The 45417-nt window shown below is 68.9% G+C and carries 44 protein-coding genes; 28 read left to right on the plus strand and 16 right to left on the minus strand.

Features of this window, described 5'->3' with window-relative positions; translation table 11 throughout:
* The first annotated feature begins 46 nt into the window (after window positions 1-46).
* The 10 genes from RIN18_RS13495 (at window position 47) to RIN18_RS13540 (ending at window position 9495) form a co-directional block, all read left to right on the plus strand.
* Entirely contained in the window at window positions 47-1333 is a 1287-nt protein-coding gene (locus tag RIN18_RS13495) for an adenylosuccinate synthase (RefSeq protein WP_309104498.1), read from the plus strand.
* Between the two features lie 72 nt (window positions 1334-1405).
* Window positions 1406-2524, plus strand: a complete 1119-nt coding sequence (locus RIN18_RS13500) for a beta-propeller fold lactonase family protein (RefSeq protein ID WP_309104499.1) — start codon at window positions 1406-1408, stop codon at window positions 2522-2524.
* A gap of 128 nt (window positions 2525-2652) precedes the next feature.
* Window positions 2653-3030 carry a YciI family protein gene (locus RIN18_RS13505; RefSeq protein ID WP_309104500.1) on the plus strand — a complete coding sequence of 126 codons (378 nt, stop codon included), beginning with the start codon at window positions 2653-2655 and terminating at the stop codon, window positions 3028-3030.
* A gap of 85 nt (window positions 3031-3115) precedes the next feature.
* Window positions 3116-4180: an alcohol dehydrogenase catalytic domain-containing protein gene (locus tag RIN18_RS13510; RefSeq protein ID WP_309104501.1), complete on the plus strand. Its 1065-nt coding sequence runs from the start codon at window positions 3116-3118 to the stop codon at window positions 4178-4180.
* Between the two features lie 99 nt (window positions 4181-4279).
* A complete protein-coding gene (locus RIN18_RS13515) occupies window positions 4280-5704 on the plus strand; it encodes an NAD(P)/FAD-dependent oxidoreductase (RefSeq protein ID WP_309104502.1) in 1425 nt (474 codons plus the stop codon).
* A gap of 121 nt (window positions 5705-5825) precedes the next feature.
* The gene (locus RIN18_RS13520; protein WP_309104503.1) at window positions 5826-6128 is read left to right on the plus strand and encodes a DUF427 domain-containing protein; all 303 of its coding nucleotides are present in this window, start codon (window positions 5826-5828) and stop codon (window positions 6126-6128) included.
* A 70-nt stretch (window positions 6129-6198) separates the two neighbouring features.
* Complete coding sequence (locus RIN18_RS13525; RefSeq protein WP_309104504.1) at window positions 6199-7101, plus strand: ATP-binding cassette domain-containing protein; 903 nt, start codon at window positions 6199-6201, stop codon at window positions 7099-7101.
* A 1-nt stretch (window position 7102) separates the two neighbouring features.
* Window positions 7103-7783, plus strand: coding sequence for an ABC transporter permease subunit (locus RIN18_RS13530; protein ID WP_309104505.1), 681 nt, complete (start codon window positions 7103-7105; stop codon window positions 7781-7783).
* Entirely contained in the window at window positions 7780-8535 is a 756-nt protein-coding gene (locus tag RIN18_RS13535) for an ABC transporter permease subunit (RefSeq protein ID WP_309104506.1), read from the plus strand. Before RIN18_RS13530 ends, RIN18_RS13535 begins: the two co-directional genes overlap by 4 nt.
* Before the next feature lie 39 nt (window positions 8536-8574).
* Complete coding sequence (locus tag RIN18_RS13540) at window positions 8575-9495, plus strand: ABC transporter substrate-binding protein (protein ID WP_309104507.1); 921 nt, start codon at window positions 8575-8577, stop codon at window positions 9493-9495.
* A gap of 75 nt (window positions 9496-9570) precedes the next feature.
* Here RIN18_RS13540 and RIN18_RS13545 read toward each other — a convergent pair whose 3' ends face one another.
* Window positions 9571-10800 carry an AI-2E family transporter gene (locus tag RIN18_RS13545; protein ID WP_309104508.1) on the minus strand — a complete coding sequence of 410 codons (1230 nt, stop codon included), beginning with the start codon at window positions 10798-10800 and terminating at the stop codon, window positions 9571-9573.
* 62 nt (window positions 10801-10862) lie between these two features.
* Here RIN18_RS13545 and RIN18_RS13550 point away from each other — a divergent pair, with 62 nt between their 5' ends.
* A complete protein-coding gene (locus RIN18_RS13550; RefSeq protein WP_309104509.1) occupies window positions 10863-11162 on the plus strand; it encodes a chorismate mutase in 300 nt (99 codons plus the stop codon).
* Between the two features lie 175 nt (window positions 11163-11337).
* The gene (locus RIN18_RS13555; RefSeq protein WP_309104510.1) at window positions 11338-12507 is read left to right on the plus strand and encodes an ROK family protein; all 1170 of its coding nucleotides are present in this window, start codon (window positions 11338-11340) and stop codon (window positions 12505-12507) included.
* 12 nt (window positions 12508-12519) lie between these two features.
* Here the strand turns inward: RIN18_RS13555 and RIN18_RS13560 are convergent, their stop codons facing one another.
* From RIN18_RS13560 to RIN18_RS13570, 3 genes are read right to left on the minus strand one after another with little or no spacing between them, the layout of a single operon-like run.
* Window positions 12520-13440, minus strand: coding sequence for a carbohydrate ABC transporter permease (locus RIN18_RS13560; RefSeq protein WP_309104511.1), 921 nt, complete (start codon window positions 13438-13440; stop codon window positions 12520-12522).
* A 2-nt stretch (window positions 13441-13442) separates the two neighbouring features.
* Window positions 13443-14420 carry a sugar ABC transporter permease gene (locus RIN18_RS13565; RefSeq protein ID WP_309104512.1) on the minus strand — a complete coding sequence of 326 codons (978 nt, stop codon included), beginning with the start codon at window positions 14418-14420 and terminating at the stop codon, window positions 13443-13445.
* A 31-nt stretch (window positions 14421-14451) separates the two neighbouring features.
* The gene (locus RIN18_RS13570; protein ID WP_309104513.1) at window positions 14452-15699 is read right to left on the minus strand and encodes an extracellular solute-binding protein; all 1248 of its coding nucleotides are present in this window, start codon (window positions 15697-15699) and stop codon (window positions 14452-14454) included.
* 341 nt (window positions 15700-16040) lie between these two features.
* On the opposite strand from RIN18_RS13570, the gene RIN18_RS13575 reads away from it, so the two are divergent.
* The 7 genes from RIN18_RS13575 (at window position 16041) to RIN18_RS13605 (ending at window position 22980) form a co-directional block, all read left to right on the plus strand.
* The gene (locus tag RIN18_RS13575; RefSeq protein ID WP_309104514.1) at window positions 16041-16937 is read left to right on the plus strand and encodes a sugar isomerase; all 897 of its coding nucleotides are present in this window, start codon (window positions 16041-16043) and stop codon (window positions 16935-16937) included.
* Window positions 16937-18010, plus strand: a complete 1074-nt coding sequence (locus RIN18_RS13580) for an ROK family protein (RefSeq protein ID WP_309104515.1) — start codon at window positions 16937-16939, stop codon at window positions 18008-18010. The genes RIN18_RS13575 and RIN18_RS13580 overlap by 1 nt, the downstream gene beginning before the upstream one ends.
* Entirely contained in the window at window positions 18007-18948 is a 942-nt protein-coding gene (locus RIN18_RS13585; protein ID WP_309104516.1) for a 1-phosphofructokinase family hexose kinase, read from the plus strand. The genes RIN18_RS13580 and RIN18_RS13585 overlap by 4 nt, the downstream gene beginning before the upstream one ends.
* A complete protein-coding gene (locus tag RIN18_RS13590; protein WP_309104517.1) occupies window positions 18945-19817 on the plus strand; it encodes a class II fructose-bisphosphate aldolase in 873 nt (290 codons plus the stop codon). The genes RIN18_RS13585 and RIN18_RS13590 overlap by 4 nt, the downstream gene beginning before the upstream one ends.
* Entirely contained in the window at window positions 19814-20590 is a 777-nt protein-coding gene (locus tag RIN18_RS13595) for a DeoR/GlpR family DNA-binding transcription regulator (protein ID WP_309104518.1), read from the plus strand. Before RIN18_RS13590 ends, RIN18_RS13595 begins: the two co-directional genes overlap by 4 nt.
* A gap of 351 nt (window positions 20591-20941) precedes the next feature.
* Window positions 20942-21949, plus strand: a complete 1008-nt coding sequence (locus RIN18_RS13600; protein ID WP_309104519.1) for a Gfo/Idh/MocA family oxidoreductase — start codon at window positions 20942-20944, stop codon at window positions 21947-21949.
* Complete coding sequence (locus RIN18_RS13605) at window positions 21946-22980, plus strand: Gfo/Idh/MocA family oxidoreductase (protein WP_309104520.1); 1035 nt, start codon at window positions 21946-21948, stop codon at window positions 22978-22980. The genes RIN18_RS13600 and RIN18_RS13605 overlap by 4 nt, the downstream gene beginning before the upstream one ends.
* Window positions 22981-23192: 212 nt before the next feature.
* Here RIN18_RS13605 and RIN18_RS13610 read toward each other — a convergent pair whose 3' ends face one another.
* The 5 genes from RIN18_RS13610 to RIN18_RS13630 all read right to left on the minus strand — a co-directional run bounded on the left by RIN18_RS13610 (window position 23193) and on the right by RIN18_RS13630 (window position 29905).
* Window positions 23193-25724 (minus strand): CHAT domain-containing protein, encoded by a 2532-nt coding sequence (locus RIN18_RS13610; RefSeq protein ID WP_309104521.1) that lies wholly within the window; start codon window positions 25722-25724, stop codon window positions 23193-23195.
* Between the two features lie 57 nt (window positions 25725-25781).
* On the minus strand, window positions 25782-27347 hold the full coding sequence (locus RIN18_RS13615) for a S8/S53 family peptidase (protein ID WP_309104522.1): 1566 nt from the start codon (window positions 27345-27347) through the stop codon (window positions 25782-25784).
* A gap of 35 nt (window positions 27348-27382) precedes the next feature.
* Window positions 27383-27838 (minus strand): hypothetical protein, encoded by a 456-nt coding sequence (locus RIN18_RS13620; protein ID WP_309104523.1) that lies wholly within the window; start codon window positions 27836-27838, stop codon window positions 27383-27385.
* Entirely contained in the window at window positions 27835-28506 is a 672-nt protein-coding gene (locus tag RIN18_RS13625) for a sigma-70 family RNA polymerase sigma factor (RefSeq protein ID WP_309104524.1), read from the minus strand. Before RIN18_RS13625 ends, RIN18_RS13620 begins: the two co-directional genes overlap by 4 nt.
* Before the next feature lie 85 nt (window positions 28507-28591).
* Window positions 28592-29905 carry an MFS transporter gene (locus tag RIN18_RS13630; protein WP_309104525.1) on the minus strand — a complete coding sequence of 438 codons (1314 nt, stop codon included), beginning with the start codon at window positions 29903-29905 and terminating at the stop codon, window positions 28592-28594.
* 74 nt (window positions 29906-29979) lie between these two features.
* Between RIN18_RS13630 and RIN18_RS13635 the strand changes: the two genes are divergently transcribed.
* Complete coding sequence (locus RIN18_RS13635; RefSeq protein ID WP_309104526.1) at window positions 29980-30564, plus strand: helix-turn-helix domain-containing protein; 585 nt, start codon at window positions 29980-29982, stop codon at window positions 30562-30564.
* 85 nt (window positions 30565-30649) lie between these two features.
* On the opposite strand, the gene RIN18_RS13640 is transcribed toward RIN18_RS13635, so the two are convergent.
* The 3 genes from RIN18_RS13640 to RIN18_RS13650 are packed head-to-tail and all read right to left on the minus strand — an operon-like array spanning window position 30650 to window position 32627.
* A complete protein-coding gene (locus RIN18_RS13640; RefSeq protein ID WP_309104527.1) occupies window positions 30650-31336 on the minus strand; it encodes a hypothetical protein in 687 nt (228 codons plus the stop codon).
* Window positions 31336-32241, minus strand: coding sequence for an ABC transporter ATP-binding protein (locus RIN18_RS13645; RefSeq protein ID WP_309104528.1), 906 nt, complete (start codon window positions 32239-32241; stop codon window positions 31336-31338). Before RIN18_RS13645 ends, RIN18_RS13640 begins: the two co-directional genes overlap by 1 nt.
* Window positions 32238-32627, minus strand: coding sequence for a GntR family transcriptional regulator (locus RIN18_RS13650; RefSeq protein WP_309104529.1), 390 nt, complete (start codon window positions 32625-32627; stop codon window positions 32238-32240). The genes RIN18_RS13645 and RIN18_RS13650 overlap by 4 nt, the downstream gene beginning before the upstream one ends.
* Window positions 32628-33044: 417 nt before the next feature.
* Here RIN18_RS13650 and RIN18_RS13655 point away from each other — a divergent pair, with 417 nt between their 5' ends.
* From RIN18_RS13655 to RIN18_RS13675, 5 genes are all read left to right on the plus strand, one after another.
* On the plus strand, window positions 33045-34094 hold the full coding sequence (locus RIN18_RS13655) for a LacI family DNA-binding transcriptional regulator (protein ID WP_309104530.1): 1050 nt from the start codon (window positions 33045-33047) through the stop codon (window positions 34092-34094).
* Between the two features lie 31 nt (window positions 34095-34125).
* Window positions 34126-35337: a methyltransferase gene (locus tag RIN18_RS13660; RefSeq protein ID WP_309104531.1), complete on the plus strand. Its 1212-nt coding sequence runs from the start codon at window positions 34126-34128 to the stop codon at window positions 35335-35337.
* A 328-nt stretch (window positions 35338-35665) separates the two neighbouring features.
* Window positions 35666-36970 (plus strand): glycine betaine/L-proline ABC transporter ATP-binding protein, encoded by a 1305-nt coding sequence (locus RIN18_RS13665; RefSeq protein WP_309104532.1) that lies wholly within the window; start codon window positions 35666-35668, stop codon window positions 36968-36970.
* Window positions 36970-37965, plus strand: coding sequence for a proline/glycine betaine ABC transporter permease (locus RIN18_RS13670; RefSeq protein ID WP_309104533.1), 996 nt, complete (start codon window positions 36970-36972; stop codon window positions 37963-37965). The genes RIN18_RS13665 and RIN18_RS13670 overlap by 1 nt, the downstream gene beginning before the upstream one ends.
* Window positions 37966-38075: 110 nt before the next feature.
* A complete protein-coding gene (locus RIN18_RS13675) occupies window positions 38076-38999 on the plus strand; it encodes a glycine betaine ABC transporter substrate-binding protein (protein WP_309104534.1) in 924 nt (307 codons plus the stop codon).
* Here RIN18_RS13675 and RIN18_RS13680 read toward each other — a convergent pair whose 3' ends face one another.
* Both RIN18_RS13680 and RIN18_RS13685 read right to left on the minus strand, forming a co-directional pair.
* Window positions 39000-39512, minus strand: coding sequence for a rhodanese-like domain-containing protein (locus RIN18_RS13680; protein WP_309104535.1), 513 nt, complete (start codon window positions 39510-39512; stop codon window positions 39000-39002).
* Window positions 39505-40227, minus strand: a complete 723-nt coding sequence (locus RIN18_RS13685) for a helix-turn-helix transcriptional regulator (protein ID WP_309104536.1) — start codon at window positions 40225-40227, stop codon at window positions 39505-39507. Before RIN18_RS13685 ends, RIN18_RS13680 begins: the two co-directional genes overlap by 8 nt.
* A 149-nt stretch (window positions 40228-40376) precedes the next feature.
* Between RIN18_RS13685 and RIN18_RS13690 the strand changes: the two genes are divergently transcribed.
* Entirely contained in the window at window positions 40377-41729 is a 1353-nt protein-coding gene (locus RIN18_RS13690; protein ID WP_309104537.1) for an MFS transporter, read from the plus strand.
* A gap of 292 nt (window positions 41730-42021) precedes the next feature.
* Here the strand turns inward: RIN18_RS13690 and RIN18_RS13695 are convergent, their stop codons facing one another.
* Together RIN18_RS13695 and RIN18_RS13700 are read right to left on the minus strand one after the other, a co-directional pair.
* Window positions 42022-42624 (minus strand): bifunctional 4-hydroxy-2-oxoglutarate aldolase/2-dehydro-3-deoxy-phosphogluconate aldolase, encoded by a 603-nt coding sequence (locus RIN18_RS13695; RefSeq protein ID WP_309104538.1) that lies wholly within the window; start codon window positions 42622-42624, stop codon window positions 42022-42024.
* 13 nt (window positions 42625-42637) lie between these two features.
* Complete coding sequence (locus RIN18_RS13700) at window positions 42638-43597, minus strand: sugar kinase (RefSeq protein WP_309104539.1); 960 nt, start codon at window positions 43595-43597, stop codon at window positions 42638-42640.
* A gap of 74 nt (window positions 43598-43671) precedes the next feature.
* Here RIN18_RS13700 and RIN18_RS13705 point away from each other — a divergent pair, with 74 nt between their 5' ends.
* On the plus strand, window positions 43672-44916 hold the full coding sequence (locus tag RIN18_RS13705; protein ID WP_309104540.1) for an alanine racemase: 1245 nt from the start codon (window positions 43672-43674) through the stop codon (window positions 44914-44916).
* Between the two features lie 8 nt (window positions 44917-44924).
* The coding region (locus RIN18_RS13710) for an amidohydrolase family protein (RefSeq protein ID WP_309104541.1) at window positions 44925-45417 on the plus strand (493 nt) is incomplete at its 3' end.

The raw sequence follows: 45417 nt of genomic DNA on the forward strand, positions 1-45417 counted from the left end.
TGCCCGTTCGGGCGCAGCTACGCGGCAGAGACCCAGGGGGTTACCCATGCCAGGAATCGTGATCGTCGGCGTGCAGTGGGGCGATGAGGGAAAGGGCAAGGCCACCGATCTGCTCGGTGAGCGCACCGACTGGGTGGTGAAGTTCAACGGCGGCAACAATGCCGGTCACACGGTGGTGGTCGGCGACGAGAAGTACGCGCTGCACCTGCTTCCCTCCGGCATCCTCTCGCCGGGTGTGAACCCCGTCATCGGCAACGGCGTCGTCATCGATCTCGAAGTGCTCTTCAGCGAGCTCGAGGCGCTCGGCGCCCGCGGCATCGACGTCTCGCGTCTGCGCGTGAGCGCCAACGCGCACATCATCACCCAGTACCACCGCACTCTCGACAAGGTCACCGAGCGCTTCCTCGGCAAGCGCATGATCGGCACCACCGGCCGCGGCATCGGCCCGGCCTATGCCGACAAGATCAACCGCGTCGGCATCCGCGTGCAGGATCTGTTCGACGAGAACATCCTCCGCCAGAAGGTCGAGGGCGCGCTCGACCAGAAGAACCACCTGCTGGTGAAGATCTTCAACCGCCGCGCGATCACCGCCGACGAGGTCGTCGAAGACCTGCTCTCGTATGCCGAGCGGCTGCGGCCGATGGTCGCCGACACCGGCTACCTGCTGGCCGAGGCGCTCGGCCGCGACGAGGTCGTCGTGTTCGAGGGCGGCCAGGCGACGATGCTCGACGTCGACCACGGCACCTACCCGTTCGTGACCTCGTCGTCGGCGACCGCCGGCGGGGCGGCGACGGGATCGGGCGTCGGCCCGGGAAGCCTTGACCGCATCGTCGGCATCGTCAAGGCGTACACCACGCGTGTCGGCTCGGGCCCGTTCCCCACCGAGCTGTTCGACGAGCAGGGCGACTGGCTGCGCTCGCGCGGCTTCGAGTTCGGCACCACCACCGGGCGTCCGCGCCGAGTCGGCTGGTACGACGCCCCGATCACCCGCTACGCCACGCGCGTCAACGGCATCACCGACCTCGTGCTCACCAAGCTCGACATCCTCACCGGGCTCGAGCAGATCCCGGTGTGCGTCGCGTATGACGTCGACGGCGAGCGCTTCGACGAGGTGCCGGTGAACCAGACCGACTTCCACCACGCGAAGCCGGTGCTGGAGTACTTCCCCGGCTGGAGCGAGGACATCTCGAAGGCGCGCACCTTCGATGACCTGCCGAAGAACGCGCAGGACTATGTGCTCGCCCTCGAGGGTATGAGCGGCACCCGCATCTCGGTGATCGGCGTCGGTCCGGAGCGCGATCAGGTCATCGTCCGGCACGACCTGCTCGACTGAGAGCACGGCGGTCCGCCGACGACCGTCGGCGCGGATGAACGGCATACGACGCGACAGACGGAGGATGACGGCATGACACGTTTCTGGCTCGGCGGTTACGGCTCGGGTATGGAAGGAACGGCAGCCGGCATCGGGCTGCTCGCCGGAGATGAAGGTCGCGCCACCTCGCTGACCTACCGGGGTGCGGTCACGGATACGCCCTCGCCGTCGTGGCTCGCGCAGCATCCGACCCTCGACGTCGTCTACGCGGCTCTCGAGGGGGATGCCGCTGTGCAGGCGTTCGCGCGCACCGGTGACTCGTCTCTCTCGCCGCTCGGCGAGCCGGTGCCCGTCGGAGATTCGGTGTGCCATGTCACCGTGTCGCCGCAGGGCTCGGCACTGATCGCCAGCTGCTACGGCGACGGCCGGGTCGTGCGCATCGGGCTGGACGCCGCGGGCAGGCCGATCCGCGATGCCGTCGACAAGGCGGCCGCACTCCGCGAGGCCCTCTTCGGCCCCGACGATTCGGCCGGTGGTGCGCCGGCCGACGAGAAGGCTCCGGCGGGCACGGGAGCTGCGGCATCCGACCCGTATGCGGCATCCGGCGAGAAGCGATCCTCGCACGCGCACTCGGCCGCGTTCCTGCACGACGGCCGCATCGCGACGACCGACCTCGGATTCGACCTGGTGCGCATCTGGCGACTGACGGGCAGCGGCCTCGCGCTCGACCATGAGGTCGTGCTGCCCTTCGGCAGCGGGCCACGCCACATGGTCGTGCACCCGAGCGGTCACCTGCATGTGGTCACCGAGTACTCCTGCGAGGTCTTCACCCTCGCCGCCGGCCCCGACGGCCGGTGGAGCGTCGTCTCCTCGACCATCGCTGCGCCCATCGCTCAGGTCGGCTTCGACTTCCCGGCAGAGCTCGCCCGCACCCGCGACGGCGCCTTCCTCTACACCGCCCTGCGTGGGAGCAACACGATCGCCGCCCTTCGCGTCCGCGGCGGCGGAGAATCCCTCGAGTCGGTGGCGCTCGCCGAATCCGGAGTGGATTGGCCGCGCCACCACCTCGTGCACGAGGGCAAGCTGCTCGTGGCCGGTCAGCGCTCCGACAGCGTCACCCTGCTCGACCTCGACGACCGCACGGGAGTGCCCCTCGGCATCCGTCACGAGACCGCGGCGCCGACGCCGACACACTTCCTGCCGGTGCGCTGATCGCGCGGCCCGCATCGTCCGCCACCCTTCGACGAAAAACGTTCGACGCGATGTCGATCGGTGTCATCGTCGTTCGACGTAGTGGTGAGGGGCGACAAGAAGTGGCCCGATGACGAGAGGATCCGATCATGACCCAGTACTTCCTGACCGTGCCCCACGACACGGCGACCGAACCGACGATGGCGTCGATGCAGGAGTTCGACCCGGCCGAACTCGAGGCGGTGATGGCAGCGGTCGACGCGTTCAACACCGCCCTCAAGGAGGCCGGGGCCTTCGTGACAGCGGGCGGGCTCAACCCGCCGTCGACCGCGAAGACCGTCGACGCGACCTCAGGCGAGACGCAGGTGCTCGATGAGCCGTTCGTCGAGGCGGCCTCGTATGTCGGAGGATTCTGGCTGATCGAAGCAGCCGACGAAGATGCCGCCGTCGCATGGGCGACCCAGGCATCCGCGGCGCTGCAGAGCCGCATCGAGGTCCGCGCGCTGCAGGAGGCGCCCGAAGCGTGACAGCCGAGAGACGGCGGCCGGGGCGATCGCGCCCGACCGCCGTCGGCTTGACCTCAACCGAAGTTGAGGTCTTAGCGTCGTCCTCATGACGAGCAATGAGATGACCGTGGCGGACAAGGAACACGACGCGCGCACGGAGCCGGCGGCGACCGCGACGATGAGGGCGATCGTCCAGCGAGAAGTCGGGGGGCCCGAGGTGCTGGCGATCGAGGAGGTTCCCCGTCCGGAGCCGGGGGAGGGTCAGGTCCGGATCCGTGTCGCGGCGGCCGGCGTGCACGCGGTCGACACCGACATCAGACGCGGCGGCGGACCGCCGTCCATGCCGCAGACCGCACTTCCGATGACACCCGGCCGCGAAATCGCCGGCACCGTGGACGCGGTCGGGGCGGGGGTGGATGCCGGACTCCTCGACACCCGCGTGGTCGCTCACGTCGGCTTCCTCAACGGTGGGTACGCCGAATACACGCTCGCGCCGGCAGCGGCGCTTCACGTCCTCCCCGACCCGGTTCCGTTCCCGCAGGCGGTCGCCGCGATCGGCACCGGCCGCACCGCCCAGTACGTGCTGGAGAGCGCGGGCATGCAGGAGACCGACGTCGTGGTCATCCCCGGCGCCTCCGGAGGGCTCGGCAGCCAGCTGGTGCAGCTCGCCCTGTCGTTCGGAGCCACCGTCGTCGCCCTCTACGGGGGCGAGGCGAAACGCGACGTCGTCGACCGCCTGGCACCCGACGACGAGCGGGATGCGGCGCGATTCATCGCTCTGGATGCCACCGATGAGGACTGGCCGCGCCACATGACGGCGGTGCTCGGCGACCGGGAGCCGTCGCTGCTGATCGACGGCGTCGGTGGCGCCACGGCGAGGGCTGCCCTCGAGACACTCGGGCGGGGCGCGCGAGTGGTGATCATCGGATGGTCGAGCGGCGATGCGGTGCGCATCGACACCGACGACATCATCGCCCGCTCGCTCACGGTCACCGTTCCACTCGGACGCCGGATCGCGCAGCTGCGCGTGATCGAAGAGCGCGCTCTCGCGGCCGTCGCCGATGGCACTGTCTCGCCGCCCGTCGACGAGTATCCGCTGGCTGAGGCGGCGGCCGCACACGCGGCGATCGAGCAGCGGCGACAGCAGGGGAAGGTCGTCCTGATCCCGTAGACGCGGCGCTCGACGCGTCAGCGCGGAACAAACTTCGTGACTCGGCGTTGCACACCTACGAGACTGGCTCTGCAGCCGGATCCGAGAGAGGCGACGCCGATGAGCACTGACGAATACGACCTGATCGTGCTCGGCGGAGGGCCGGTAGGTGAGAATGTCGCGGACCGTGCCGTTCAGGGCGGGCTGACCGCTGTGATCGTGGAGAGCGAGCTCGTCGGCGGCGAGTGCTCGTACTGGGCCTGCATGCCTTCCAAGGCGCTTCTTCGCCCGATTCAGGCCCTCCGCGCCGCGCAGCATGTCGCCGGTGCCACCGAGGCCGTCACCGGCCGGCTCGATGTCGGCGCCGTCTTCGCTCGCCGCGACTCGTTCACGAGCAATTGGTCCGATGACGGTCAGGTCGCCTGGCTCGATTCCGCCGGGATCGATCTGGTCAGGGGCCACGGCCGCCTGACAGGTGAACGCGAGGTCACCGTCACCGGTCCTGATGGCACGACGACGGTGCTGCGAGCTCGGCACGCGGTGGCGATCAGCACGGGCTCTGACGCGGTGATTCCGCCGATCGACGGCCTCCGCGAAGCCTCCCCGTGGACGAGCCGAGAGGCCACAAGCGCGAAGGAGCTGCCGGAATCGCTCGCCGTGATCGGTGGCGGGGTCGTCGCGGTCGAGATGGCGACCGCCTACGCGGCGCTGGGCTCAACGGTCACCGTGATCGCCCGCAGCGGACTGCTCGGCGGAATGGAGCCCTTCGCGGGCGAACGCGTCGCCGCGGGCCTCAAGGAACTCGGCGCCGACGTGCGCACCGGAACCGGAACGACATCCGTGCGCCGTGGCGCCGACGGTGTGACCATCACCCTCGACGGCGGCGAGGAGATCACCGCGACCGAGGTGCTCGCAGCGACGGGCAGGTCCCCGCGCAGCGGTGACATCGGCCTCGACGTCGTGGGGCTGGAGCCCGGCCGCTGGATCGCGACGGATGACACGCTCCGCGTCCCCGGCTCAGAGTGGCTGTACGCGGTCGGCGACGTGAACGGTCGAGTGCTCCTCACCCACCAGGGCAAGTATCAGGCTCGGGCTGCCGGAGATGTGATCGTCGCGCGCGCCAAGGGCGAAGACGTCCTCGATGCCCCATGGGGTCGCCACGTCGCGACCGCCGACCAGGCCGCCGTCCCGCAGGTCACGTTCTCGATTCCCGAGGTCGGCTCCGTCGGACTCACCGAGGCCGAGGCGATCAAGGCCGGCATCGCCGTGAAGGCCGTCGACTACGACCTGGGCCTGATCGCCGGTGCCAGCGTGTACGAGGACGGCTTCGAAGGCCAGGTGCGACTCGTGATCGACACCGACCGCGACGTCGTGGTCGGCGCGACGTTCGTCGGGCCAGAGGTGGCCGAACTCGTTCACGCCGCCACCGTGGCGATCGTCGGAGAGGTACCGATCGCCCGGCTCTGGCACGCCGTGCCGTCGTACCCTGCGATCAGTGAGACCTGGCTGCGCCTGCTCGAGGCGTACGGACGGGAGTCAGCGTGAGGATCCGCAACCACGCATCCGCCCGTCTCCCGGTGCAATCCGTTCGCGATCCCGCTCCGAACACGATCGTGATGTCCGTCATCCCCTATACGCTCGAACTCGAATCCGAGGAGGCACGACCATGAAGGCTGTACTCGCAGGAAACATCATCGCCGAGGCAGACGAGAGCGATCTCGTGCGCATCGAGGGCAACTGGTACTTCCCGCCCGCTTCCGTCGCACCCGGCGTGCTCGTCGAGAGCCCCACGCCCTACACCTGTCCGTGGAAGGGCGTTGCCCAGTACTTCTCGGTGCAGACCGCGGGAGAGCTCCACACCGACTACGCCTGGTCGTACCCGAATCCCTATCCTTCCGCGTTCGATCGCGTCGGCAAGGACTTCGCAGGATACGTGGCGTTCGACCCCCGCGTCGAGGTCGGCCCGTAGTCGCTGGCACCGCGCCCGTCGCTGCCGCCTCGGCAGTCGGCGCGTCGAATCGATCGACTGGAGATCACCCATGATCGAGTTCCGTTCCGTGACAAAGCGGTTCCCCGACGGCACCGTCGCCGTCGAAGACTTCAGCCTGGTGCTGCCGTCTCGCAAGACGACGGTCCTCGTAGGCTCGTCGGGAAGCGGCAAAACCACGCTGCTGCGGATGATCAACCGCATGGTCGAACCCACCTCGGGCGATGTCGAGATCGACGGCGAGAGCGTGCTCACCGGCGACCCGGTGGCGCTGCGCCGCCGTATCGGGTACGTCATGCAGAACTCCGGTCTGATGCCCCACTTCTCGGTGATCGACAACGTCGCGACGGTGCTGCGTCTCAACGGCGTGTCGAAGTCGAAGGCGCACGCCCGCGCGAGAGAACTGCTCGACACGGTCGGACTCGCTCAGGGTCTGGCCGAACGCTACCCGAGTCAGCTCTCGGGCGGGCAGCAGCAGCGGGTGGGTGTGGCCCGCGGCCTCGCCGCCGACCCGAACATCCTGCTCATGGACGAGCCCTTCGGCGCGGTCGATCCGATCGTCCGCGCCGAACTGCAGCAGGAGACGAGCCGGCTGCAGCGAGAACTCGACAAGACCGTCGTCTTCGTCACGCATGACATCGACGAGGCGTTCATCCTCGGCGACCAGGTCGTCATCCTGGACAAGGGCGCGCGCATCGTCCAGGTCGGAACGCCGAGCGAGATCATGGAGAATCCGGCAAACGACTTCGTCACGGCGTTCATCGGCGCCGACCGCGGCCGCCGCGCGCTGCGTCTCAAGCAGACCCCTCGGGGCGTCGTCGTCGTGGATTCCGAGGGTCGCACGCAGGGTGCGCTGGTCGACGCGACCCCGATCCGGCACGACCACGGAATCGACCCCGCGGTCGCGCTGAAACTGGCTCAGGGGTCGACCGCGCTCGGCGAGGACGGCACCTGACGTGAGCTGGGTCGTCGACAACATCGGGCTCATCCTCGAGCTCACCGTCATCCACCTCCGGCAGAGCGTGGCGCCCATCCTGCTGGGCTTCCTCCTTTCCCTGCCACTGGGCTGGGTGGCATGGCGCTACCGGCTCGTGCGTGGTCCGGTGATCGTGCTCACCGGGCTCCTCTACACGATCCCCTCGCTGGCGCTGCTCATCCTGATGCCGGCGGTCCTCGGCTACTCGGCGATCAGCCAGACCAACCTCATCGTCGCCCTCACGATCTACGCGGTCGCGATCATGGTCAGGGCGGTGTCGGACGGACTCGACTCCGTCGACGACGCCGTGCGCCAGTCGGCGACGGCCATGGGCTACGCGCCCCTCCGCCGATTCTGGACGGTCGATCTGCCGCTCGCCGGCCCGGTGATCCTGGCGGGCCTGCGGGTGACGGCCGTGAGCACGATCTCGCTCGCCACGGTCGGCATCCTCATCGGCGTGACGAATCTCGGATACCTGTTCACCAACGGACTGCAGCGCCGGATCATCGCGGAGGTCCTCGCCGGTGTCGTGGCGGTCGTGGTGATCGCGCTTCTGATCGACCTTCTCCTCCTGCTCGCCGGCCGGGCGCTGATGCCCTGGACCCGCGCCACTGGGCGTCCGGCCGCCGCCCGAAGCGTTCCGGCGGGGGCTCCCGCATGAACGTCTTCACGGAAGCGCTCGCCTGGCTGCTGTCGCCCGAAAGGTGGCAAGGCACCTACGCGCTGCCGACACTTCTGGGCCAGCATCTGTTCTACACGGTGATCTCGGTGCTGATCGCCGCACTCATCGCCGTGCCGGCGGGCTGGCTCATCGGGCACACCGGTCGCGGACGCGAGATCGCCGTCGCCGTCTCGGGCGCCGCGCGCGCCATCCCCTCCTTCGGTCTCCTCGTGCTGCTCGTTCTCCTGCTCGGCGTGCTGCAGATTCCCGCAGCGGCCATCCTCACCTTCGTGCTGCTCGCGATTCCCTCGCTGCTCGCCGGCGCCTACACCGGATTCGAGGCGATCGACCGCCGCGTCCTGGATGCTGCCCGATCGATGGGCATGACCGAGTGGCAGGTGTTCTGGAAGGTCGAGGTGCCGCTCGGGCTGCCGCTCCTGGTCGGCGGCCTTCGCGCCGCTCTGCTCCAGGTCATCGCCACCGTGACCATCGCCGCCTACGTCAATCTGGGCGGGCTCGGCTGGCCGATCATCCAGGGCATCCCGCTGCGCCGGTTCGATCAGGTTCTCGGCGGCGCCATCCTCGTCGCGTTGCTGGCGCTCATCGTCGACCTCCTCCTCGCCATCGCGCAGCACGCCGCCGTCCCCGCGGGTGTCCGAGTCGCCCAGACCGGCACCCCGTCGCGTCGTGCACTCCGGCGTGCAGCATCCGCTTCCGCCCGATCGGCGGCGCCGGCATCCTCGTCCGCCTGATCTTCGCTTCCGTCCACAGCATCCCCAGAGAGGAACATCATGTTCACCGCACGAAAGTCACGGCTCGCCCTCGCAGGTTCCATCGCGCTCGCCGCATCCGTCGTCCTTGCCGGCTGCGCCAGCAGCAACCCGCTCGACACCCCAACGGATGAGGGCTCGGGAGACGGGGGCGGCGACACGATCGTCATCGGTTCCCAGGCCTACTACTCGAACGAGATCATCGCCGAGATCTACGCCCAGGCACTGGAGAACGCCGGCCACGAGGTCGAGCGCAACTTCAGCATCGGCCAGCGCGACGCCTACATGCCTGAGATCGAGTCGGGGGCGATCGATCTCTTCCCGGAATACACCGGCAACCTGCTGGAGTATCTCGACGACGAGGCGACGGCGACCAGCCCGGAGGACGTCTATGCGGCGCTCGGCGAGGTGCTGCCCGACGGGCTCGCCGCGCTCGACTATGCCGAGGCGTCGGATCAGGACACGTACACGGTGCTCAAGAGCTTCGCCGATGAGCACGGACTCACCAGCATCAGTGATCTCGCGAAGGTTCCGACCCCCGTCACGATCGGCGCCGCCCCTGAGTTCGAGCAGCGTCCGTATGGGCCGGCCGCGGCCAAGGAGGTCTACGGCGTCGACCTGACCTTCTCGGCCACCGGCGAGACCACGCTGGATTCGCTGCTGGCCGGCGCCATCCAGGTCGCCGACATCTACTCGGCCGATCCGGCGTTCCAGACCGAGGAGATCGTCGCGCTCGAAGACCCGGAGAGCATGATCCTGGCCTCGAACGTCGTGCCGATCGCATCCGACGACATCGCCGATGAGATCGCCGACGTCATCAACGCGATCAGTGCCAAGCTCACCGCCGAAGAGCTGGTCGCGCTGAATGTGCAGAGCACGGTCGACGAGAAGTCCTCGGAAGACATCGCCGCGCAGTGGCTCGAGGACAACGACCTTCTCTGAGCCGTCGTCGCGAAGTGCCCGGAGCCGGAAGGTCCCGGGCACTTCTGCGTGGTGCGATGCGAATGAGAAGTCCAGCTAGACCCGGGCGTCCTGCCGGGGGATCCACACCTGCTTGATGATGATGAGGATCGATGCCGCCACCGGCACCGCGACCAGCGCGCCGAGGAGTCCGAGCAGGGTTCCGCCGGCGAGAGCGCCGATGACCACGAGTGAGCCGGGGATGGAGATCGCGCGGTTCATCACGCGCGGGGTGATCGCGTACGCCTCGATCTGCATGTAGACGAGGTAGGCGAGCGCGAACACGAGAGCCGCCAGGGGATCGGAGAACAGGGCGAGGCCGGTTCCGATGATCCAGAACAGGATCGACCCGACCAGCGGGATCAGCGTGATGCAGAAGGCGATCGTCGCCATGAGCGGCGGGAAGGGCAGGCCGAGGAAGAAGTAGAGCAGGAACGTCAGCATGGCGTTCAGGAAAGCCAGCACGACCATGCCCATCACATATCCGCCGACCGAGTCGGTGATCTGTTCGGTGATGTCGCCGGCACGGGCACGGTCCCGCGCCGGAGCAAGGCGCAGCAAGGCCCGCTTCATGACTGGCAGGGTCGCGACGAAGTACAGCGTGAGCACGAGCACGACGATCACGCCCGAGATCGCCGTCGCGATCGACGCGCCGATCTGCAGGGCGCCGCCGCCGATGGTGGCGATGTTGCCCGGATCGGTGAGGAACTTCTGCACATCGGCGATGAGATTCTCGAACTGATCGCCGAACTGCTTCTCGAGGGTGGCGTAGACATCGCTCGCGGCGAACTCGCGGATCATCGACGGCACCGAGCGAACGAAGCTCGCGACCTGATCGATCACCACCGGCAGCACGATCCACAGCACCAGCGCGACAACGCCCATGAGCCCCAGGATGACGATGATCACCGATATCGCGCGCGAGAGCCCTCGGCGCTCGAGGAATCGCACGGCGGGGTCGAGGCCGAGGGCTGCGAAAAGCGCGAGCGCGATGTAGATGAGAACGGTCGCGAGGTTCGAGAGGGCGAGCCCCAACAGGACCGCGGCGAGCCCGCCGAGCGTCACGAGGAACCCGAAGACGAATGGCCGGTCGATGCGCGTCCAGAACGACCTGCTCGGCCGCATCGGCTCATCGACCGTCGGGTGGGATGCCGCGGGAGCGGCCACCGGCGCCGCATCGATCGCTGTCGGAGGAACGACGACCGCCGGCGGCTGGTCCTCCGGCGATTCGACAGACGACGTGGTGTCGTCGGGCGCCCCGGATGCCGTGGCTTCGTCGTCACTCATGGCATCACGATAGCGGTGCAGACCTCGCCGCCGGGCGCCGACCGACCTCCTAGAGTGGGTGCATGACAGCAGCCGATGACCCGAAGGCGGAGCTGCTTCGCCTGCGTGCCACGATCGACAACATCGACGCCGCCCTCATCTTCATGCTCGCGGAGCGTTTCCGCGCGACGCAGCAGGTCGGACAACTCAAGGCCGAGCACGACATGCCGGCATCCGACCCCCTTCGCGAGGAGCAGCAGGTGGCACGCCTGCGTGCACTCGCCGAGGAGGCTCACCTCGATCCGGAGTTCGCTGCGAAGTGGTTCAACTTCGTGGTGGCGGAGGTCATCCGTCACCACACCGAGGCGGCCGGAGGGCGCTGAACGGGGTGCGCCGAAGGAAGCCGGACGGGCGACGGTGTGTGCAGCACTCGCCCGTCCGGAGCACATGTGCGTAAGCGAACTCGCGACTAAGTTCAATGAATAAACTAATGAGATGGTACGAGCCTCCGCGTAATCTGTCAACGATCCCGCCCGCGCTCCAGAACGGAACGAAGCCATGCTGAAGAGCGACGACGCTCTCGACACCCAGGCGTCGCTTCGGCGGGCGAACCTGCGGCGTGCCCTGCAGCTCGTCTTCCGCGATCCGGGGCGACAGACGAGAGCGGGCATCGCGCGCGCGACCGGCCTCACCGCCGCGACGGCATCCTCATTGGTCGCCGAGCTCATCGAGAACCGTCTCGTCGCCGAGGGCGAGCAGGCCGCGAGCACCGGCGGCAAGCGGGCGACGACGCTCACCGTCGACGCCGCCCACCACCTGATCCTGGTGCTCGTGATCCGGCCCACGAGCGCGCGACTCAGCCTGGTCGCGCTCGACGGCTCGGAGGTCGCCGTGAATCGGCTCACCTATGCGCTCGGCGACCGGGATCGGGCATTGGACGACGCCGTCGCCGACGCGGCCACGACATACGCGGGTCGCCTGCTCGCGGCGGGAGTGCAGGTGCCCGGCACGACCGACGGGCGTTCGGTGCTGGAGAGCGTGCAGCTGAAGTGGCAGGACGTTCCGCTGGCCGAACGGTTCGAGCGGATCCTGCAGGTTCCCGTCCTCCTCATCAACGATGTGGATGCCGAGGCGATCGCCGAAGCTGCAGTCGACGAGGATCCAGCCGGCTATCGCCTCTTCATCCACATCGGCGGTGGGCTCGGGGCCGCGGTCACGCTCGACGGCGAACTCGCACCGGGGCCGCGTGATCGTGCGGGTGAGATCGGCCATGTGCAGGTGCTCTTCGGCGACGCGGCGCAGGACTGCCGCTGTGGAGGACGCGGATGTCTGGAGGCGGCGGCGTCGATGGGCGCGATGCTGGGCGATGAGTTCTCCGACGCCATGGACGTCGACGAGATCCGCACCCTCGTCGCGCACGCCGACCAGGAGCGCATCGATGACGGTGCTCGCGCGCTCGCGCGAGTGATCAAGCTCATCGGCGCCCTGCTGGATCCGAAAGAGGCGATCATCGGAGGCACGGCGTGGTTGCTCGGCTCACGGTTCCTCGATCGGGTGCAGGCCGAGACCGACTACCCGGCGAGGGGCACCGTGCGGGTGCCCATCCGCTACGCCGATGCCCGCGTCGCGACCTGTACCGGAGCGGCGCAGGCCGCGCTCACCGCGGTGCTCGGTGTGCGGTGGAGTCCCGAACAGCTCCTCCGAGCGCAGCCGTCCGCGTCTTCCTGACCGGCGTTCTCGTCACTTCACGCTGCCGGCGGTGAGCCCACCGACGAGTCGCTTCTCGATGAGCATGAAGAGGATGACGACGGGCAGGATCGCGACGATCGAGACTCCGAACACGTACTGCCAGCTGGTCTCGTATTGACCGACGAACTTGGTCAGGGCGACGGACAGCGGCTGGTTCTTGTCGGTGGACAAGATCACCAGAGAGGCCGCGAACTCGTTCCAGCACGCGACGAAGGTGAACACGATGGCGGTGACGATGCCGGGCCAGACGAGCGGCAGGTTGATCTTGAACAGCACGGTGAGCCGTCCGGCTCCGTCGATCTGCGCGGCCTCGTCGACCTCTTTCGGGATGCCGGCGAAGAACGAGTGCATGATCCACACCGCGAACGACAGGTTGAACGCCGCGTTGATGAAGATCATCGCCGCCCACGTGTCGCTGAGGCCGAGCACCGTGAACTGACGGAACAGGCCGGAGGTGAGCACCGCGGGCTGCAGCATCTGCGTGACGATCACGAGGAACAGGAACACCATGCGCCCGGGGAACTTGAAGCGCGCGGTGTAGTAGGCGGCCGGCAGCGATACGAGCAGCACGAGCAGCGTCGCGAACACCGCGATGACGATCGTGGAGATCAGGTTGTACGGCAGCGGAGTCTCGGGGGTCGACCACATCGTGAAGTAGTTCTCCCAGTGCCACTCTGTGGGGAAGTACGTCGGGTCGACCGAGCGGATCTGCGGCTTCGTCTTCACGGAGCCGAAGAACATGATCAGGTACGGGAGCACGAAGATCGCGAGCACGAGGAAGCCGGCAGCGGTGCGCAGGATCACGCGCGGCAGCGTGACCTGATCGGCGGTGTACCGGCGCTTGCGTCCGTTGATGCGCGGAGCGCGGTCGCCGGTGGCGGTGGTCACGACGCGGGTCTCGGTGACGGTCACCGTCAGACCTCCTTCATGGGCTTGACGGCCTTGACGTAGATCGCGACGATCACGATCACGATGAGGAAGGCGACAACGGACAGCGCACTGGCGACATCGACCTTCTTCTGCAGCTCGATGTACTTGAAGATCATCGTCATGATCGTGTCGGCGCCGTAGCCGGGGATCGAGCCGGTCATCACCTTGAGGATCGGCAGCGAATTGAACACGTTGATGATGTTGATGAGGATCGCGACGGCCAGGGCGCTGCGCAGCTGCGGCAGCACGATCGACCAGTAGGTGCGGCCGGGACCCGCGCCGTCCATCTTCGCCGCTTCGATCGCATCGGCAGGCACCGACTGGAGTCCCGCCAGGATCGTGTACGTCGTGAACGGCAGCGACACGAAGATCGCGACGACGATCGACCAGACGAAGGCGGTCGTCGGGTTCCTCGTCCAGCCGTAGCCGACGGAGTCGGAGCTCAGGCCGATGTCGTAGAGGAACTTGTTGAACACCCCGAAGTAGGGCTCGAGGCTGTAATAGAACACCATCGTGGTCATCACGACGGATGCCGCCCACGGCACGATCACGGCCATGCGCACGATCTGCCGGCCGGGGAACGCCTTGTTGAGGATCTGCGCGAGCCCCAGGGAGATCACGACGGTGAAGGTCACCACGGCGACCACCCAGACGATGGTGCGGCCGAAGATCGGCCAGAACTCGGCGAACGCGAACACCGTGGCGAAGTTGTCGAAGCCGACGGAACCCTTGTCGAGGCCCGAGAGCGAGATGTCGCGCGTCGAGTTGAAGAACATCACCCCGGCGGGGAACAGCACGACGCCGATGATGAGCACGAGGGCCGGTGCGATCCACGGCAGCGCCTGGAGCAGATCCTTGCCGCCGCCGCCGGGCTTGCCGCGGCGGGCGTCGGTGGTGCCCGGAGTACGGGGGCGGCCGGTGGCCGCCCCCGTGAGGTTCGAGGACTCTTTCGTCTGGCTCATGGGAATACCCGAACCTCTCCGATCAGCGGGCTCAGCCCGCGTCGACCTGCGCCTGGATCTGTGCGAGCACGTCGGCGGCCGGCAGCGTCTGCAGCTGACCGAACAGCGACTTGAAGGCGCCGTCCGCAGCCGACCACTTTTCGTTCGTCGACGGGTAGAACTGGGCGTCGGGCAGCACGTCGAGGAACGGCTTCAGCGCCTCCTCGCCGGACAGCTGCTCTGAGCCCGACTTCGTGACCGGCAGGAATCCCTCTGCCTGCACCCACGGCACGTAGACGTCAGCGGAGTAGAAGTAGTCGAAGAACGCGGTGATCGCATCGGCCTTGTCTCCGTCGTTCTGGAACGCCATCAGCTGGTCGGCCACACCCAGCGTGAAGGGGGATCCGTCCTTCGTCGGGATCGGAACGATGGAGTAGTCGAGCTCGGGGTTGCTCTCCTCGATCTGGCCGACGGTCGGCGGCAGGCCGACCTGCATGCCGATCTTGCCCTGCACGAAGATGTCCATGAGAGGCGAGCGGTCGGTCGATCCGGGATCGGCCTGCGTCGCGCCGGCATCGATCATCTTCTTGATCTGCTCGGCGCCCGCGAGGTTCTCCGGGGTGTCGATGGTGATCTCCGACTCGTCGCCGAACGAGCCGCCGCCGCCCCAGAGCCACACGGCCGCCTCGGCCTGCGCCTCTTCGGAGCCGAGCGGCATGCCGTAACCCGCGACGCCGCCGCCGAGGGCGGAGACCTTCGTGGCGGCATCCAGCAGCTCGTCCCAGTTCGTCGGAGCCTCGACGCCTGCCTGTGCGAGCAGCGCGTTGTTGACGAACAGTGCGCGGGCCGATGCGATGAACGGCAGCGCGTAGGTGGTGCCGTCGAGCTGCTCGTTCGCGATGAACGACTCCTGGAAGTCCGCGAACGTCTCGGGGCTGGTCACCTCTTCGACGTCGTACAGCAGATCATCGGCTGCGAAGCCGGCGAACGGGCCGCCGTTGTAGATGTCGGGTGCCTCTCCGGCCTGGACCTTCGTCGAGACGACGCTCTCCAGGTTGTCCCACGACTGCACCTCGAGTTCCACGGCGATGTCAGGGTTCTCCTTCTCGAACCCTTCGATCACGTCCTCCCACAGACCCTTGGTCGCGTCGGAGTAGCTGGGCACGAGCAGGTCGATCGTGGTCTTGCCGTCGGCATCGCCGCCCTCGCCGCCGCCGGAGCCGCCGAAGCCGCAGGAGGTGAGCGTGAGCGTGGCGGTGGCCGCGAGTACGACCGCGCCGATTCGCAGTGACTTCTTCATGTGTGTTGCATCCTCACTGTGATTGGTTCCTTCGCCGGATCGCGTGCCGTTCGCGAAGAAGGCGTCTTCCGGTCCTTCGAAGGTGGTGGTGCACGGTCGCAAACACATCACGCGACGGTGCGTGTGACCCCGCCGCAGGGGGCGTGATCGTCCGGGCGATGCCCGGGAGCCGGGCCGTCGACGAATCGGCGGCCAGGCGGGTGGAGCTTGTTAGATTATTTGTCAGGCGAACAAACAAATCAAGAAGTTCTCGCCATTGGTTGCTTCTTGCGACATACTATGATCGAAACGGGCAGTAAACAATCACAACTATGCATCATTCTCTGCGAAAGGCTTCTCACATGCCGCACACACAGCCCGGGACCCACATGCGCGACGAACTCGTGTCGCAGCCCGACACCTGGGCGAGGGCCGCCGACCTGCGCGACGAACAGCGGATCCTGCCGGGCAAGGGCGCGCGGGTCGCCGTCGTCGGCTGCGGCACGTCATGGTTCATGGCGCAGTCCTACGCCGCGCTGCGAGAGAGCGCCGGCTTCGGCGAGACCGATGCGTTCGCGGCATCCGAGTCATTCGTCGACCGCGGTTACGATGCCGTCGTCGCACTCACACGCTCGGGCACCACCAGTGAAGTGCTCGAACTCGTCGAGCGGATCAAGGGCACGCTGCCGACCATCGGCGTCATCGGCGACGCGGCGTCCCCGCTCGTGTCGCTGGTCGACGATGCCGTGCTCCTCCCCTTCGCCGACGAGCAGTCCGTCGTGCAGACCCGGTTCGCGACCACGGCGCTGGCGCTGTTCCGCGCCTCGCTCGGGGAAGACCTCTCCGCGGCGATCGCCGATGCCCGCGCGGTGCTCGCCGGCTCCGATGACGAGGCGCTCATCTCGGCCGAGCAGTACACCTTCCTCGGGCGCGGCTGGACGGTCGGTCTCGCGCACGAGGCCGCCCTGAAGATGCGCGAGTCCTCGCAGTCGTGGACCGAGTCGTACCCCTCGATGGAGTACCGCCACGGCCCGATCGCCATCGCCGCACCCGGGCGCGTGACCTGGCAGTTCGGCGAGGCACCCGACGGTCTGGCAGCCCAGGTCGAGGCGACCGGTGCCCGTTTCGAGAACCGGCTGATCGATCCGATGGCCGACCTGGTGCGCCTGCACCGGGTGGCCCTCGACCGCGCCCTCGGCCGCGGCCTCGACCCCGATCAGCCCCGGAATCTCACCCGATCCGTCATCCTGGATGCCTGATGGCCTCCGCCCCTGACCGCGAGCCGGCGTCTTCCCGCCCCGAGGGTGGCGAAGAGCCGCACTCGCCGGGCGCGGATGCCGTCTCTCGGACGGGGTCGCCGGGACCGGATGCCGTCTCTCAGCCCGGATCGCCGGGACCCGCGTCGCCGGGGCCGCGGTCGCTCGGGCACGGAGCGCCCGTACTGGCGTTCGACGTCGGGGGCACCGACATCAAATCCGCGCTGATCGACGCCGCCGGCACTGCGTTCGGGCTGGGGCGCACCCCGACGCCGATGGCGCACGGAGACCGCACCGCCGTCGTGATCGATCGCCTCGGCGTGCTCGCGGCGGAGCTGCGAGCAGCGCACCCCGATGTGGTCCCGCAGGCGGCCGGACTCGTCGTGCCGGGGATCGTCGATGCGGATGCCGGGCGCGGCGTCTTCGCCAGCAACCTCGGCTGGCACGACTCCCCGATCCGTGACCTCGCTGCGGCAGAGCTCGGCCTTCCCGTCGCCTTCGATCACGACGTCCGTGCCGCCAGCCTCGCCGAGCACCGACTCGGCGGCGCGCGCTCCTTCGCGAATTCCGTCGTTCTCGTCGTCGGCACCGGCATCGCCGGCGCGCTTCTCGTCGACGGCGTGCCCTACACCGCCGGCGGTTATGCGGGAGAAATCGGTCATTCGCCGATCGCCGACGGACCGCGATGCGCGTGCGGCGCTCGCGGTTGCCTCGAAGCCGTCGCGTCGGCGGGAGCCATCGCCCGCCGCTACCGCGACGCGACCGGCGTGACACCGGATGGCGCGAGGGACGTGATCGCCCGCGCGGCCGCCGGAGACCGCGTCGCCGCCGAGATCTGGAACTCCGCCCTCGACGCTCTGACGATGTCGCTCGCCCAGCTCACCGCCGTCGTCGCACCCGAGGCCGTCGTCATCGGTGGCGGGCTCTCCCGGGCCGGCAGTGCGCTGTTCGACGAGCTGCGCGCGCGGCTCGCCGAGCGCCTCAGCTTCCACCGCATCCCCCGGCTCGTGCCCGCGGAGCTCTCGGGCAATGCCGGCCTCCTCGGAGCAGCACTGCGCGCGAGGGAGCTCGCATGATCGTCACCGTCACCCCGAACCCGGCGCTCGACCTCACCTGGCAGGTCGCGGCGCTCGCGATCGGGCAGACCCATCGGGCTGATGCCGGCGCCGTCCGTGCCGGCGGCAAAGGCCTGAATGTCGCCAGAGTCGCCCACGCCGAGGGCGCCGACGTGCTTGCGATCACGACCGTGGGTGGAAACACCGGCGAGGAGTTCGCCGCGGAGCTTCGAGCCAGTGGCGCCCCGCATGTCCTCGTGCCGGTTCAGGCGCCGACCCGCCGCAGCGCGGCGCTGGTCGACTTGCATCTCGGCGATACCACGATCGTGAACGAACGCGGCCTCAACCCGACGGACGAGGAATGGGCGTCGCTGCACCGAGCGGTGGACGGCGCGCTGCCGACGGCATCCGTCCTGGTGATCTCGGGCAGCCTCCCGCCCGGCGCCCCCGAGGCCGAGCTCGCCGCCCTGATCGAGGGGGGTCGCCGCGCGCGGGTGCCCGTGATCGTCGACACCTCGGGGCCCGCAATGCTGCAGGCGGCGGATGCCGGGGCCACCGTGCTGAAGCCGAATGCCGTCGAACTCGCCGAAGCGACCGGCCGCACCGACCCGGCAGACGGGGCTCGCGAGCTCATCGACCGGGGCGCGGAACTCGTGCTGGTCTCGCTCGGCGCCGACGGGATGCTCGCAGTCACGGCATCCGGCCTGCATCGTGCGCGGCTGCCGGAGCCGCTGATCGGGAACCCGACCGGTGCCGGTGACGCGGCGGTCGCAGCCTGTGCGGTGCTGCTCGCGGCGGGAGTGCGCGAGCCCGCCGAGATCCTCCGGCGGGCTACCGCCTGGTCGGCGGCCGCGGTGCTGATGCCTCTCGCCGGCGAGATCGACGCCGGCTGGGCCGAGCTCGAGCAGCGCGTCGAGATTTCCGTCCTCCCTGGGCGACGAGAGGAAGAACAGGCGTGACACTGGTCAGCAGTCGTGAACTCGTGACGGATGCCGCAGCCGCCGGCACCGGCATCGGGGCGTTCAACGTCATCCACCTCGAGACCGCTGAGGGCCTCGTGCGGGCCTCCGAGAAGGCGCAGCTGCCGGTGATCCTGCAGATCTCACAGAACTGCGCCGACTATCACGGTGGCCTCGAGCCTATCGCGCTGGCGACGCTCGCCATCGCCCGGCGCGCAGCGACGCCGGTGGCGGTGCACCTCGATCACGCCGAACGGCCCGAGCTCGTCGATGAGGCGATCACTCTCGGCTTCGGCTCGGTGATGTTCGACGGGGGCGCGCTGCCCTATGACGAGAACGTGGCGCTGACGGCCGCGGTCGCGGAGCGTGCGCACGCGGCAGGCGTCTTCATCGAGGGCGAGCTCGGCGAGGTCGGCGGGAAGGACGGCGCGCATGCGCCCGGCGTCCGCACCGACCCGGACGAGGCGCGCGCGTTCGTCGCGGCGACCGGCGTCGACGCGCTCGCCGTGGCGGTCGGGTCCTCCCACGCCATGACCGATCGGACGGCATCCCTCGATCTCGATCTCATCTCGCGGCTGCGTTCGTCGCTGCGGGGCAGGGGGGCGAGCGGCGCCGATGTGCCCCTGGTGCTGCACGGCTCGTCCGGAGTCGCTGACGCCGTGATCGCCGATGCCGTGCGAGCCGGCATGACGAAGATCAACGTCTCCACCCACTTGAACGGGTTCTTCACGAGGGCGGTGAGGGATCGTCTCGCCTCGGACGAACGCCTGGTCGATTCCCGCAAGTACCTCGCGCCGGCCCGCGATGCGCTGGCCGCGGAGGCGGGGCGGATGCTGCGGCTCTTCGCTCTCGAGGCGGGTGTGCGGTGAAGCGGGCGGCGCGATTGAACGCCATCCTCGACCTGCTGGCCGCGGCAGGAGAGGTCACCGTCGAAGAGCTCGTCGAGCGTTTCGGTTCGTCGCAGGCGACGACGCGGCGCGATCTCGACAGCCTGGCCGAGCAGCGTCTGCTCACCCGGACCCACGGTGGTGCCGTCGCTCAGACCGTGGCCTATGAGCTGCCGATCCGCTACAAGAGTCACCTGCGCACGCAGGAGAAGGGCAGCATCGCGCAGGCGGCAGCGGCGATGGTCGCTCCCGGCACCGTGGTCGGCCTGTCGGGTGGCACGACCACCACCGCCATCGCTGCGGCGCTCGCCGCGCGGGATGACCTGGCCGAGAGCCGGATCACCGTCGTCACCAATGCCGTCAACATCGCAGCCCAGCTCGCGACGCGTCCCGACATCAAGGTGGTCGTGACTGGCGGCGTCATCCATTCGCGCAGCTATGAACTCGTCGGCCCGTTCGTCGAGCAGCTGCTGCGCGGCGTGCGGCTCGATATCGCCTTCATCGGGGTGAACGGGATGGATGCCGAAGCCGGCGCCAGCACGCACGACGAGCGTGAGGCCGCGGTGAACCGCATCATGGCCGAACGCGCGCGTCGCGCGGTGATCGTCACCGACAGCAGCAAGCTCGGCTCCGTCGCGTTCGCCGCCGTCGGCGGAGTCGAGCAGTTCTCGACGGTGATCACCGATTCGGGGGCGGATGCCGAGGCCGTTGCCGCCCTCCGCACTGCCGGGTACGAGGTCATCACCGCCGGGTGAGGCCGACGATCCGAGGTGGGTCGGACGATCCGAGGTGAGATCTCCGTCGTCGACTCCGGGAATCGTCATTCCTACCTCGAATCGTCGCAGAAACCGGGGGGTGTGGCCGGATGGGGCCGACGATTCGAGGTGGGTCGGACGATTCGAGGTGAGTCTTCCGGCGTCGACTCCGGGAATCGTCATTCCTACCTCGAATCGTCGCGCCGCCGAGGACGCCGACGATGGCCGGCCGGACAGATACGGATGCCGTCGCCCGACATCCTTCCACCCGAATGGAAGAGTGTGGTAACGTTGCCACAATTGTCCGGCCGCCGAGCGCGCCGATCGACGAACCCACGAAGGAGTGCACGGTTGACTGACGACATCATCGGCGTCGGAGTCGCCGGTTTCTGGCATGTCCACGCGAATGACTACGCACGTGAGGTGACAGAGCATCCCCGCACACGCCTCGTGGCATCCTGGGATCCCGACGTCGATCGTGGCCGAGACGGCGCCGCACACCTCGGACTCGAAGCGGCGGAGAGCCTCGACGCCCTGCTCGCCCGCCCCGACCTCGACGCCATCACGGTGACCACCGCCACCGACGAGCACACCGCCGTCATCTCGCAGGCGATCGCGGCAGGCAAGCACGTCTTCACCGAGAAGCTCCTCGCCCCGACCGTCGCAGAGTCCGAGGAACTCGTGGCCGCCGCGAGGCGAAAGGGCGTTGCGCTCGTCGTCTCGCTGCCGCGCCTGTCGGAAGCGCTGATCACGACGGCATCCGGGCTCGTCGACACCGGCGCCCTCGGCGACGTGACCTACGCCCGCGTCCGCATGGCGCACGACGGATGGCTGAAGGGATGGCTGCCCGAGCGGTTCGCCGATCCGGTCGCGGCGATCGGGGGTGCGTTCGCCGACCTGGGCTGCCACCCGGCGTACCTCGTGCAGCGCTTCCTCGGCGCCGCCCCGGCATCCGTCAGCGCGACCTACGGCAGCGTCACCGGCCGGGCCGTGGAGGACAACGCGGTCGTCGTCGCACGCTACCCGAACGGGGCTGTCGGCGTCGCCGAGGCGAGTTTCGTCACCACCCCCGGAGCCTTCGCGTTCGAACTGCGCGGCACCGAGGCGTCGCTGCTCTACGGCTTCGGCGGCGAACAGCTCATCGGCAAGGGCGGCCGGTTCGGCGACGCCTGGACCGCCGTGCCCTCCGGGCCCGGCGCACAGAGCCCCTTCGATCTCTGGGTCGACGCGATCCGCGGCGACGCCGACCCGACCGACAACCTTCAGGCGGCCATCGACCTCACTCGGTTCGTGGTCGCCGCCAACACGTCAGCGGCGTCCGGTCAGGCCGTCGACGTCGATGCGAAAGGACAGGCATGACCAGCAACGCCAGAGACAGAGTACGGATCGGCCTCATCGGGGCCGGCGGCATCGCCGGGGCGCACGTCGCCGGCTACCGCCGCAACCCCGACACCGTGACCTTCGCGGCGATCGCCGACCCGGTCGCGGAGAACGCTGAGAAGCGCCGCGGCGATGACGCCGATGTGCGGATCTACGCCGACTATCGCGACATGATCGCCGCGGGTGGGCTGGATGCCGTCGACATCTGCCTGCCGCACCACCTGCACGCCGAGGCGGTCATCGCGGCAGCGGATGCCGGGCTCCACGTGCTCTGCGAGAAACCGCTGTGCCTCACTCTCGAGGAGGCGGATGCGATCACCGCGGCCGTCGAGCGCAACGGCGTGACCGTCATGTGCGCGCACAACCAGCTGTTCATGCCCGCGGTCGCCGCGGCCAAGGAGCTGGTGTCGAGCGGAGCCCTCGGCCGCGTGTACGAGGTGCGCACGACCGACAGCTTCTACAACGACTTCACCGTCGAGAGCATGGGGTGGCGTGCGCACGCCGCGACGGCCGGCGGCGGCGAACTCATCGACACCGGGTACCACCCGCTGTACCTCCTGCAGCATCTTGCCGGTGGCACACCGGTCGAGGTCGGCGCCATGCTGTCGCGCCATCGCCTGGACTTCATGGAGGGCGAGGACTCGGCTCAGGTGCTCGTACGTTACGACAACGGCGTGGTCGGTCATGTGACGACCAGCTGGGCCTATCAGCCCGCCGTCGGCACCGAGAAGTTCTCGCTCGTCGGCGAGAAGGGCTCGCTGAGCTCGGACGGGACGACGCTGATCTCCCGCATCCGCGGCGAAGAGCCCGTCACCGTCACGTTCGACCAGGTGCACGAGTTCGCCGCTGAGGTGGCGCACTTCGCCGAGTGCATTCGAGAGGGGCGCCGGCCGATCCAGACCCACGTGGAGGGGATCGACGTGCTCGGAGTGATCCTCGCGGCATACGAGTCGTCTGCCCGCGGCACGATCGCGAAGGTCGGCGGCGCAGTGACGGCCGCGGCGGTGTGATGCGCCATCCACGCTCCTGACGGGGGTGCTGCGGCGTCCCGCAGCACCCCCGGAGCAGTCGGTGTCTGTCGCCCCCGCGCTCCCCAGCGTGCGAGTCCCCAGTCGACAGCGCCTCCCTCGCGCTTCGCCCACCCTCCGAAGCCCTTCGCCTGACACCTTCTGGAAGTCAGGAGCAAGGCATCCTTCACATGATACATCGAATGGAAAAAACCTCAGAAACCGGCGCCGTGGCACTGGAACGGCGCCCGCAGACCGGCCGATTCCGCGGCTGATGCGAGTGCCACGGCGGGCGCCGCCCCTGCGGCCAGGCCCGCGTGCACGGCACCGAGCAGTTCGCAGGCGATGTCATCGGCCACCACCGCGGGGGCGGCGATCACGCATCGGCTGCCCGCGTGCAGCCAGACCCGTGTCATGCCGATCGCCTCCTCACCCCAGCGCACCGACGACCTGCCGAGTTCGCACGCCGACAGCACGACGGTCGCTGGCGGCTGCGGGATCAGATCGATGTCGTACCCGAACAGGGTCCCGTCGGCGAGTTCGAACCCCGAGAAGAGCGGGTTGTCCGCCGAGTGCCGTCCGTGGGCGGCGATGTGCAGGAGATCGACGCGTCCGGCGAGTTCGGTGACTCCCGCCACCGTCGCCGCATCGCTGCCGAGCACCTCCGTCGCGGGCCAGGCGGATGCCGCCCGCCGCACCTCCTCCTCCGCCCGCGGCACTCGGGGCCCGGCGGCGAAGCCGACGTCGATCCTCCGCACCGCCGGCGCTGAAACCGCCACTGCGTGCTCAGACCGCTCGCCGCCGACGTCATTCAGAGGGGGTGCCGGCGCCGACGCGGGGTCTGGCGGAACGCGCGCGTCTCGCAGCGAGACGTGCTCCGGCACCCAGCGCGAGATCGATGTGGCGATGGTGAAGGCGAGGCCCGCCATGTTCGGCAGCATCGCCCACGGGATGCCGCCGAGCACGCCGGGAACGGTGAGGGCGAAACGACGAGCGTCGCCCGCCGTGGCCAGTACGGGCGCGAACAGTTCAGCGTCGAGGCGCTGCAGTCGCGCATCGAGCGCTCGCGCGATGGTGGCGTGCATCGGTCCGCCCCGCGTGAGGGCGGCGACGTCGAGGTCTGCGCGCAGTCCCCGCAATACCTCCTGCACCCGGCGCCAGGACAGCGTGACGAGGTCGGCGCCGCCGCGCGTCACGACGACGCAGAGCAGTTCCGTTCCGGTGTAGACGTAGGACAGCACCGCGGTCTGAGGATCGAGCTGCGATCGGATCTCCGGCACGGTTACGTGGGTCTTGGTCTCGCCGGCGCCGACCGTCGACCACTGCCGCTCGCGCACCCGATCGCGCAGCAGCCGCACCGTCGGGTCCGCGGTCCAGTCACTGCCGGCGAGGTCGGCGCGCAGCATGCGCAGCTCGGCGAGATCGGCGGCCAGGAGAGGGTCGTGCGGCGGGCGGAGCGGAGCGACCTGCTGGCTGAGATGGCGGGCGCGTTCGGACCAGTCGAACAGCACGTCCGGGTCGCCGGTGCGGGCTGCCGCCGCGAGTCCGGTGAACACCAGATCGGTGCCGTGCATCGCCACCGATGCCTGCAGGTCGAGAGCTCCGAAGGTCTGCTGCCAGGCGGAGAGGATGCCGAGCCCAGCGGCGGCGATGCGGCGAGCCTCGGCGTCACGGCCGGCCGAGGCTGCGCGCGTCGCGAGAACCTCATGCTCGCGCAGCCGGAGCGGTGTCGGCGCGTCCACGGGGATGTGCGGCAGGCGACGGCGTCCGATGAGCCCGGCCGTCAGTCGAAGCGCGGTCGCCTCAGTGTCCAACCCTCGCCGTCGAAGGGCCGACGCGGTCCGGTCGAGTGCCTCTCGGGGCGGGGGAGTTCTCGGGTGCGCGCGGACGGCGGCCTCCAGGCGGAGGGCCTCCGCACGGATCCTCCATCCGTCGCTCCCGAGAGCGGAGAACCGTCGAGCGGAGGTGCGCGCCGTCCGCTCCGCGGCCGCGGGATCACGCCGCAGCAGCGAGCGTGCGAGGTGGAACTCGGCTTCCGCTCTGGCCTGACGCATCCGGTGCGCCCCGAACCGCGCGGCGACTTCGGCGAGCAGCGCCTCCGCCTCGGTGTCGAGCCCGGCGTCACGCAGCACCTCTGCCCGGTCGAGGTCGCTGATCGCGGCGGCGACGTGACTGATCTGCGCGAGCACGGGTCGAGCCTGCGTCATCAGAGCGAGAGCGCTGACGAGGTCGCCGCCCAGCAGAGCCACGTAGCCGAGGTTGTGCCGCGCTTCGGCCAGGGGTTCTTCCTGCGCGTTCTGCTCATAGATGTCGACCGCTCGCATGAGGTCGGCTCGACAGACATCGAGCCGGTGCTGCTGCATCCGCACCACCGAGCGGTTCATGAGGCAGTTGGCGAGCTCGATGGTCGCGGCGCCCATCGTGTCGATCGCCCGGGTGAGCATGCGCTCGGCGTCGGCGAGCCGGCCCGCGTGCATGAGCAGGACGCCGAGCTGCCCGCTGAGCACCGCGACGGTGCCGTCGTGCAATCCGCGGCGGCTGAGCGCCTGACGGCAGAGTTGTTCGGCGGCGGATGGCTCACCGGTCTGGGCGAGCACGTAGGCCGTCGTGCCGTCGATGCGGGCGCGGAGGTCGACATCTTCCGTCCGCACAGACGCCTGAGCGAGCGCTCTGCGCGCGGCGGCGAATCGGCGCGCATTGGCTGCTTCGATGCCGCGACGATGCAGCTCGCTCGCAGTCAGGGGCATCCTCTCAGGATGCCGCGCGCGGTCGTCGTGCGAAAGAGCGGCTTCGCGGGCGGCCGCTCAGACGCGAAGTGTCGCGTCGGGGAGCGCCTTCAGCACGCTCTCGACCGCGTTCGCTGCGGCATCCGTCACCGTGGCCACGTCGGATGCGGTCACGACGCCCAGCCGTGCCGCGACGAGACCGGCGACGTAGGGCGCGGCGAACGAGGTTCCGCTCCATATCGCGAAGCCACCCCGGTAGTCGTCGGGGTCGAGCGTCTCGCGCCGCAGGCCGTCGAAGTCGGCGCGGGTGGCCGACTGTGCTCCGCCGAGGAACGCCGGCGACGTGCTGACCACCGCGGCTCCCGGAGCATACGCGCGCACCCAGGGTCCGACATTCGAGAAGAGCGCGAGCGAATGCGTCGAGGGGTTGAGTGCTCCGACCGAGACGTGCGCGGCGGCTTCGTCGGGGGCGATCCCGTTGTCGGCCCCCGGCCACGCCCAGAGGGATGCGGGGAACGACGGCCGGTCGATCGCGTCGTTGCCCGCCGAGCACACGACCACGCATCCGAGTTCACGCGCCGCCGTCAGCAGGTCGTGAAGGGTGCGGCTGAACAGTCCGTCGACCGGCGTCTCGTGGTAGTACCCGAGCGACAGATTGAGCACGTCGATCGGGTGGCCGGTCTTCGGATTCTCGCGATACCGTCGCAGCAGCTCGACCACCTGGGCGAGCGAGTGCAGGAAGGTGCCCTCATCCACCACGCCGAGGGCGCCGGCGACGCGGACGGAGAGGATGTCGGCGTCCGGTGCCGCCTGGCGGATGATTCCGGCGATGAACGTGCCGTGCCCGGCGACGGCGTCGATCTCGCCGTCGAGCTGCCCGTAGAGATCGGGGTAGCGCTCCGGGTCGGCGTCATCGGTGAGCCCGACCGGCATGCCGTCGAGCTCGATGTGGCGGGTGACGATGTCGTCGGGGAGCCAGTCGTGCTCGCCGCATCCGGTGTCGAGTACGGCGACGACGGCGCGTCTGCCGCGCTTCGGATCTGGCCGGCGCTGCGGCGCCGGACCCAGCCAGGTGACCGGCTGCCGGGCACCGCGGCCCGGCTCGAGGTAATCGTCACTGCCGCCGACGCCTGCGCCTCGCACCGGATTCGTCCGCGTGAAGGGATTCGTCCGCGTGAACGGATTGGTCCGCGTGAACGGGTTGAGGCCGACCGGGTCGATCGACAGTACGTGCTCGAGACTGGTGCGGGGCATCGTCGAACGCGACATCCGCCGCGCCCGCTGCAGCACCCGCCAGGCATCGGGTGCCACCGGCGACTCGCCCTGTCCCGGCTCGTCCGGTGTCGTCAGTCGAGCGCGGACGAACCCCGCGACGCCCGGGATCAGCTGCTGCTCATCGTCGCCGCGCTCCACCTCGAGGTTCCATCCGAACGACCCTGCGGCGTCCCGCAGGGTCCGGATCTCCCGATCGAAGAGGTCGGTCTCGCCGTCCGGAGCCCTGGTGATGAGCAGCCGCTGCGGCAGATACGCGGTCGGGAAGGCGCGGATGCCGTCCACCGGCTCCACGCTCGGGTCGAGCGCAGCGCCTCGGCGGATGGACCCCTCCGCGCGGTCCTGCCAGCTCCAGCCCCGTGGCTGCTCCATCGCTCACCCTTCCCATGCCATCGGCCGCGCCGTGGTCACAACTCGAACTGCGGTGTCGAGAGCGTGCGCTGTTCCGATCCTTCGCGGATCGTGACGAGCACCCGCGTGAGCCCTGCGGGCACACTGTCGAACGCGAACCGCCCGTGCTCTGCCGGAGACGTCGTGCTCGACCGCTCACCCTGGGCGAGCCGGATCTCCGTGGCATCGGCGTCGGTCCAGCCGTCGACCCGCCGGCGACCGTCGGCCGTCGTCGTGACATGCAGCAGGATGCTGCTGGTGCCGTCGCTGAACTGCAGGGTGAGGGCGTCGGTCTCACTGCGAACGGCGGTGCCGCGGTGCTCGACGAGAGTGAGCAGCGCGTACTCGTGCGCGAGTCCCTCCGCCGCGACAGCCGCGACCATCCGGTCGATGAGCGTCGCCGGCACGGGATCGACGTCCTCCCAGAGCTCGCGCAGGCGGGCGAACATCGCGGCGTCATCCGCGTCTGTCATGGTCTTCCCCTCGGAGCCGAGCCCTCGAGGAGAGTGCGGAGCTTGGCCAGGCAGCGCTGACGGGTCGGGCCGATGCTGCCGACCGGCATCGCGAGTTCCGCCGCGAGGCTGGCATAGTCCGGACGCTCCGCGAAGGCGATGACCCGCAGCAGTCGTCGGCAGCGCTCGGCGAGTTGCTCCACGGCGCCCCAGAGGCGCCGATTCTCTTCGCTCGTCGCCGCGCGATCCTCTGCCGAGACCTGGTTCGGAAGAAGGATCTCGAGGTCGTCGGGCTCCGCCGTGTCGACGCGCCCATGCGCCTTGCCCACCCGCCAGGCCTCGCGTCGCGCTGTCGTGGTCAGCCAGGCAGACACCGCTCGTGGGTCGGCGATCGACGCGTGGCCGCGCACCAGTCGCAGCCAGGTGGTCTGCACCACGTCTTCGGCGAGAGCGCGCTCCACCCCGTAGGCACGCACCACATGCCACAGCACAGGCGTCATCAGCCGCACGAGGTCATCCATCGCGCGGCTGTCGCCCTCTCGCCACGCCGAGAACAGCTCGGCGGCGCGTTGCCAGCGTGCGCCGCCGTCCGGTGCAGGATCGAGAGTGGCGTCGTCGGGAACGCCGTCGATCATGAAGCCCATTGTGATCACAACCACCAGGAGCACGGCAAGGGCTTCCTGATACATGACCGCCGCGTCGCCGTCGGACTGATCCTCCGGCTCGTCCCGCGATCACACCTCGCGGCTGGTCCCGCCGCACACCGTGTCAGGGTCAGGTATCCCGTCCGGTCGTCTCATACTGACTCGCGTGTTCCGCCCAGCGGGACTCGACCGGCAGAGCGCGCAGCGCACGGTTGCCGACGGCGAGCGCGGCGGCGATGAGGCAGAGCTCGGCGCTCACCAGGATGGTCCCCTCGCGCCCGAGCCACGCGAGGCCGAACCCGGCGATCAGCGGTGCCAGGGGCAGAGCCCCCATCCCGAGGATGCCGGCGGCGCTGTTCGCCCTGCCGAGCAGCTGCGTCGGGGTCGCGACCATGAAGTATCCCATCATGGACGCGTTCAATGCGGGCAGCAGGAGCACGGCCGCCCCGAGCACCACGGCGATGGCCCAGGGGTCGGTGACCATCGACACCGCGCCGGCACCAGCTGCGATGCCGATCAGGCCGATGATCGTGAGAGTGCCGGCGCCGACTCGCGGTACGAGCAGCGGAGCGATGATCGCGCCCACGAGCATCACCGCCCCGATCGCCGCCGACAGGACGCCGATCACCATCTCCGGGTGTCCGGCCTGCTGCAGCGAGTACACCACGGTGGTCATGGCGGCGTTGAAGCCGAGATTCACGATCGTGATGATGACGAGCACGCCGCCGAGGTCGGGGCGCGAGAACAGCCAGGTGAACGCCTCGCGGATCTCGGCCCACGCGTTGCGCGCGGCGACGGCGTCCTCACCTCTGTCCGCGTCGGCATCCGCCTCGGAGTCGTGGATGCCGGCGCGGCGCGTCTCGCGGCCCAGCATCCATGCCGTTGCCGCTGCGACGAGGTGGCACCCCGTCATCACCAGCCCGACCAGCCAGCCACCGACGCCGAGCAGAAGGCCGCCGAGCGGTCCGCCGGCGAGCTGCATGGCGGCATCCCTGGCCTGGTTCGCGGCCTGCGCACGACCCATCGCCTCGTCCGGCACGATCTCCTTGATCGCGCTCTCACCGGCCACGTCGAACAGCCCGCTGCGCGTGGCGAGCAGCACATCGAGCACGAGCAGCACGGTGAAGGTGAGCGCGCCGCCCAGCGCGAGGATCGTGAACGCGGCCGACAGCACGACACCGATGAGTGAGCCGAGCAGCATCAGGGCGATCCGACGGTGTCGATCGGCGAGCACCCCGCCGGCGAGAGTCGTCACGAGACGTGCGGCCATGCCGGCGCCGGCGATGATCCCGGCCTGAGCGGGGTCGTTCGTCACGATGAGAGCGAGCAGCGGGATCGCGAAGCCGAACAGCGCGGCGGCGAGACCCTTGCCGGTGTCGCTGATCAACCAGGTGACGTAGCGAGTGTTGCGAGAGAGGCGGTGCGAGGTCGGCGCGATCGTCATACGTCGACCATAGTTGCGCACCAATCATTGCGCAACATCTATTGCGCAATTGCGGTGGTGGGTAGGATCGGGGCATGACCGAGGCACGCGGGGGTGAAGGTGAGGTCACGTGGATGACCTCGGCGATGCTCAAGGCGTACTCGCACCCCCTGCGACGTCAGATCCTCCGACTCCTGGCGCGACGCGAATTCCTTCGGGCGGCCGACGTCGCCGCCGAGCTCGACGTCCCCGCGAACAGCGTGAGCTTCCACCTGCGGGCCTTGGCTGACGCAGGACTGATCCGCGAGGCGCCCGAACGCGCGCGCGACCGCCGTGACCGTGTCTGGACGCACGTCAAGAGTGCACTGAATCTCGGCGATCCCCGAACGCCGGTCGCCGACGAGCAACTGGGCAACGCTGTGCTCGCGGCCGTCGCAGAGGACCATCAGGAACTCCTGCGCCGAGCACTGGCGTGGTCCTCCGAGTACGTCACCGGTCGTGAGTCCGAGGTGCACGGCACATTCACCCAGCAGCACATCCGGCTGACCTCCGCCGAATTCAAAGCTCTCATGGAGCAGATCGCGCATGCGGTGAATGCCGCGGAGGAAGCACACGAGCGCGACGACCCGGATGCTCGGCTCTGGCAGATCGACCTGCTCGCCGCGGACGATCAGATCTGATGACGACGGCTGTCACCGCGAACGAACGGATGCCGCATCCGCACGGGTGTGCGGATGCGGCATCGTTCTCTGAAGCGCGTCGTGCCTACGGAATGGCCCGGCGGAACGCGAAGAAGGAGACGAGCATCAGCGCGGCGACGACCACGAGGCCCCACAGCGCGATTCCGAGCGCGCCGAGGTCCATGATGCCGGCGCCCACCTGGCCCCAGAGCTCCAGCCGGGTGACCAGGAAGGCCAGACCGATCAGCAGGACTGCCACCGCGACCCATGTGATCGTGAGCACCATCAGCCCCCAGCTCTTGAAGATCGTCGTGCCGGTGAACCCGATGACGAAGAAGAACAGCGCGAGGGTGAAGTACACGATGAACGCGCCCAGCGGCCCCGCTTCCCAGAGCCACGGCAGATAGAAGACGTAGCCGTTCACGCCGTAGCCGTCGGTGGCGACCTCGATCCCCCCACCGATCAGGAAAAGCACTCCCATGAACACGCTGGCGATGACCGCCGTCAGCATCGTGCCGAGGAAGAACTCCCGGCGGGTGATGCTCATCGCTTGTGAGAACGGGAACGTGTACGCCATCGCGCCCACACCGATCGCGAAGAAGTACCACAGTGGTGCCTGCCCACCGCCGCCGTACTTGGGGGTGTCGACCGGGATCATCGCGTAGATGAGAATCGACAGCACCGTCGCGGAGCCCAGGATGATCAGGGGTGTCCAGATGAACGTCTGCTTGTTGATCAGCTGCAGGCGGATGACATTGAGTGTGCGACGCATCAGCGGACCTCCTCTTTCGCGACGGAAGACTTCGCTTCCGCCTTCTGGGTGAGCCGGACGACGAGCTGCTGCAGTGACACCGGCACCAGGTCGAGCCCGGAAGACACGAGCTCCGCTCGTTCTTCGGCAGCGAGCGCTCCGAGTACGGTGACCGAGGCGACTCGCCCGAGAGCCTCGCGGTGCAGGACCTCGCGGTCGGCCGCCCACGCGTCGACCTTCGTGGCATCGCCGACGACGGTCACTGCGCGGTCGCGCACGGCATCCGTGTCCTCGTTGAGCAGGATCTGCCCGTTGTCGATGACGATGACCTTCTCGATGAGGTTCGAGACCTCGTCGATGAGGTGCGACGACAGGATGATGGTGCGCGGGTGCTCGGCGTAGTCCTCGACGAGGCGGTCGTAGAAGATCTGTCTCGCGACCGCATCCAGTCCGAGATACGGCTCGTCGAAGAACGTGATCTCGGCCCGCGAGGCGAGCCCGATGATGACGCCGACCGCCGAGAGCTGCCCGCGGGACAGTTTCTTGATCGTCTGCTTCATCGGCAGCTGGAACTGCTCGATCAGCTCATCCGCCATCGCCTGGTTCCAGTTCGGGAAGAACAGGCTGGCGGCCTTGAACGCGTGCTTCGGGTAGGCCTCGTCCGGATACTTCTGGCTCTCGCGCACGAAGCAGATGCGGCCGAGCACATGAGCGTTCTCGTAGGGGTGCTCGCCGAAGACGCGTACGGTTCCGCTGGACTCGAAGTTCTGAGCGGTGAGGATCGACATGAGCGTCGTCTTGCCGGCGCCGTTGCGGCCGAGCAGGCCGTAGATCGCTCCTCCTTCGACGGTGAGCGACACGTTGTCGAGCGCTCGCTTGTCCTTGTAGCGCTTGGTGAGGTTCTGCACCTCGATGACGGCGGTCATGCCGGGTTCTTCCCTTCTGTGATGGTGGTCTGTGCAGCGCGCTCCTTGAGCAGCGCCGCGAGGTCGTCGGGGCCGAGTCCGAGCGTGCGGGCCTCGGCCAGGAGCGGATCGATGTACCGGTCGGCGAAGGCCGATCGGCGCTCGCCGAGGAGCACCTCCTTGGCGCCGGCCGCGACGAACATGCCGATTCCCCGGCGCTTGTACAGCACTCCCTTGTCGGTGAGCATCGCGACTCCCTTCGCTGCGGTGGCTGGATTGATGCGGTAGAACGCGGCGAGCTCGTTGGTCGAGGGCGCCTGCGTCTCCTCCTCGAGCGAGCCGTCGAGAATCGAGTCCTCGATTCCCTCGGCGATCTGGAGGAAGAGCGGCTTGCCTTCTTCGATCACATGTCCTCCGCTGGTTGGTGGGTTACCTACTTGACTAAGTAACCACAGAACCGGGTCAGGTGTCAAGGGCACCATCTCGATCCGGGTTGACACCTTCTGTATCGGTACAGTATCGTCTTCTATACCGATACAGAAAGGCAGATGATCATGGACCACGCCACCATCGCGGCGCTCGCATTCGCAGAACGCGACGCCGAGAAGCTGGATCCTCGTGATGAGCGTCGACGCGAAGCGCTGATCCTTCGCTCGAGGCGAGATGCCGCTCGGCGTCGAGCGATGCTACGCACGAGAGTCCGCGAGGCTCTCGCGGGTGCACTTCACCGTGCAGCGTCGGCGATCGAGCCCCCGCGGCCCTGTGATCCCGTTCCCGAACGCGCATAGGGACAGTCGGGCAGAATGATCACGGAGGTGCATGTCATGGCGCGCGTGACGCTGCAGACCATAGCCGAGCAGGTCGGCGTCAGTCGCATGACGGTTTCCAACGCCTTCTCGCGCCCGGATCAGCTGTCCGCCGAGCTGCGCACCAAGATCCTCGACGCCGCCGAAGCGCTGGGCTATGCCGGGCCCGACCCTGCCGCCAGGGCTCTGGTCTCCGGGCGCACCGGAGTCGTCGGGATGGTACTCACCAACTCACCCCGCGATGCGTTCACCGATGACGTCGCCGTCGGCTTCGTCCGCGCGGTCGCCGGCTCGCTCGCCGACGCGGGCTACTCGCTCGTGCTGCTGCATTCCTCGTCGCACGACGGGGTCGATCCGGCGCGGAACGTGGCGATGGACGGCGCGATCATGTACTCCTGTACTCCGCGGACGCAGGCGGTGACGGCTCTGCGAGAGCGCCGACTGCCGATCGTGACCGTCGAGGGGGCGGCGATCGACGGGGCCCCGCGGGTCGACATCGACAACCACAGCGGCGCCTACGCGGCCGCGAAGCACCTCATCGACCTGGGGCACTCCGACATCGCGCTCATCGTGGCGATGGTGGATGCCGATGACGAGCCGCCGTCTGATGAAGCGCTGGCGCCGGCCCCGGTCACCACGGCCGAGCGACTTCGCGGATGGATGCGAGCGACCGACGAAGCCGGCATCGTGCCGCGGATCGTGGGAACGCCCGGCCGCTTCGTCGACGACGTTCTGCGCGCGCGCATCAGCACGATGCTGGAGGATCCCCCGACCGCCGTGCTGGCGTTCTCCGATCTCGCCGCCCTCGAAGTGATGGAGCAGGCGAAACAACGTGGAATCGACGTGCCGGGCCGGCTGTCGATCGTGGGGTTCGACGACAGCCCGCTCTCCAGGCGGGTGTCGCCGGCGCTCACCACGGTCCGGCAAGACATCGATGCGAAGGGTGAAGCAGCCGCGAGCATGCTCCTCGCGCTGCTGCGCGATGAGAGTGCGCCTGCCATGCCGCCGCTTCCCACCGAGCTCGTCGTGAGAGATTCCACGGGCCCGGTGTCGCCGATGCGCGCGTGAGACGAGTCCGGCCGGCACGTACAGTGGGCTGGTGCCGCCGTTCCCGTACCACCGCCTGAGACGCCGGCCTGACGTCGAGTCCCCGGAGCTCCAGGCGTGGGACGCCACGGACGTGCTGCTCGTCGACCGGGCTCTCGCGCTCGCCCCGTCGCAGGCGCCCGACGGCACGAAGATCGCCGTCATCGGCGACGCTTACGGGGCGATCTCGCTGGCATTGACGGATGCCGGCTATGCCGGCATCCGCGTGCATCAAGACCTCGCCACCGGTCGCCGCGCCCTCGCTCGCAATGCGCAGGAGCTCTCACTCGAGGGTTTCCGCTCGCACGAGCTCGATGAGTCACTGCTCGCGGGCGCTCGGCTCGTGCTCGTGCAGCTGCCGAAGTCGCTCGCCGAGCTCGAGGAGATCGCGGACGCCGTGGCCCGCTGGGCTGCCGGTGACGTCGTGGTCGTCGCGGGCGGGCGCGTGAAGCACATGACGCTCGCGCAGAACGACGTGCTCGAGCGCTTCTTCAGTCAGGTGCAGGCCGAGCGGGCGGAGCGGAAGTCACGGCTCATCGTCGCTTCAGGCCCGCGCCCTGTCCCGCCGGAGACGCCGTTTCCGGTGTCGACGCAGCACGACGGATTCACCCTCGTCGCGCACGGCGGCGTCTTCGCGGGCGCACGCCTCGACATCGGCACCAGGGTGCTGCTCGAGGTGCTCGGGCTCGACGGTTCACAACTCCTCAAGAATCGGCAGGCGGCGGGCGAATCGGGCGCCGGTGGGGCCGACGGTGCCGATTCCGGAGGAGTTGTGCGCACCGACCCGGGCGCCGACCTCGTCGTCGACCTCGGCTGTGGCAGCGGTGCGCTCGCTGTCGCGTACGCTCTCGCCCACCCGGACGCCCGGGTCGTCGCCACCGACCGGTCGGCCGCGGCCGTGGCGTCGGCGAGGGCGACGGTCGCCGCGAACGGGCTGACTGACCGGATCACCGTCACGCATGACGACGCCGGTTCCGAGCTTCCGGACGGCTGCGCCGCCACCGTGCTGCTCAACCCGCCGTTCCACCTCGGCACCAGCATCCACACCGCCGCCGCCACCCGTCTGTTCGAGGCCGCGGCACGACTCCTTCGCCCGGGCGGAGAGCTCTGGACGGTGTACAACTCCTCGCTCGCCTACAAGAGCACGCTCACCCGCATCGTCGGTCCGACCGAGCAGGTGCATCGCACCCCGAAGTTCACCGTGACGCGCAGCGTCCGCCGCTGACACAGATCAGGCAAGAGGCGGGCAATCCCCCGTTCACGCGGCGAATCTCGCGCATGTCGCAGGGTGAGGATTTGCCCCTGATCTGGCATTTCGTTACGTTGGATTGCGGGCCGTGTGGCCCGAAGACCAGTCCGCGGCCGCGTCCTTCTCTCGATTCAGCTGTACTCCGAAGAGGCGTGGACGTACGGTCGATGTTCTGTGCAGAGGATCCGAAATCCTCTGCCCGCGCCATGTGCAGCCACGTTCGAAACGGCCATGTGAACATCACCCGGGCGTGACCGAAGCCAGCTCCCGAGACCCGAAGAATCGGTGAGCTGCCGGGGGAAACGTGTCCGAAACCGCACTTGTTGCGCGCAGTCTGTACAAGGTGTTCGGAAGGAATCCGAGCAACGCCGTCCGTCGATTGAAAGCCGGAGAGACCCGCTCCGACGTGGTCGACTCCGGAACCGCCGCCGTCATCGATGCGAGTTTCACCGTGAACCGCGGTGAGATCTTCGTGATCATGGGGCTGTCCGGGTCGGGCAAGTCGACCATCATCCGAATGCTGAACGGCCTGCACGATGCGACCTCCGGCACGGTCACGATCGGCGGCGACTCGATCACGGGCATCCCCGCGGCTCGTCTGCGCGACATCCGCCGCGACAGGGTGTCGATGGTCTTCCAGCACTTCGCGCTGCTGCCGCACCGAACGGTCGCGGCGAATGTCGCGTATCCGCTCGAGCTGAAGGGCACGCCGAAGTCGGAGCGCCTCGCCAAGGCCGCGGAGATCCTCGCGCTCGTCGGTCTCGACAGCCAGGGGGACAAACTGCCCTCCGAGCTCTCCGGCGGCATGCAGCAGCGCGTCGGCATCGCCCGCGCGCTCGCTGCCGACACCGACATCCTGCTCATGGACGAGGCGTTCAGCGCCCTCGACCCGCTGATCCGCCGCGAGATGCAGGAGCAGCTGCTCGAGCTGCAGCAGAAGTTGCAGAAGACCATCGTCTTCATCACTCACGACCTCAACGAGGCGATGTTCCTCGGCGACCGGATCGCCGTGATGCGCGACGGCCGCATCGTTCAGATCGGCACGCCTGAAGACATCCTCACCGACCCCGCCAACGACTACGTCGAGCAGTTCGTGCAGGACGTGGACCGCGCCCGCGTGCTGACCGCGGGCAACGTGATGGAGCGTCCGCGCCCTGTCGTCGCCGAGGGGGCGGGTCCGCGCACGGCCCTTCGTCAGATGCGGGATGCCTATATGTCGGCGACCTATGTCGTCGGCCGCGACCGAAAACTCGTCGGCATCGTCACCGACAGGGATGCCGTGAAGCTCGTGCGCACGGGCGTCTCGACCTTGCGCGACATCATCAAGCCCGTTCCGCAGAGCGTGAGCGAGGACGAGGTCCTGATGAACCTGTTCGTGCCCGCCGTCGAATCACCGCTGCCGCTGGCAGTGACCGACGCCGAGGGCCGGCTGGCCGGTGTCATCCCGCGGGTGACCCTGCTCGCGGCTCTGGGGCCGGGACCGAATGCGACGGGCGAGCTGACGTTGCCACTCCTGCCGATGCCGCAGGCCGAGGTCGACGCCGTGCTGAACGACGGCTGGACTGCCGAACCGCCGGCATCGGCCGCGACGGCCGAGGGGGTGCACTGATGGACGGTTTCCGCATCCCCCTCGGCAGCTGGGTCGCCACCGGCGTCGACTGGGTGAGAGACAATCTCGACGGGTTGCTCGACGGCATCTCGTTCGGCGTGGCCTTCCTCGTCGACGGCCTTACCCGCGCTCTCCTCACGCCGCACTTCGCCGTGATCATCGCCGTCGCAGCACTCATCGCCTGGCTCGTGCGGTCGTGGCAGCTGGCGATCGTCACCGTGATCTCCTTCGGGTTGATCGTGGCGATGAACCTCTGGGTGCCGGCGATGCAGACCCTCGCGCTCGTCCTCGTCGCCGCGGTCATCGCCGTGGTCATCGCGATACCGCTCGGCATCTGGTCATCGCGCAACGCGACCGTCAGCGCCGTCCTGAGGCCCGTCCTCGACTTCATGCAGACGATGCCGGCGTTCGTGTACCTGATCCCGGCGATCGTGTTCTTCAGCATCGGCGTCGTGCCGGGCGTCGTGGCCACGGTCATCTTCGCCCTGCCCCCGGGTGTGCGACTGACCGAACTCGGCATCCGCGGCGTCGACTCCGAGACGGTCGAGGCCGGCCAGGCGTTCGGAGCGAAGCCGGGGCAGATCCTACGCGGCATCCAACTGCCGCTCGCGATGCCGACGATCCTCGCCGGCGTCAACCAGGTCATCATGCTCGCGCTGTCGATGGCGGTCATCGCCGGTATCGCCGGAGCCGACGGTCTCGGAAAGCTCGTCGTCGAGGCGATCTCGACCATCAATATCGCCAAAGGCGTGGAGGCGGGACTCGGCGTCGTGCTCATCGCGGTGTTCCTCGACCGTGTGACGGCGGCGCTCGGCACGCCGGGCCAGAACCGCTCCTCGCTGTCGGCGCTGCTCACGCGGCAGCGCTCCCGGCGAGAGCCCTGGCGGGAACCGGCATCCGAAGCCGGAGTCGATGCGTCGCAGGACGCCGTCGACGAGGCCGAACGCTCGAAGGCCGCACCGCGTCGCGCGCCCGTCGGTGGTGGCGTGCACTGACCCTCCCTCCGCGGGATCTCGTCGTCACCCCCCCGGGATCGGGACGGTGTCGGAGAGGCCCCGCAGCACCACTCACACAGATACACACATACGGAACAAGAGAGATCATCATGAAGAAGAAGTTCTTGACCATCGCGGCGATCGGCGCCGCAGCATCCCTCGCTCTCGCCGGATGCAGCGGCGACGGCATGGGCGGCACCGGAGGCGACTCCGGCGACGACGCGGGTTCAGGTTCGGCGGACAAGGGCACGATCACCCTGGGCTTCCTCCCCTCCTGGACCGACGGCCTCAGCACGGCGTACCTGTTGCAGGACCAGCTCGAGAAGATCGGCTACACCGTCGAGATGAAGACGCTGACCGAGGCGGGTCCGCTCTACACCGGCCTCGCTCAGGGCGACGTCGACATCTATCCGTCGGCATGGCCGGAACTCACGCACAAGTCGTACATGGACGAGTACGGCGACGACATCGAAGACCTCGGGGCGTACTACGAGAACGCCAAGCTGACGATTGCGGTTCCGGAGTACTCCGACATCGATTCGATAGAGGACCTCGCCGGCAAGGGCGCGCAGTTCGACGGCAAGATCTACGGCATCGAGCCCGGTGCCGGCCTTACCGCGCAGACGCAGAAGATGATGCCCGCGTACGGCCTCGACGGCGAGTTCGAGCTTGTCACCTCGTCGACGGCGGCGATGCTCACCGAACTGAAGTCCGCGACCGAGGCCCAAGAGGAGATCGTCGTGACGCTGTGGCGTCCGTTCTGGGCGAACGATGCTTTCCCGCTGAAGGACCTCGAAGACCCTCAGGGTGCGATGGGTGAGGCCGAAGGCCTGCACTTCCTCGGCACGAAGGGCTTCGCCGAGGAGAACCCCGACGCGGCGGAGCTCATCGAGAAGATCAAGCTCGACGACGCCCAGTACGGCGCACTCGAGGACCTCGTGGTCAACGAGTACGGCGAGGGCAAGGAAGCCGAGGCTGTCGACGCCTGGCTCGACGAGCACGGCGCCAACTTCGACTGGGTCGTCACCGAGTAATCACGCAGGGCTTCGCCCGGATGCCGCGGACGCCGCAGCATCCGGGCGATGTGATTCGCCGCTGGACTCGGCGCCGTGCGTCTCGGCGGTGACCAGCGGGTCGGGTGTCGGGTGCGTGGTCACGTCACCCTTTTCGATGGCGAAGCCGTTGCGCACCCAGTACTCGTAGCCGCCCAACAGCTCGCGGGTGTCGAGACCGCCCGCGAGCAGCTCGCGGGCCGCAACCGTCGCGCCGTTGCATCCGGGTCCCCACCCGTAGACGATGAGCGTGCGGTCGCGAGGGAGCTCTGCGATCCGGGCATCCCGCGTCTCTTTCGGCAGGTGCAGGGCTCCGGCGATATGACCGTGATCCCACGACTCCCGGCGCCGCGTGTCGACGAGCACAGCCTCGCCGGCTGCGACGGCCGCCGCCGCGGCGACCACGTCGATCTCGAAGGCGAGGCGCGCGTCGACATGCGCGAGCCGGGCGGCGATCGACGCCGACGGTTCGGTGCCCGCCTCGGCCTCAGCCACGGCTGCGGGCCTCGTCGAGGTACGAGTATGCGGTGACCCGTGAGATGTTCAGGCGCTTCGCGATCGTCGGAATCGACTTGCGCATCTGGGTCACGCCGCGCTGATCGAGCTTGTCGAGCACGAGGATCCGGTCGTCGCGGGTCATCTGAGCGACCGGGCGGCCGATCTCAGCGATCGCCTCCGCGATGATCTGATCCATCACCGACTCCATGTCGGTGCCGAAGTGCTCCTGCGGAGCATCGCCCTGCGTGGCGGGCGCGGGCAGCAGCGCCTCGAGCATGTTGCGGGCCTGCTGAAGCGGACTGAGGTCCACGTTGATGCAGAACGACGCGATGATGTCACCGGCGGCGTTGTGGAAGTACACCGACGAGCAGCGCAGCTCACGGCCGTCGCTGGTCACGCCGCGATACCCGAACGCGTCGTGATCCTTCTGCCGGTCCTTCATCACATCGAGGCCGAGGTTGGTGGACGGGCCGCCTACCGCGCGCCCGGTGACGTGCCCGTTCTCGATCGCCATGATCGTGTGCCCCAGGTCGACGTCGGCGCCGTCGAGATTGTGCAGCACGACCTCGACGGAGGGCCCTGCGGCCGTGGCGAGCGCTCGCATGACCGGCCGGTACAGCCGCAGGATCTCTTCGGCGCTCTCGTACGTCTGGCGTGCTGAATCCTGTGCCAGCGCCCTCGCCGCTTCTTTCATCGCCGTCTGTGTCGTCATCGTCCACCTACAAACTGTTCAGCTTTACAAAAAATCTTCTGTCTAGACATTCTGTCCGTTTCTCGGCTATCTTAGCGTCGACCGTACGTCCCGTCGAGGGTGACAACCTCAACCCGAATCCTCACCTTCGCAGAGCAAGGAGGCTCCCCATGGCCACAGTCGCCACGCGCAGCTTGACGCCCAAACAGCGCAGGACCGTCGCCGGTGGTGCGATCGGCACGCTGATCGAGTACTACGACTACTACCTGTACGGTCTGGCCTCGGCCGCCGTCTTCCCCGCCGTGTTCTTCTCGACCGAAGACCCGGTGATCGCCCAGCTGTCGTCGTTCGCGACCTTCGCCGTCGGATTCTTCCTGCGGCCCGTTGGCGGCATCGTCTGGGGCATGATCGGCGACCGCGTCGGCCGCAGGGTCGTGCTGATCAGCACCGTGGTCGGCATGGGCCTCGCCACGACCGGCATCGGCCTCATTCCGCCCGACGCCATGATCGGGATCGCAGCGCCCCTGCTGCTGCTCTTCTTCCGGCTCTGCCAGGGCTTCTTCGTCGGCGGGGAGATGGGGGGAGCGGCGACCATGGTCGTCGAGGCGGCTCCGATCGGCAAGAAGGGCCTGTACGGCGCCTTCCTGATCAGCGGTGCCGGCATCGCCAACGTCGTCTCCGGCGGTCTGATGGCCAGCCTCGGGCTGACCCCTGGCACCTGGTTCATCGAGTGGGGCTGGCGCATCCCGTTCGTGTTCTCGATCGTGCTCGCGATCGCCGCGGTGATCCTTCGCCGCCACCTCGAGGAGTCGGAGGAGTTCACCGAGACGCAGACTCTGCTGATCGCGGCCACCGGAAAGAAGCACAACCCGCTCGTCGAGGCGTTCCGTCACCCGAAGAACACCATCCTCGGCATCCTGATCGGCCTGCCGCAGTCGATCGCGGGCTACATCGTGCTCACCTACGGCCTGAGCTTCATGGTCTCGAACAAGAGCCTTCCGGCCTGGATGGGCTTCGCCGGCACCATGATCGTGGGTCTCCTGCAGATCGTCGTCGCGCCGCTGTGGGGCCATATCTCCGACCGCATCGGCCGCCGCACGGTCTACATCATCGGATGCCTCGGCTTCGCCGCCATGGTGTACCCCGCGTTCGCGCTGTTCAGCACCGGGAACATGTGGCTCATCTGGCTCGGTCAGATCCTCGGGTTCGTGGTGTTCGGCGTGGCCATGCAGGCGACTCTCGCCACGATGCTCGCCGAGATGTTCGACCCTGAGGCCCGCACGACCGGCGTCAACATCGGGTACCAGATCTCCAACACGCTGGGCGGCGGCCTCGCCCCGTTCATCTGCGTGGCTCTGGTCGCGGCTGCAGGCGGGGCGTTCTGGCCCGTGGTCGTCTACGCCGCGGTGATCGCGATCGTGGGCGTCATCGCCACCATGATGGCGTCCGTCCGCCCCGACGTGGAGGGGGCGGGTCGCCTCCACGCCCTCGCCGTCACGCCGCGGGTGCCGGTCGGTTCCTGACACCCTGGTGCGTCGAAAGTACATGATGTCGCCGAGTGCACGGCCCCTTCACGCGAAAGGGCGGTGCACTCGGCGACGTGTCGTGCTCTCGACGCTGCGATTGGCGCGGGCGACGGCAACGCCGCAAGCACGGAGAAGCGGCGCCCCCCCGCCCCGGGGGGGGGCGGCGGGGGGGGGGGAGGGGGGCCGCGGGGGCGGCGCCGCCCGCGCGCGCCCCGCGTCCTGCGCCGGCAACACCCCACGCACGGACCGGCGCCCCCCCCCTGCGGGGGGGGGCGCCGCTTCGGGGCGCTCAGGCGAGCAGCTGGGCCAGCGCCGCCAGCTGCGACTCGTCTTCGAGCGCCGAACCGACGGCGACCACGCGCACTCCGGCGTCGAGGTACGAGCGGGCGTTGCCCGAGTCCATTCCTCCGGTGGCGACGAAGCGGGCCTGCGGGAACGGGCCGCGCATCGCCGGGAACCAGCCGGTGCCGAGCAGCGATGCGGGGAATGCCTTGAGCCAGGTGAGTCCCTCGCCGAGTGCGCGCTGCACCTCGGTAGCGGTGGAGACACCGGGGAGGGCGGGGAGGCCGGCCTCGTGCGAGGCGCGCACCACGTCGATGTCGAGTCCGGGGCTGACCGTGAACGCGGCGCCGGCGTCGGCGGCCTGGCGCACGTGCTCGAGCGTCACGACGGTGCCGGCGCCGACCGTCAGGCCGCGCGCGCGGCCCGCCTCGGCCACCGCCCGCAGCGCCTCGACATCGGTCGGTGTCTGCACGGGGATCTCGACGGCGGTGATGCCGAGATCCCAGGCGCGGGTCGCGGTGGCGAGCGAGCGCTCGACCCCCATTCCACGCAGGATCGCCATCAGCGGGACCCCCTGGAAGATGTCTTCGAAGACGGAGTTGTCGGTCATGTTCGATCGCCTTTCAGGCTCGGTCGGGGGTGTCGTCGGTGGGGGTCTCGTGTGCCTCGTCGGCAGGGGTCTCGTCAGGCAGCAGGTCGCCGGTCGACTGCAGCACGAGGTGCGCGCGTCGATGGCCGGCGAGCAGGCGCCCCTCGGCGCCGGCGCCCTCGAGGCGAGCAGCCAGGTATCCGGCGGCGAACGCGTCGCCGGCGCCGACCGCCTCGACGACCTCGGTCTTGATCGCGGGCGCGAAGGTGCGCACGTCGGCACCGCCCCGTCGCTCGTACTCGGTGGCGCCGATGTCGCCGTCCTTGACGACGAGCAGAGCGGGCTCGGGGAGGAGTGCCCGCACCGCATCGGCGTCGGCGGTTCCCCAGAGGCCCTCGGCCTCGTCCAGCCCGACGAAGACGAGATCGGCGCGGCGGGCCAGGGCGAGGAGGGTCGCCGCGGCCGCTCCCGGTTGCCAGAGCGCAGGGCGATGGTTGACGTCGAAGCTCAGGATGCCGCCGTCTTCGGTCACGCGATCGATGGCGGCGTCGACGAGCGCGGCGCAGGTACTCGAGAGTGCGGGAGTGATGCCCGACACGTGCACCACGTCGGCCTGCTCGAGCGGCACGGCGGCGATCGACTGCGGGGTCATCGCCGACGCCGCAGAACCGCGCCGGTAGTAGAGCACGCCGCGGCCGGGGTCTTTGAAGTACACCCCGGTCGGCGCGTGCGGATCGGTGGTCACCCAGCCGACGTCGACACCGTGCGAGGCGACTCCCTCGCGCACGCGCTCGCCGAGCGCGTCGTCTCCGACGGCGCTGACCCAGGCGGTCGGGATGCCGAGCTGCGCTGCGTGGATGGCGACGTTCGACTCGGCGCCGCCGATGAGCAGCCGCACCTCCCGCGTCGTGGCGAGGGGCTCGGGCCGAGCGGGTGCGATGAGGGCCATCGTCTCGCCGATGGTGATCAGGCGTGGTGCGGATGTATCGGCCATGGTTACCATGATGAGGCGGCGTGTGCACAGATCACAATCCGCGTTGCACTATATGCACAGCGAGGAGACGATCGATGAGCGATGAGTTGCTGACGGCGCGCGACAAGGGCATCCCTGAGAGGGCGATCGGTATGACGGCATCCGCCTTCCTCGCCACGGAGCCGCGCCTCGACGAATTCTGGACGCCCCTGATCGTGCTCGATGACGCCGCGATGCGCGCCAACGTCGCCACGATGGCCGGCTGGTGCGCCGAGCACAACCTCGAGATCATGCCGCACGGCAAGACGACGATGGCCCCGACGCTGTGGCAGCGCCAGCTCGACGCCGGCGCCCTCGGCATCACGCTCGCCACCATGGGTCAGGTGCGCACCGGCCGCGACCTCGGACTCGACTCGATCATGCTCGCGAACGCGGCGGTCGACCCGCGCTCTCTCGCCTGGCTCGCCGGCGAACTCGCGGATCCTGCCTTCCGGTTCGTGTGCTGGGCGGACTCGCTCGCCACCGTCGATGCGATGGAGCACGGCCTGCGGGCGGTCGGCGTGCCCCGCCCGGTCGACGTGTGCGTCGAGCTCGGCGCCGAGGGCGGCCGCACCGGCGCTCGCTCGATCGCCGAAGCGGTGCAGATCGCCGAGCGTCTCGCCGATTCGGACGTGCTGCGACTGGCGGGTGTTGCCGGATACGAGGGGAGCCTCGCGCACGACCGCTCCGCGCCCGGCCTCGACGCCGTCCGCTCCTACCTCGAGGCGCAGCTCGAGCTGCACCGCGCCATCGCCCCGCTGTACGACGACGGCGAGATCTACGTCACCGCGGGCGGCAGCGCCTACTTCGAGATCGTCGCAGACGTGTGGTCGGGCGCGGAGCGCGACGGCCGCACCCGCTTCATCCTGCGCTCCGGCGCCTACATCGTGCACGACGACGGGTTCTATCGCGGCATCTCTCCGTTCGACGGGGGCGGCACCGGCGAGGGCCCGCGGTTCGTCAACGCGATGCACGGCATCGCGAGAGTCGTCTCCCGCCCCGAATCGGCGCTCGCGCTGGTGGACGCGGGAAAGCGCGACCTGCCCTATGACGAGGGGCTGCCGATCCCGCGCGCTGCGGCCGATGAGCTCATCGGTCCCTGGCATCCGGTCGAGGCGACGGTCTCGGCGATGAACGATCAGCACTCCTACGTGCGGTCGGCCGAACCGCTCGCCCTGGGTTCGGTGGTGCGCTTCGGCCTGTCCCACCCGTGCACCGCGTTCGACAAGTGGCGGGTGCTGCCGGTCGTCGACTCGATCGAGTCGGGCGTCGTCGTCGATCTGATCCGCACCTGGTTCTGAGGAGCAGCATGTCCGGTCGCACAGTTCTCCGGGGAGGGTCCGTCGTCACCCCCGACGGCGTCCTCGCCGCGGATGTCGCCATCGACGGCGATGTCATCACCGAGGTCGGCGAGGTCGCGGCGCGGCATGACGACCGCGTCGTCGACGCGGTCGGCCGCCTGGTGCTCCCCGGGTTCATCGACGCGCATTCGCACGTCGACGGCATGCTGCAGGATCCCGAGGTCACCAGGGCGCTGCTGCGCCAGGGGGTCACGACCGTCATCGGCGGGCAGGATGGCGTGTCGTACGCGCCGGGCGACGGCGCCTACGCCAGCGCGTACTTCGCCGCGATCAACGGCCCGCATCCGACCTACGCGGGCGGCGGGATCGCCGCGCTGCTGGATGCCGTCGACGGCGCCTCTGCGCTGAATGCCGGCTACCTGGTGCCCGCCGGTACCGTGCGCTTCGAGGTGTGCGGACGCCGGAGTGCTGCGGCGTCGCCCGCCGAGTGCGAGGCCATGG

Source organism: Microbacterium sp. (assembly GCF_031179285.1).
Lineage (GTDB): Bacteria > Actinomycetota > Actinomycetes > Actinomycetales > Microbacteriaceae > Microbacterium.

What these genes read in the sequence shown, in the direction of transcription:
- RIN18_RS13565 (WP_309104512.1), bottom strand. Translation starts at nt 14,420, where the DNA reads ATGAGCCAGACGAAAGAGTCCTCGAACCTCACGGGGGCGGCCACCGGC.
- RIN18_RS13515 (WP_309104502.1), top strand. Translation starts at nt 4,280, where the DNA reads ATGAGCACTGACGAATACGACCTGATCGTGCTCGGCGGAGGGCCGGTA.
- RIN18_RS13580 (WP_309104515.1), top strand. Translation starts at nt 16,937, where the DNA reads ATGGCCTCCGCCCCTGACCGCGAGCCGGCGTCTTCCCGCCCCGAGGGT.
- RIN18_RS13555 (WP_309104510.1), top strand. Translation starts at nt 11,338, where the DNA reads ATGCTGAAGAGCGACGACGCTCTCGACACCCAGGCGTCGCTTCGGCGG.
- RIN18_RS13585 (WP_309104516.1), top strand. Translation starts at nt 18,007, where the DNA reads ATGATCGTCACCGTCACCCCGAACCCGGCGCTCGACCTCACCTGGCAG.
- RIN18_RS13525 (WP_309104504.1), top strand. Translation starts at nt 6,199, where the DNA reads ATGATCGAGTTCCGTTCCGTGACAAAGCGGTTCCCCGACGGCACCGTC.
- RIN18_RS13575 (WP_309104514.1), top strand. Translation starts at nt 16,041, where the DNA reads ATGCCGCACACACAGCCCGGGACCCACATGCGCGACGAACTCGTGTCG.
- RIN18_RS13705 (WP_309104540.1), top strand. Translation starts at nt 43,672, where the DNA reads ATGAGCGATGAGTTGCTGACGGCGCGCGACAAGGGCATCCCTGAGAGG.
- RIN18_RS13700 (WP_309104539.1), bottom strand. Translation starts at nt 43,597, where the DNA reads ATGGCCGATACATCCGCACCACGCCTGATCACCATCGGCGAGACGATG.
- RIN18_RS13545 (WP_309104508.1), bottom strand. Translation starts at nt 10,800, where the DNA reads ATGAGTGACGACGAAGCCACGGCATCCGGGGCGCCCGACGACACCACG.
- RIN18_RS13505 (WP_309104500.1), top strand. Translation starts at nt 2,653, where the DNA reads ATGACCCAGTACTTCCTGACCGTGCCCCACGACACGGCGACCGAACCG.
- RIN18_RS13540 (WP_309104507.1), top strand. Translation starts at nt 8,575, where the DNA reads ATGTTCACCGCACGAAAGTCACGGCTCGCCCTCGCAGGTTCCATCGCG.
- RIN18_RS13550 (WP_309104509.1), top strand. Translation starts at nt 10,863, where the DNA reads ATGACAGCAGCCGATGACCCGAAGGCGGAGCTGCTTCGCCTGCGTGCC.
- RIN18_RS13635 (WP_309104526.1), top strand. Translation starts at nt 29,980, where the DNA reads ATGACCGAGGCACGCGGGGGTGAAGGTGAGGTCACGTGGATGACCTCG.
- RIN18_RS13640 (WP_309104527.1), bottom strand. Translation starts at nt 31,336, where the DNA reads ATGCGTCGCACACTCAATGTCATCCGCCTGCAGCTGATCAACAAGCAG.
- RIN18_RS13695 (WP_309104538.1), bottom strand. Translation starts at nt 42,624, where the DNA reads ATGACCGACAACTCCGTCTTCGAAGACATCTTCCAGGGGGTCCCGCTG.
- RIN18_RS13535 (WP_309104506.1), top strand. Translation starts at nt 7,780, where the DNA reads ATGAACGTCTTCACGGAAGCGCTCGCCTGGCTGCTGTCGCCCGAAAGG.
- RIN18_RS13655 (WP_309104530.1), top strand. Translation starts at nt 33,045, where the DNA reads ATGGCGCGCGTGACGCTGCAGACCATAGCCGAGCAGGTCGGCGTCAGT.
- RIN18_RS13510 (WP_309104501.1), top strand. Translation starts at nt 3,116, where the DNA reads ATGACGAGCAATGAGATGACCGTGGCGGACAAGGAACACGACGCGCGC.
- RIN18_RS13610 (WP_309104521.1), bottom strand. Translation starts at nt 25,724, where the DNA reads ATGCCCCTGACTGCGAGCGAGCTGCATCGTCGCGGCATCGAAGCAGCC.
- RIN18_RS13625 (WP_309104524.1), bottom strand. Translation starts at nt 28,506, where the DNA reads ATGTATCAGGAAGCCCTTGCCGTGCTCCTGGTGGTTGTGATCACAATG.
- RIN18_RS13630 (WP_309104525.1), bottom strand. Translation starts at nt 29,905, where the DNA reads ATGACGATCGCGCCGACCTCGCACCGCCTCTCTCGCAACACTCGCTAC.
- RIN18_RS13645 (WP_309104528.1), bottom strand. Translation starts at nt 32,241, where the DNA reads ATGACCGCCGTCATCGAGGTGCAGAACCTCACCAAGCGCTACAAGGAC.
- RIN18_RS13605 (WP_309104520.1), top strand. Translation starts at nt 21,946, where the DNA reads ATGACCAGCAACGCCAGAGACAGAGTACGGATCGGCCTCATCGGGGCC.
- RIN18_RS13675 (WP_309104534.1), top strand. Translation starts at nt 38,076, where the DNA reads ATGAAGAAGAAGTTCTTGACCATCGCGGCGATCGGCGCCGCAGCATCC.
- RIN18_RS13685 (WP_309104536.1), bottom strand. Translation starts at nt 40,227, where the DNA reads ATGACGACACAGACGGCGATGAAAGAAGCGGCGAGGGCGCTGGCACAG.
- RIN18_RS13570 (WP_309104513.1), bottom strand. Translation starts at nt 15,699, where the DNA reads ATGAAGAAGTCACTGCGAATCGGCGCGGTCGTACTCGCGGCCACCGCC.
- RIN18_RS13620 (WP_309104523.1), bottom strand. Translation starts at nt 27,838, where the DNA reads ATGACAGACGCGGATGACGCCGCGATGTTCGCCCGCCTGCGCGAGCTC.
- RIN18_RS13615 (WP_309104522.1), bottom strand. Translation starts at nt 27,347, where the DNA reads ATGGAGCAGCCACGGGGCTGGAGCTGGCAGGACCGCGCGGAGGGGTCC.
- RIN18_RS13500 (WP_309104499.1), top strand. Translation starts at nt 1,406, where the DNA reads ATGACACGTTTCTGGCTCGGCGGTTACGGCTCGGGTATGGAAGGAACG.
- RIN18_RS13520 (WP_309104503.1), top strand. Translation starts at nt 5,826, where the DNA reads ATGAAGGCTGTACTCGCAGGAAACATCATCGCCGAGGCAGACGAGAGC.
- RIN18_RS13670 (WP_309104533.1), top strand. Translation starts at nt 36,970, where the DNA reads ATGGACGGTTTCCGCATCCCCCTCGGCAGCTGGGTCGCCACCGGCGTC.
- RIN18_RS13495 (WP_309104498.1), top strand. Translation starts at nt 47, where the DNA reads ATGCCAGGAATCGTGATCGTCGGCGTGCAGTGGGGCGATGAGGGAAAG.
- RIN18_RS13690 (WP_309104537.1), top strand. Translation starts at nt 40,377, where the DNA reads ATGGCCACAGTCGCCACGCGCAGCTTGACGCCCAAACAGCGCAGGACC.